General features: G+C 56.1%; 60 protein-coding genes and 2 pseudogenes (1 of these 62 running past the window's edge). 21 read left to right on the top strand and 41 right to left on the bottom strand.

Translation table 11 applies throughout. The features are described 5' to 3' along the window. The 12 genes from ABIE59_RS07820 to ABIE59_RS07765 form a co-directional block, all read right to left on the bottom strand. Positions 1–137: the 5' portion of an MnhB domain-containing protein gene (locus tag ABIE59_RS07820; protein WP_354445767.1), read on the bottom strand. 565 nt of this gene lie to the left of the window's left edge; 137 of the gene's 702 nt are visible here — the first part of the coding sequence; the start codon lies at positions 135–137; its stop codon lies beyond the left edge, outside the window. Further along, entirely contained in the window at positions 134–418 is a 285-nt protein-coding gene (locus ABIE59_RS07815) for a Na(+)/H(+) antiporter subunit B (protein ID WP_072676423.1), read from the bottom strand. The genes ABIE59_RS07820 and ABIE59_RS07815 overlap by 4 nt, the downstream gene beginning before the upstream one ends. Continuing rightward, a complete protein-coding gene (locus ABIE59_RS07810; RefSeq protein ID WP_072676422.1) occupies positions 411–731 on the bottom strand; it encodes a cation:proton antiporter in 321 nt (106 codons plus the stop codon). The genes ABIE59_RS07815 and ABIE59_RS07810 overlap by 8 nt, the downstream gene beginning before the upstream one ends. After that, positions 724–1014 (bottom strand): MrpF/PhaF family protein, encoded by a 291-nt coding sequence (locus ABIE59_RS07805; RefSeq protein WP_072676421.1) that lies wholly within the window; start codon positions 1012–1014, stop codon positions 724–726. Before ABIE59_RS07805 ends, ABIE59_RS07810 begins: the two co-directional genes overlap by 8 nt. After that, positions 1011–1526, bottom strand: coding sequence for a Na+/H+ antiporter subunit E (locus tag ABIE59_RS07800; protein ID WP_354445764.1), 516 nt, complete (start codon positions 1524–1526; stop codon positions 1011–1013). Before ABIE59_RS07800 ends, ABIE59_RS07805 begins: the two co-directional genes overlap by 4 nt. 139 nt (positions 1527–1665) lie before the next feature. Beyond that, entirely contained in the window at positions 1666–2499 is an 834-nt protein-coding gene (locus tag ABIE59_RS07795; protein WP_354445762.1) for a cytochrome b5 domain-containing protein, read from the bottom strand. Then, entirely contained in the window at positions 2496–3815 is a 1320-nt protein-coding gene (locus ABIE59_RS07790; RefSeq protein WP_354445760.1) for a ferredoxin reductase family protein, read from the bottom strand. The genes ABIE59_RS07795 and ABIE59_RS07790 overlap by 4 nt, the downstream gene beginning before the upstream one ends. Before the next feature lie 24 nt (positions 3816–3839). Continuing rightward, positions 3840–4349 carry a hypothetical protein gene (locus tag ABIE59_RS07785; RefSeq protein WP_058092657.1) on the bottom strand — a complete coding sequence of 170 codons (510 nt, stop codon included), beginning with the start codon at positions 4347–4349 and terminating at the stop codon, positions 3840–3842. Positions 4350–4466: 117 nt separating this feature from the next. Further along, the gene (locus ABIE59_RS07780; RefSeq protein ID WP_354445757.1) at positions 4467–7592 is read right to left on the bottom strand and encodes an efflux RND transporter permease subunit; all 3126 of its coding nucleotides are present in this window, start codon (positions 7590–7592) and stop codon (positions 4467–4469) included. Then, positions 7592–8863 (bottom strand): efflux RND transporter periplasmic adaptor subunit, encoded by a 1272-nt coding sequence (locus ABIE59_RS07775; RefSeq protein WP_152438960.1) that lies wholly within the window; start codon positions 8861–8863, stop codon positions 7592–7594. Before ABIE59_RS07775 ends, ABIE59_RS07780 begins: the two co-directional genes overlap by 1 nt. A 5-nt stretch (positions 8864–8868) precedes the next feature. Further along, entirely contained in the window at positions 8869–10212 is a 1344-nt protein-coding gene (locus tag ABIE59_RS07770) for a TolC family protein (RefSeq protein ID WP_354445755.1), read from the bottom strand. Between the two features lie 141 nt (positions 10213–10353). Continuing rightward, positions 10354–10704 (bottom strand): DUF3147 family protein, encoded by a 351-nt coding sequence (locus ABIE59_RS07765; protein WP_061333244.1) that lies wholly within the window; start codon positions 10702–10704, stop codon positions 10354–10356. 168 nt (positions 10705–10872) lie between these two features. Between ABIE59_RS07765 and ABIE59_RS07760 the strand changes: the two genes are divergently transcribed. The 5 genes from ABIE59_RS07760 (at position 10873) to ABIE59_RS07740 (ending at position 14728) form a co-directional block, all read left to right on the top strand. Then, the gene (locus tag ABIE59_RS07760; RefSeq protein ID WP_404810647.1) at positions 10873–11607 is read left to right on the top strand and encodes a HupE/UreJ family protein; all 735 of its coding nucleotides are present in this window, start codon (positions 10873–10875) and stop codon (positions 11605–11607) included. A 15-nt stretch (positions 11608–11622) separates the two neighbouring features. Next, entirely contained in the window at positions 11623–12294 is a 672-nt protein-coding gene (locus ABIE59_RS07755) for a hypothetical protein (RefSeq protein ID WP_072676415.1), read from the top strand. A 79-nt stretch (positions 12295–12373) separates the two neighbouring features. Then, on the top strand, positions 12374–13675 hold the full coding sequence (chrA, locus tag ABIE59_RS07750; RefSeq protein ID WP_072676414.1) for a chromate efflux transporter: 1302 nt from the start codon (positions 12374–12376) through the stop codon (positions 13673–13675). A 376-nt stretch (positions 13676–14051) separates the two neighbouring features. Next, positions 14052–14336 (top strand): hypothetical protein, encoded by a 285-nt coding sequence (locus tag ABIE59_RS07745; protein ID WP_061333249.1) that lies wholly within the window; start codon positions 14052–14054, stop codon positions 14334–14336. Positions 14337–14485: 149 nt separating this feature from the next. After that, complete coding sequence (locus tag ABIE59_RS07740; RefSeq protein WP_354445752.1) at positions 14486–14728, top strand: hypothetical protein; 243 nt, start codon at positions 14486–14488, stop codon at positions 14726–14728. Between the two features lie 431 nt (positions 14729–15159). Here ABIE59_RS07740 and ABIE59_RS07735 read toward each other — a convergent pair whose 3' ends face one another. Further along, the gene (locus tag ABIE59_RS07735) at positions 15160–15318 is read right to left on the bottom strand and encodes a DUF302 domain-containing protein (protein WP_178338733.1); all 159 of its coding nucleotides are present in this window, start codon (positions 15316–15318) and stop codon (positions 15160–15162) included. Positions 15319–15507: 189 nt separating this feature from the next. Here ABIE59_RS07735 and ABIE59_RS07730 point away from each other — a divergent pair, with 189 nt between their 5' ends. Together ABIE59_RS07730 and ABIE59_RS07725 are read left to right on the top strand one after the other, a co-directional pair. Next, a complete protein-coding gene (locus ABIE59_RS07730) occupies positions 15508–15792 on the top strand; it encodes a hypothetical protein (RefSeq protein WP_061333250.1) in 285 nt (94 codons plus the stop codon). 148 nt (positions 15793–15940) lie between these two features. Beyond that, entirely contained in the window at positions 15941–16204 is a 264-nt protein-coding gene (locus tag ABIE59_RS07725; protein WP_072676413.1) for a hypothetical protein, read from the top strand. Positions 16205–16293: 89 nt separating this feature from the next. Here ABIE59_RS07725 and ABIE59_RS07720 read toward each other — a convergent pair whose 3' ends face one another. The 20 genes and pseudogenes from ABIE59_RS07720 to ABIE59_RS07630 all read right to left on the bottom strand — a co-directional run bounded on the left by ABIE59_RS07720 (position 16294) and on the right by ABIE59_RS07630 (position 33178). After that, a complete protein-coding gene (locus tag ABIE59_RS07720; protein ID WP_230713896.1) occupies positions 16294–17427 on the bottom strand; it encodes a hypothetical protein in 1134 nt (377 codons plus the stop codon). Then, positions 17420–17995: an ABC transporter permease gene (locus ABIE59_RS07715; RefSeq protein WP_354445749.1), complete on the bottom strand. Its 576-nt coding sequence runs from the start codon at positions 17993–17995 to the stop codon at positions 17420–17422. The genes ABIE59_RS07720 and ABIE59_RS07715 overlap by 8 nt, the downstream gene beginning before the upstream one ends. Then, on the bottom strand, positions 17989–18738 hold the full coding sequence (locus ABIE59_RS19995; protein ID WP_464597177.1) for an ABC transporter permease: 750 nt from the start codon (positions 18736–18738) through the stop codon (positions 17989–17991). The genes ABIE59_RS07715 and ABIE59_RS19995 overlap by 7 nt, the downstream gene beginning before the upstream one ends. Continuing rightward, a complete protein-coding gene (locus ABIE59_RS07710) occupies positions 18638–19408 on the bottom strand; it encodes an ABC transporter ATP-binding protein (protein ID WP_354445747.1) in 771 nt (256 codons plus the stop codon). Before ABIE59_RS07710 ends, ABIE59_RS19995 begins: the two co-directional genes overlap by 101 nt. 33 nt (positions 19409–19441) lie before the next feature. Further along, positions 19442–19975, bottom strand: a complete 534-nt coding sequence (locus ABIE59_RS07705) for an outer membrane lipoprotein-sorting protein (protein ID WP_082780621.1) — start codon at positions 19973–19975, stop codon at positions 19442–19444. A gap of 92 nt (positions 19976–20067) precedes the next feature. Further along, positions 20068–20526 (bottom strand): ATPase, encoded by a 459-nt coding sequence (locus ABIE59_RS07700; protein WP_354445744.1) that lies wholly within the window; start codon positions 20524–20526, stop codon positions 20068–20070. Between the two features lie 67 nt (positions 20527–20593). Further along, a complete protein-coding gene (locus ABIE59_RS07695; protein WP_502915339.1) occupies positions 20594–20899 on the bottom strand; it encodes a methyltransferase family protein in 306 nt (101 codons plus the stop codon). A 426-nt stretch (positions 20900–21325) separates the two neighbouring features. Beyond that, positions 21326–21685 (bottom strand): hypothetical protein, encoded by a 360-nt coding sequence (locus tag ABIE59_RS07690; RefSeq protein ID WP_058091916.1) that lies wholly within the window; start codon positions 21683–21685, stop codon positions 21326–21328. Continuing rightward, positions 21676–22509 carry a hypothetical protein gene (locus ABIE59_RS07685; RefSeq protein ID WP_058091915.1) on the bottom strand — a complete coding sequence of 278 codons (834 nt, stop codon included), beginning with the start codon at positions 22507–22509 and terminating at the stop codon, positions 21676–21678. Before ABIE59_RS07685 ends, ABIE59_RS07690 begins: the two co-directional genes overlap by 10 nt. Before the next feature lie 15 nt (positions 22510–22524). After that, positions 22525–23547, bottom strand: coding sequence for a carboxypeptidase-like regulatory domain-containing protein (locus tag ABIE59_RS07680; RefSeq protein ID WP_058091914.1), 1023 nt, complete (start codon positions 23545–23547; stop codon positions 22525–22527). Positions 23548–23864: 317 nt separating this feature from the next. Beyond that, a pseudogene (locus tag ABIE59_RS07675) lies at positions 23865–24212 on the bottom strand (isoprenylcysteine carboxylmethyltransferase family protein); the annotation flags it as partial. After that, positions 24202–24408 carry a DUF2933 domain-containing protein gene (locus ABIE59_RS07670; protein ID WP_058091913.1) on the bottom strand — a complete coding sequence of 69 codons (207 nt, stop codon included), beginning with the start codon at positions 24406–24408 and terminating at the stop codon, positions 24202–24204. The pseudogene ABIE59_RS07675 and the gene ABIE59_RS07670, both read right to left, overlap by 11 nt. 131 nt (positions 24409–24539) lie before the next feature. Beyond that, on the bottom strand, positions 24540–25445 hold the full coding sequence (locus ABIE59_RS07665; RefSeq protein ID WP_342631096.1) for a DMT family transporter: 906 nt from the start codon (positions 25443–25445) through the stop codon (positions 24540–24542). A gap of 33 nt (positions 25446–25478) precedes the next feature. Further along, positions 25479–27986, bottom strand: a complete 2508-nt coding sequence (locus ABIE59_RS07660; RefSeq protein WP_354445741.1) for a heavy metal translocating P-type ATPase — start codon at positions 27984–27986, stop codon at positions 25479–25481. Beyond that, complete coding sequence (locus ABIE59_RS07655; protein WP_058091911.1) at positions 27986–28213, bottom strand: DUF805 domain-containing protein; 228 nt, start codon at positions 28211–28213, stop codon at positions 27986–27988. Before ABIE59_RS07655 ends, ABIE59_RS07660 begins: the two co-directional genes overlap by 1 nt. A gap of 30 nt (positions 28214–28243) precedes the next feature. Further along, on the bottom strand, positions 28244–29596 hold the full coding sequence (locus tag ABIE59_RS07650) for an APC family permease (RefSeq protein WP_152438968.1): 1353 nt from the start codon (positions 29594–29596) through the stop codon (positions 28244–28246). An 11-nt stretch (positions 29597–29607) separates the two neighbouring features. Beyond that, entirely contained in the window at positions 29608–29961 is a 354-nt protein-coding gene (locus ABIE59_RS07645; RefSeq protein ID WP_058091910.1) for a hypothetical protein, read from the bottom strand. A gap of 157 nt (positions 29962–30118) precedes the next feature. After that, positions 30119–30808, bottom strand: a complete 690-nt coding sequence (locus ABIE59_RS07640; RefSeq protein ID WP_354445973.1) for a copper resistance protein B — start codon at positions 30806–30808, stop codon at positions 30119–30121. Between the two features lie 44 nt (positions 30809–30852). Further along, the gene (locus ABIE59_RS07635; protein ID WP_354445738.1) at positions 30853–32616 is read right to left on the bottom strand and encodes a copper resistance system multicopper oxidase; all 1764 of its coding nucleotides are present in this window, start codon (positions 32614–32616) and stop codon (positions 30853–30855) included. Positions 32617–32629: 13 nt separating this feature from the next. After that, positions 32630–33178 carry a cupredoxin domain-containing protein gene (locus ABIE59_RS07630; protein WP_061332940.1) on the bottom strand — a complete coding sequence of 183 codons (549 nt, stop codon included), beginning with the start codon at positions 33176–33178 and terminating at the stop codon, positions 32630–32632. A 205-nt stretch (positions 33179–33383) separates the two neighbouring features. Between ABIE59_RS07630 and ABIE59_RS07625 the strand changes: the two genes are divergently transcribed. The 4 genes from ABIE59_RS07625 (at position 33384) to ABIE59_RS07610 (ending at position 36555) form a co-directional block, all read left to right on the top strand. Then, the gene (locus ABIE59_RS07625; RefSeq protein WP_354445736.1) at positions 33384–34052 is read left to right on the top strand and encodes a response regulator transcription factor; all 669 of its coding nucleotides are present in this window, start codon (positions 33384–33386) and stop codon (positions 34050–34052) included. Further along, positions 34039–35376 carry an ATP-binding protein gene (locus tag ABIE59_RS07620; protein WP_502915337.1) on the top strand — a complete coding sequence of 446 codons (1338 nt, stop codon included), beginning with the start codon at positions 34039–34041 and terminating at the stop codon, positions 35374–35376. Before ABIE59_RS07625 ends, ABIE59_RS07620 begins: the two co-directional genes overlap by 14 nt. A gap of 12 nt (positions 35377–35388) precedes the next feature. Then, complete coding sequence (cadR, locus tag ABIE59_RS07615; protein ID WP_354445732.1) at positions 35389–35838, top strand: Cd(II)/Pb(II)-responsive transcriptional regulator; 450 nt, start codon at positions 35389–35391, stop codon at positions 35836–35838. A gap of 75 nt (positions 35839–35913) precedes the next feature. After that, positions 35914–36555: a cation diffusion facilitator family transporter gene (locus ABIE59_RS07610; RefSeq protein ID WP_354445730.1), complete on the top strand. Its 642-nt coding sequence runs from the start codon at positions 35914–35916 to the stop codon at positions 36553–36555. 5 nt (positions 36556–36560) lie between these two features. Here ABIE59_RS07610 and ABIE59_RS07605 read toward each other — a convergent pair whose 3' ends face one another. Together ABIE59_RS07605 and ABIE59_RS07600 are read right to left on the bottom strand one after the other, a co-directional pair. Next, entirely contained in the window at positions 36561–37046 is a 486-nt protein-coding gene (locus tag ABIE59_RS07605) for a DUF6174 domain-containing protein (protein WP_354445728.1), read from the bottom strand. After that, on the bottom strand, positions 37019–38662 hold the full coding sequence (locus ABIE59_RS07600) for a M12 family metallo-peptidase (RefSeq protein ID WP_354445726.1): 1644 nt from the start codon (positions 38660–38662) through the stop codon (positions 37019–37021). Before ABIE59_RS07600 ends, ABIE59_RS07605 begins: the two co-directional genes overlap by 28 nt. A gap of 113 nt (positions 38663–38775) precedes the next feature. On the opposite strand from ABIE59_RS07600, the gene rrtA reads away from it, so the two are divergent. Next, positions 38776–39357 carry a rhombosortase gene (gene rrtA / locus ABIE59_RS07595; protein ID WP_354445724.1) on the top strand — a complete coding sequence of 194 codons (582 nt, stop codon included), beginning with the start codon at positions 38776–38778 and terminating at the stop codon, positions 39355–39357. Here rrtA and ABIE59_RS07590 read toward each other — a convergent pair. Further along, positions 39320–40243 (bottom strand): AEC family transporter, encoded by a 924-nt coding sequence (locus tag ABIE59_RS07590; RefSeq protein ID WP_354445722.1) that lies wholly within the window; start codon positions 40241–40243, stop codon positions 39320–39322. The two genes, rrtA and ABIE59_RS07590, sit on opposite strands and share 38 nt — an antisense overlap. A gap of 205 nt (positions 40244–40448) precedes the next feature. Between ABIE59_RS07590 and ABIE59_RS07585 the strand changes: the two genes are divergently transcribed. Then, on the top strand, positions 40449–41147 hold the full coding sequence (locus ABIE59_RS07585) for a Crp/Fnr family transcriptional regulator (RefSeq protein ID WP_342631117.1): 699 nt from the start codon (positions 40449–40451) through the stop codon (positions 41145–41147). Between the two features lie 178 nt (positions 41148–41325). Here the strand turns inward: ABIE59_RS07585 and wrbA are convergent, their stop codons facing one another. Then, a complete protein-coding gene (gene wrbA / locus ABIE59_RS07580; RefSeq protein ID WP_152438996.1) occupies positions 41326–41925 on the bottom strand; it encodes an NAD(P)H:quinone oxidoreductase in 600 nt (199 codons plus the stop codon). Between the two features lie 198 nt (positions 41926–42123). Here wrbA and trhA point away from each other — a divergent pair, with 198 nt between their 5' ends. From trhA to ABIE59_RS07565, 3 genes are all read left to right on the top strand, one after another. Next, positions 42124–42789 (top strand): PAQR family membrane homeostasis protein TrhA, encoded by a 666-nt coding sequence (trhA, locus tag ABIE59_RS07575; RefSeq protein ID WP_354445719.1) that lies wholly within the window; start codon positions 42124–42126, stop codon positions 42787–42789. Positions 42790–42805: 16 nt separating this feature from the next. Then, entirely contained in the window at positions 42806–43948 is a 1143-nt protein-coding gene (locus tag ABIE59_RS07570; RefSeq protein ID WP_286922022.1) for an NnrS family protein, read from the top strand. Between the two features lie 270 nt (positions 43949–44218). Then, on the top strand, positions 44219–45811 hold the full coding sequence (locus ABIE59_RS07565) for an MFS transporter (protein ID WP_138435438.1): 1593 nt from the start codon (positions 44219–44221) through the stop codon (positions 45809–45811). A 364-nt stretch (positions 45812–46175) separates the two neighbouring features. On the opposite strand, the gene ABIE59_RS07560 is transcribed toward ABIE59_RS07565, so the two are convergent. Next, the gene (locus ABIE59_RS07560; protein ID WP_058092619.1) at positions 46176–47681 is read right to left on the bottom strand and encodes an MFS transporter; all 1506 of its coding nucleotides are present in this window, start codon (positions 47679–47681) and stop codon (positions 46176–46178) included. Between the two features lie 48 nt (positions 47682–47729). Then, positions 47730–48191 carry a universal stress protein gene (locus ABIE59_RS07555; RefSeq protein WP_061332956.1) on the bottom strand — a complete coding sequence of 154 codons (462 nt, stop codon included), beginning with the start codon at positions 48189–48191 and terminating at the stop codon, positions 47730–47732. A gap of 275 nt (positions 48192–48466) precedes the next feature. On the opposite strand from ABIE59_RS07555, the gene ABIE59_RS07550 reads away from it, so the two are divergent. Then, complete coding sequence (locus ABIE59_RS07550) at positions 48467–49822, top strand: MFS transporter (RefSeq protein WP_354445716.1); 1356 nt, start codon at positions 48467–48469, stop codon at positions 49820–49822. 18 nt (positions 49823–49840) lie between these two features. Beyond that, a complete protein-coding gene (locus ABIE59_RS07545; protein WP_354445714.1) occupies positions 49841–50299 on the top strand; it encodes an EVE domain-containing protein in 459 nt (152 codons plus the stop codon). Positions 50300–50326: 27 nt separating this feature from the next. Here the strand turns inward: ABIE59_RS07545 and ABIE59_RS07540 are convergent, their stop codons facing one another. Next, the gene (locus ABIE59_RS07540) at positions 50327–51679 is read right to left on the bottom strand and encodes a hypothetical protein (protein ID WP_354445712.1); all 1353 of its coding nucleotides are present in this window, start codon (positions 51677–51679) and stop codon (positions 50327–50329) included. A gap of 216 nt (positions 51680–51895) precedes the next feature. Between ABIE59_RS07540 and ABIE59_RS07535 the strand changes: the two genes are divergently transcribed. Beyond that, positions 51896–52717, top strand: a complete 822-nt coding sequence (locus ABIE59_RS07535) for an ion transporter (protein ID WP_354445710.1) — start codon at positions 51896–51898, stop codon at positions 52715–52717. Between the two features lie 6 nt (positions 52718–52723). Here ABIE59_RS07535 and ABIE59_RS07530 read toward each other — a convergent pair whose 3' ends face one another. Then, positions 52724–53101: a SirB2 family protein gene (locus tag ABIE59_RS07530; protein ID WP_354445708.1), complete on the bottom strand. Its 378-nt coding sequence runs from the start codon at positions 53099–53101 to the stop codon at positions 52724–52726. 125 nt (positions 53102–53226) lie between these two features. On the opposite strand from ABIE59_RS07530, the gene ABIE59_RS07525 reads away from it, so the two are divergent. Together ABIE59_RS07525 and fabA are read left to right on the top strand one after the other, a co-directional pair. Next, positions 53227–54411, top strand: a complete 1185-nt coding sequence (locus tag ABIE59_RS07525; RefSeq protein WP_354445706.1) for an NnrS family protein — start codon at positions 53227–53229, stop codon at positions 54409–54411. A gap of 181 nt (positions 54412–54592) precedes the next feature. Beyond that, positions 54593–54964 (top strand): annotated as a pseudogene (gene fabA / locus ABIE59_RS07520) (bifunctional 3-hydroxydecanoyl-ACP dehydratase/trans-2-decenoyl-ACP isomerase); the annotation flags it as partial. Between the last annotated feature and the right edge of the window lie 94 nt (positions 54965–55058).

The raw sequence follows: 55058 nt of genomic DNA, 5'->3' as shown, positions 1-55058 counted from the left end.
TCCAGGTTCTCCGCCAGCAGTCCGGGCAGGTCGACCGGCGCCTGGGTACCGGAAATGTGCCAGACCGTGATCATCAGGGCACCGGCAAAGGCCAGACACACGGCGGCGAGGACGGTAACGCCAAAAAAACGCCTCATCCCGACGCCCCGCCCTGGTCATTGCCTTCACCACCACAACGCCGGTTGTAGCCCAAATGCCTGGCCGCATCCAGCAGCAACACGCCGGTCAGGCCGGCACCGATGGCGGCTTCTGCCAGGGCAATGTCCGGGGCCTGAAGGCGAACCCAGGCCAGTGCCATCAGCAGGCCAAAGGCGATAAACATCACCACCGCCCGAAACAGGTTTGCAGACCACAACACCCCGATCGCGGTCGACAACAGCGCCAGCACCAAGATGGAGTCCACCAGCCAGTCAATCATCAGCTGCCTCCTGAACCGCGGAATGCTTCGGGCGCACATGAACGGCGCGGGCGATCAGGTGCGCAGACGTTGCGCTGGCAGCCAGAGCTGCGGCCCAGATCAATACCATTTTTACGCCACCCGCCAGCGACGGCGCCAGTGGCAAAAGCGCCAGCACAATAAAGCCCAACCCGAGGTTGTCCACCTTGGTCAGGGCATGGATACGAGTCAGGGTGTCGGAGAATCGGAACAGGCCGAGGGTGCCCACGGCAAAAAACAGACAACCGAGAACCAACAACACCACCTGAACCGCAATCACGGCAGAATCAATCATGGCGGCCTCCGTCATCATCCACGGGCTGTTCGATGCGCACCACCCGGGTCACAAACGCCACGATCGCGAGTACCGACAACACCGCCAGTGTCAGCGCCACATCCATCAGTGCGGGCATGGATTGGGCATAGGACAGCACCAGTAACAGGGCCACGCCGGTTGTGCCAAACAGTTGTGATGCCAACATCCGGTCCGCCGGCTCCGGCCCCCGCCAGATGCGGATCAGGGCAATCAACAGGGTCAGCAACAGGAAGGCCGCAACGGCATTGAGTATCAGGGTCACTGCACCGCCCTCCCGATGTCGTTCAGGGAGAGCCCGAAAACCCGCGCCACCTGCCGCTCAGTCCCCCGCACGTCCTGCTCTACTGGCTCTCGGGTATCCAGGCAGTGCAGGGTCAATTGATCGCCCTCAAGCAAAGCGCTCAGGGTGCCGGGCATAAGGGACAGGGTGTTGGCCAGCAGCCAGCGAGGGCTGCCCTCGGGCAAGTAAAGGGTCAGGGTGATTTCACCGGGGTGAACCGGCAAGGCCGGTGACAGCAAACGCCGGGTGACATCCAGACCGGCCACCACCGAGCGGCTGAGAAAATAGCCGAGAAACAACATCAGCCCGAGGGGCCGGAGGTGATAACCGGATGGGGGAAACAGGCGTACCGACAGCCAGGCCACCAACGCGGTCACCCCCAGGCCAAAGCCCAGGGCAGACGTTTCACCGAGCGTTAGCGCCCACCAAACCACCAATAACGCAGCGCCACGAAGCAACAAACTTAGGGCGGGTAACGATGGCGCTGACTGCATAGGGTCTCCTGTCCCGGGGTTCAACAGGGTCTTGGTTCGCTAACTCCCTGTTAAAGTTCCCAAAAGCCTAACACAGTCTGCCCGCCGGCCGGAAAACAAGCCCCGCAGGCAGCCCAGTCACCTGTCCACTACCGCCGGCTTACCAGCTGTAGACGCCCCGGTTCAGACCATCACGAAAAGCACTGATCACCTTGGCACCACGAAGCGTTGCGCCGGTGTAGCCGTCAATATCATCCACCACGTTCTCTGGCTCATACAACCGGAAAATCGCCTCCATCGGCTCGCCTTCCAGGCGCTCCGTGATCTGCTGATACTGACGCAAAACCGGGTAAAGCTCGGCGGAACTGTCCATCTTCAAATAGTCTTCATCCCGATAGAACAGGTGCCGGTAGGACATTCCCTTGATTCGCCCGCCTTCAAGCCGGAACTGCAGGCTTACCTGAATCAATCCACGGTCGATAAAGTTGCCCCGGTAGGTGCCATCCAGATAATTACCCGGCGCCAAACCCAGTAGCATTCGGCCAAGGCGGTCATCGCCAGTGGCGGGCTGTGTGGCCGAATCTGCGGTTTCAACCGGCGCTGGTGCCGGGGCGCCGCCTTCAAGCACACCTATCCGATAATCCTCCAGCCGGGCAGCGGCCCGAGGGCTGTGGGGCCGGCCGTTGCCCTTATCGAGCCAGGCCGACGTTGCCTCTTTGCCGCACCAGCGGGTGAAGACCTCTTCCTCGGTGGGGTGATTCGGCAGGTACTCGGTGAGGTCGTACACCACACCGCTAATCACCTTCCAGCAGCTACCGGCATGATTGTGTTCCACCACCTGATCGAGCCGGAAAACCGTCTCACCATTGGCGTTCTCAGCGGTACCACCTGCTGTGGGTTCGGGGTTGCCCTGAACCAGGTTAACCACCACCAATGTCAGAACCACGCTGACAAAGGCAACAAATCCTGTATAGGCAATTCGGTTGCTGGTCATAGGAAATCAAACGCCTCCGTGTGAATGCGATGGGCAGGCACGCCCTCGTGCCTGAGCAGGGTTTGCAGGTGATTGATCATGCCCGGCGGCCCGCACAGGTAGATGTCCCGTTCGGCGAAATCCGGGCAGCGCTCGGCCAGATAATCCCGGGTGATCACGCCGTGTTCGTTCATGTAGTGCGTGTGAACCTCAAAGCCATCACAGGCCTCGGCAATGCGGACCAGCTCGTCCAGGTAATAGGCTCGTTCCGGCCGGTTGGCCAGGTAGAACAAACAGGCATCTGGCCCCTGAGCCACAGTGTTCCCGACCCTGTCCCGGGCGCCAGCAACAAACGGCGTAATGCCGATACCGCCGGCCAACCACAGTTGCTTGCGCGGCTCACCGGGCAGGCCAGTACCCTTCTGCGCCAAAGCCGCATTCTCAAAAAAGGTCCCGTAAGGGCCTTCGATTCGCACCTCTGCCCCCGGCTTGATGTCCAGCAACGCCCGAGTGGCATCGCCGACCGCTTTAATGCCGATTTTTAGTTCATCATCCCCGGAGCCCGAGGCGATGGTGTAAGGGTGTTCTTCCCCATAACCGGCCAACAGCGAGCGGTCCATCGGTGTCAGATACACAAACTGACCAGCCCGCCAGCGAATCCCCTTGCCCTTCGGGCGCAGGCGAAGCTCCACCACATCCCGGGCAAGTTTGTCGATGCCGTCTACCACATAGGGTTTCCTGGCCAGACGGGGTGACAATAACTTACGCCAGGCGATGGCCGCCAAAGCCAGGGCCGAGAGCAACCACCAGACCCAGGCAATGGCCGAAAGCAACAGGGTATGCACCAACGCCAGCACCAGTGCCGGCGCCGACAGCAGGTGCAGGCGTTTCCAGTTTTGATAGTGCAGAGTGCCAAAGAACCCCAGCGTGGGCGCGATGAAAACCAACATGGTGAGGAAGGCGGCCCAGCCAACCCAGACCTCCCAATGACTCAGGGGCGGGAACAGCGTGGCAACACTGGTGCCAAGAGACATCGGCAAGGTGGCCAGTGCCAACAACAGCACATGGACCATTACCAGCATAAAGGCCGAGAACCCCAGCCAGCGGTGAATGGTCCATAGCCGCACCAAGCCACCAAACCAGGGATCTGTACCGGGAATACGGGCCGACAACATACCTGCCAGCAGAAACGCTGACAGGGCAAACACCCCGGCTAGCTCCGCCAGCGAATACAGCCAGCCCTGACTGCCCCAGGGCAACGCCGGAGCAACAACAACGACAGGCAGTAAAAAGAGCCCCAGCAACAACAGATCGCCAGGGTATTTTCTAAGGGTCATAAACGCTCCATGTCAGTGAGCTATTTAACGTCCTCTCTGGCCCTGCGCCTGGTGCTCCAGCATTTGCTCCATCATCATCTGCATATGCTCCAGGCGCTGTTCCATCATTTCCATTCGCTGTTCCGGCTCCATACCCGCGCCACCCGAACGAGGCCCTTTGCCGCCGGACTGACCTTTCGGCTGGTTACCCATGCCCTGGCCACCGCCCATCTGGCCCTGGTGCTGCCCCATCATGCCCTGCCCTTGGCCCTGGCCCATGCCCTGCCCCATCATGCCACCACGCATCATCTGCATGTGCTGCTGCATGGACTCCATGTGCTTCTCACGAATACGCTGGCGCTCCGCATCCGACTTGGCGTTGCGCATTTCCTGCATCATTTCCTGCATCTGCGACATGTTCTGTTGCATCTGCTGCATCTGTTCCTGGTTCATCATGCCACCCCGCGGCATTTGCCCGGAGTTGCCCTGGGCAAACACCAGAAGGGGTGCGGAAACGAGAACGGAACATGCGATTAACCTTGTAAACCTGTTCATGACATTCTCCTTTTCATCACAGTTGATGAGTGTCTACTACAGTTAAGACCATAAAACTGAATCGAACCTGAAATAGCGGCCAAACCTACAACCTCTCTTGGCAAGAATTGACGCAGGTCATCGGTGCGCAAGGCCCCTTCGTTTCCAGAGGTAGAACAATACGGGAATGACCAACAATGCCAGCAGCATAGCACTGACCATACCACCCACCATCGGGGCTGCGATGCGCCCCATTACTTCCGAGCCCGTCCCGGTGCCGAACATGATGGGTAACAGCCCAATGATGATGGAACTTCCGGTCATCATGATCGGCCGAACCCGCAACCCGGCACCATGCAGAACGGCATGCCGGAGAGTTTCACGCCTGGGCTCAAGACCTTTTTGCTCGCAACTCTCAAGCATCGCCTGGTAAGACTGGTTAAGGTACACCAGCATGATGACCCCGATCTCTACGGCAACCCCCGCCAGGGCAATGAATCCCACTCCAACGGCAACCGAAAAGTTGTAACCCAATAGATACATAAACCAGACTGCGCCCACCAGAGCAAACGGCAGTGTGCCCAGGATCATCGCCACCTCAGCAATGCGGCGGAAGCTCATAAACAACAGTATGACAATGATCGCCAGGGTCAGCGGGACCACATAGGTCAGCCTTTCCTTGGCCCGGAGCATGTATTCATATTGGCCGGACCAGGCCACGGAGTAGCCTGCCGGCAGCTGCAGTTCATCATTTACAGCCGCCATGGCCTGTCCTACGTAGCTGCCAACATCAACACCCTCGATGTCCACAAAGGTCCAGCCATTAAGCCGGGCATTCTCACTTTTTATTGCTGGAGGGCCGTCCTCAATCCGAATGTCGGCCACATCCGCCAAGGCAATGCGTTGGCCGGATGGTGTCACGATCGGCAGCTGCCGGAGCTTCTCGGGGGAATCGCGGTAATCCTGAGGGTAACGAACATTGATAGGGTATCTTTCCAGCCCCTCGATGGTTTGAGACACGTTAATCCCGCCCACCGCCGAAGCGATCACCTGCTGAACATCGGCAATGTTGAGGCCATACCTCGCCGCCCGTAATCGGTCGATATCAGCTTGAACGTATCGGCCACCGGCAACGCGCTCGGAATACACAGATGCCGTACCGGGAACCTTCGAAAGAATGGCTTCCAGTTGCTTGCCCACTGCCTCGATGGTTGCCAGCTCAGGCCCGGCAACCTTGATGCCAACCGGCGTTTTTATCCCGGTCGCCAGCATGTCAATCCGGGTAATGATCGGCATCACCCAGGCGTTGGTAACGCCGGGAAACTGGATAAGGGCATTCAATTCCTGCTTCAGTTTTTCGGTGGTCATGCCCTCACGCCACTGGTCGCGTGGCTTGAGTTGAATAAACGTTTCAATCATCGTCAGCGGGGCGGGGTCTGTCGCGGTCTCTGCCCGGCCAACCTTGCCAAACACCGTTTCCACTTCCGGTAGCGAGGCAATCAATCGATCGGTCTGTTGCAGCAACTCCCGAGCCTTGCCGATGGAAATGCCCGGGTAGGTGGTTGGCATGTACATCAGGTCACCCTCATCCAGAGGCGGGATGAATTCGCTGCCTATCCGGGAGGCAGGCCACACCCCCACCGCCAGAATCAGAACCACCACTACCAGGGTTGTCACCGGATACTTCAGGACACCCTTCAACATTGGCAGATAGCCCGACACCAACAACCGGTTTACAGGATTTCGATGCTCCGACAGCACCTTGCCACGAATGAAGTAACCCATGAGCACCGGTACCAGCGTGACCGCCAGAGCGGCACTGGCCGCCATGGCATAGGTTTTGGTGTAGGCCAGCGGCGAGAACATGCGGCCTTCCTGGGCTTCCAGCACAAACACCGGCACAAAGCTGACGGTAATAATCAACAATGAGAAAAACAGCGCCGGCCCCACCTCGGCCGACGCCTTCGCAACCACCTGCCATCGATTTTCCCGGGTCAGCGGTGTACGCTCCATGTGTTTGTGCATGTTCTCGATCATCACGATGGCACCGTCAATCATGGTGCCTATGGCAATGGCGATGCCACCCAACGACATGATGTTGGCATTGATGCCCTGCCAGTACATCACGATGAAGGCTGTCAGAATGCCGACTGGCAGGCTGATCATCACCACCAGCGAAGACCGCACGTGGAACAGGAAGATCACGCACACCAGCCCGACAACGAGAAGTTCTTCCAGTAATTTGTTCCAGAGGTTGGTCACAGCGCGATCGATCAACCCGGAGCGGTCATACACCGTGACCACCTCGACGCCGTCCGGCAGGCTGCTCTGCAAAGACTCCAGTTTGGCTTTCACCCCCCTTATGGTCTCCTGGGCGTTTTCACCAAAACGCATCACAATAACGCCGCCGACCGTTTCGCCCTCGCCATTCAACTCGGCAATGCCCCTGCGCATCTGCGGCCCAACTTCTACGCTGGCCACATCCTTTAACAAAACGGGCGTGCCGTTGTCGTCGAGCCCCAGCGGAATCGAGAGCAAATCTTCCCGGGACTGGATATAGCCCGAGGCCCGCACCATGTACTCGGCCTCTGCCATCTCAATCACCGAAGCCCCCACTTCCTGATTGCCGCGTTTTATGGCGGTTTCAATGTGGGACAAGGGAATCCCCAGGGTACGCAGCTTTTCCGGGCTCACCTGTACCTGGTATTGCTTGACCATGCCACCCACAGTGGCCACTTCCGAAACGCCGGGTACCGTCTGCAGCTCATACTTCAGGAACCAGTCCTGAAGGCTTCGGAGCTGGCTCAGGTCGTGCTGCCCGGTGCGGTCTACCAACGCGTACAGGTACACCCAGCCCACACCGGTAGCGTCAGGCCCCAATTGCGGCCGGGCCTGCTCCGGCAGATTCGGCGCCACCTGCGACAGGTATTCGAGCACCCGAGAGCGGGCCCAGTACATATCGGTGTTTTCGTCAAAGATCACATAAACGTAGGAGTCACCGAAGAACGAATAGCCTCGAACGGTTTGCGCCCCCGGCACCGAAAGCATGGCGGTGGTCAGCGGGTAGGTAACCTGATCTTCCACCACCTGAGGCGCCTGCCCCGGGTAGCTGGTTTTAATGATGACCTGGACATCCGACAGGTCCGGCAGTGCATCCACTGGCGTGTTCTTCAGGGAGTACAGTCCCAGACCGGTCAGCAGCAGTGCTGCCATGACAACCAGAAAACGGTTACGAACCGACCAGTAAATCAGCGACGCGATCATCAGTGGCCCCCTTCATGCTGCATGCCATGGGCGCTGTGATCCATCTCCGTCGGTCGGGGCGACATACGCAGAAAGTCAGAGGTTTTGCTGGATTCTGAATCGATCAGAAACTGCGCCGAGGTGACCACCGTGTCGCCGGGGCTTACCCCCTGCAGAATTTCCACATACTCCTCACCTACGCGCCCAACATCGACGTTAACCGATTTGAACGCTCCTTTTTCCAGAGCCAGCACCAAACGGTCACTCTGGCCGGTACGGATCACGGATTCCCGGGGCACTAACATTCGCCGGTCACCACGCTCTCCCTGTATGTTCAGCCGGGCGAACATACCCGGGCGCAAGGCACCGTCGGTGTTATCAAAGCGCAGTCTGACCCGGGCCGTGCGGGTTGTTGTGTTGATCTCCGGATAGACGTAATCCACCTGCCCCCGCCACTGCCGGTCCGGCATATAATCCAATGTCATCACCGCCCGATCACCGGGCTTAACTGCGGCAATCTGGCTCTCGAACATCTCGCCCAGAACCCAGACCTCGTCCAGCGAGGCAATGGTCACCACCTGGTCGCCGGGTTTGATGAACATCCCTTCGCGCACATTGAGACTCTCGATAACCCCGGTCGCCGGTGCGTAGACCGTCAGTGTACGGCGCACTTCGCGGGTATCCTTCAGGCTCCGTACCAGGCTGGTTGGAACATTCAGCGCCAATAGACGCTGCTCTGCAGCACGGACCAGATTCTCGTTGCCCCGGTTCAACGCCAGAACCAGTTCCTCCTGAGCGTTAACCAGGGTGGGCGAATACAACGAGTACAAGGCCTTGCCCTGTTCAACCGGCTCCCCCTCCGCCTTCACATACAGCGCCTCAATCCAGCCCTCAACACGGGGATGCACATGGGCCATGGCGTCCTCGTTATACTGGACGTGCCCGACGGTGGTGATGTTTAGTGGCAGGCGCCCCTGGATAACCGTGCCGGTCCTCACACCCAGGTTGTTGGTCACGGCGGGCGATATCCGGACGGTGCCCGCTGGGTCATCCGCGGCTCCGCCGTCCGCATAAACCGGCACAAGGTCCATCCCCATGGGCGACTTGCCCGGTTTGTCCCTTCTGAAATCAGGGTCCATGGGGGCCACCCAGTAAAGCGGCTCCTGGGCCTGTGAATGTGCAGGATCAGCGGTGTGATCCATGCTTGCGCCAGCCGCCAGCCACCAGCTAATGCCGGCACCGGCAAAACCACCCAGCACGAGAAAGCCCAGAGGGCGAATGAAATTGGCCATAGTTGTCAGTCCTGATATCGAGTCGATGAAGAGGGTGAGGCGTTGTCCGCGCCGGCGGTGACGTAATCGAAACTGGCTTGCGACCTGGCGCGCTCGGCCACCATCTGAACCAGCTCGATGCGGGCATTCAGCTCGGCAATACGCGCACGCACGGCTTCGGCAAAATCACCATCGTCAGAGTTGTAAGCACTCAGGGCGGCTTCGGCCTGCTGCTCCATCTGAGGCAGCAGGGTTTCCCGGTAACGTGTAATGCGCTCATCCAGGCGCTCAATGCGCGCCAGTGCACTGCGGGCTGACGCCTGCAACTGGCGCAGCTGCAGCATACGTTCGGTTTTAACGGTCTCTGCCCGGGCCACGGAGGCTTTGAGGTTCCGGTCTTGGCGGTTACTGGTGAATAGTGGGAGATCAACACTGATACCGACGGAGAAAAGGTCGGCCCTGTCCTGGCCATTGGGGGCTCTATCGCGGTATCCGTACTGTGCAGACAGTGACCATTCCGGTTTGTAGGCCTGTCTCGCCAGGTCCACCTCCAGAGTCCGCACCTCAATCAGTTCATCCGTGGCACGAATCATCGGGTGGTCGATCGCCAGTGCGCTATCGACCTTCGGACTGCCGTTCGCAGACAGTGCTGTCAAATACGACGGTATGGCATCGTCAACAGCCAGGAGGTCGGCACGGATTCCAGCTATTTCGTCAACCCATGCTCCCACCCACTCCGCCAGCGCCTCACGGCTGGAACTGAGCTCTGCTGACAGCGCGGTTAGCCGGTCGTCCAGCCGGGTCAGCTCGACGGATGCGCGAATCACGTCCTGCTGCCGAGCGCTCATTGTGGCCGAGCGGTAGCCCGCCTGGGCAACGTCTTCCAACTGCTCGAACAGGCCACGACTGCTCTCGATCAGCTGCACACTTTGCTGGGCGCGCCAGACATCGAGCCACAGGTGGGTGACTGTTTCGGTCACCTTGAGTTCACGATTGTCTCGCTGGCGGGGTTGTATTGACGCCATCTGCAGTACCCTGGCTTTGGCAATCCGGCGGCTGTCCCCCCGGGGAAAGCGCTGGGTAATGCCAACGGTGGTCTGGGTCATTGCCTCTTGCCCGAGATCGAAAGTGTCTGTGGGCAGGTTTGCCAGCCCGAGCGTCAAGCGGGGGTCAGGCAGCGAGCCCTGTGCCACCGCTTCTTCCCTGAGGGCCTGTTCCTGATAAACGCTGCCTTGCAGCCAGGGGTCATTCTGTATGGCGATTTCAATGGCCGACGTCAGGCCCAGCTCCTGCTGGGCCACTGCAGGCAAGGCTGAGATGGCCAGCATTGTGGCCATGCCCAGTTTTGGAAGGTGTCTGAGATAACGCAAAGTGAATTCTCCGCAAAAGGCTGTTATGCGGAGAATGCTAGAGGGGCAACCTGAACTGTGACTGAAAGATTTATCCTAAATAATGGATTTTTTGATCTCGCTCAAAACAATCAGACACGTGCTCTGATCTGGCTATTGAATTTACATCAAACCAACGCCGAATCGTTTCATTACGAGTGCCAGGGAAACAAAACAGATCATGGTCAGCACGGCACTGACCGCCAGCGACAACCAGAATCCCAAACGGGGTAACAGGAACGGAAACAACAGAAACATCGGCAAGGTGGGCAGCACATACCAGAAGGTGTACCAGGCATGGTTGGCAATCTTGTCTGCAGGCTGATGCTCAACATACATCCAGACCATCGCGAGCACCGTCACCATGGGCAGCGCCGCAATCAGTGCGCCGAGTTTGTCGCTGCGCTTGGCAACTTCCGAAATCAGTACCACCAGGGCGGCGGTGATGGCGTATTTGGTTATGAGCCATGTCATTGCAGTTATCTCCTTTATTACCCGCCGAGAGGCCAAATAGCCAGAACCAAACTACCGCGACAGTGAACATTTTTCACATTTAATTTCCAATCAGGAAAGCGGGCAAGGTATGGTCTTCGACCGTCGAATCAAGCCGCACAAACAAAAAGGCAAATCACAGGAGTCACTATGTGCTCAACCTTACTTGCTGATCGCAAGCATGTGCTCAGAGCTTCCCCCACATACCGTCTGTTCTGGATTTTTCTGACCTTCGGGCTGTTCGGCATGAGCGCCGATGTGCTCGCACATGCCGTCGCCGAAGGCGATAAAGGCTATATCCAGGAGATCACCGGGGTTAACCTGATCGCCTTCATGTATCTGGGCGCCAAGCACATGGTCACCGGTTATGACCACCTGCTGTTCCTGCTGGGTGTCATCTTCTTCCTCTACCAGATGAAACACATCGCGATCTACGTGAGCCTGTTTGCGGTGGGCCACTCCACCACCATGCTGCTGGGGGTGTATTTCAACATTGGCATCAACAGCTACATAATCGATGCCATTATCGGACTGTCCATCGTGTACAAGGCGCTGGACAACATTGGTGCCTATCAACGGTGGTTTGGTTTTCAGCCCAACACCAAGGCCGCCACCCTGATCTTCGGGTTCTTCCACGGCTTTGGCCTGTCTTCAAAAATCATTGAATACGACATCTCGCCGGACGGCCTGGTGCCAAACCTGCTGGCGTTCAACGTCGGGGTGGAAATCGGCCAGCTCATCGCCCTGGCCATGATCCTGATCGCCATCAGCTTCTGGCGTAAAACCGATGGCTTTTTCCGCCATGCCTACACCGCCAATGTGGCCATGATGAGCGCAGGCTTCCTGCTCTTCGGTTATCAGCTCACCGGTTATTTTGTCGCCTAATTCTGGAGATTCGTTATGTACAACACCGATAGACCAAACCGTGAAGAACTACCCTCCACCGCCAAACTGGTTCGATCAACCATCATCGCCGCTATTGTTGCACTGGTGCTGCTGGTGACGGTGGTCATGCCCGCCGAGTATGCGCTGGACCCGACCGGTGCCGGCCGGGTTCTGGGCCTGACCGAAATGGGTGAAATAAAGCAACAGCTGGCCGAAGAAGCGGCCGCCGATGCCGCCGCGCAAAGGGTGGCAGTGCAAACCCAGACAGAAGCGCCAGCGCCAGCATCGGTTGAGCCCGCCGCCACTGCCGAAGCAGCTCCGGAAGCCGAGCCTGCGCCGGAAGAGCCGGCTCCAGCAACCGCCGACGAATCCGAATGGAAAGATGAGGTTCGTTTTGTGCTGACGCCGGGCCAGGGTACGGAGTTCAAGCTCACCATGAATGAGGGTGCCATCGCCCGGTTTTCCTGGGAATCCGAAGGTGGCCCGGTTAACTTTGACACCCATGGCGATGGTGGCGGCCGGTCCATCTCTTACGAAAAGGGCCGGGGCGTTCCGGAGGATGAAGGCGAACTTGAGGCCGCCTTTACCGGCAACCATGGCTGGTTCTTTCGGAACCGCAACAACAACGATGTGACCGTGGTACTGCGCACCGGCGGTGATTACGGTGAACTGAAGAAAATGCTGTAAAAGTACGCACCACTGCGACAGCCTCAGGGACGAGGCACAAATAAACGATATTGAATAATGTAATCAAGGAAAAGGGCTAATGAGTGAAGTTTCTTTCAGGGAAGCGCTGATAGTCTGGATTAGGATCGGTCTTCTCAGCTTCGGCGGCCCGGCAGGGCAGATCGCGTTAATGCACCGGATTATTGTAGACGAGAAGAAGTGGCTGGATGAGTCTCGATTTCTACACGCCCTGAACTATTGCATGCTGTTACCCGGGCCTGAGGCTCAGCAACTTGCCACCTACATCGGTTGGCTAATGCATGGTGTGAGGGGCGGGGTTATTGCAGGCCTGCTGTTTATCATTCCTGGGGCCCTGGCAATTTTCCTTTTGTCCTGGGCGTATGTCACCATCGGTGACCTGACTCTTGTTGAAGGTGTTTTTTTCGGCCTGAAAGCGGCGGTGCTCGCGATTGTTGTTCAGGCCCTGATACGAATCGGCAAACGAGCACTCAAGGGCACTTTGAGGCCGTTCCTCGCCGTTGCCGGTTTTCTGGCTTTGTTTGTTTTCAGCGTACCGTTTCCGATCGTGGTTCTGACGGCGGGCATTGCGGGCTACCTGGTAGCACGTAGACTTGGGCCGGACAATACGGAGGCCAATCATTCGTTGGTCACCACAGAAACCGTTGTACGCCCCGGCACCCGGCGTGCAGCCCTAACCTGCCTGGTACTTTGGGCACTGACCGTGTTCGGGTTGCTGGCCGCCCTGGGCTACGGCCATGTGTATTCGCAGATTGCCGTGTTTTTCTCAAAGATGGCGACAGTCACCTTTGGCGGCGCCTACGCAGTGCTGTCTTACGTGGCCCAGCAAGGGGTTGAGAACTATCAGTGGCTCCAGCCCGGTGAAATGTTGGAGGGCCTCGGCCTGGCGGAGACAACGCCAGGGCCCCTTATTCTGGTCACACAGTTCGTTGGATTTCTCGCAGCCTACCGCGATGCTGCCGGCGAGTCTGCGCTCCTCTTCGCCTCTATTGGCGCCCTGCTGACCACATGGGTGACGTTTCTGCCCTGCTTTCTGTGGATCTTTGCCGGTGCGCCCTACGTGGAGAAACTACGCGCAAACCAAGCCATTTCTTCCGCCCTTGGGGCCGTCACTGCCGTCGTCGTTGGAGTGATTGCCAACCTGGCACTTTGGTTTGCGATCAGCGCACTGTTCGCCGAGCAATTCCTCTTCTCGGAGTATGGTGTCAACATGCAACTGCCCCATCTTGCCAGCGTAGATGTGCCGATGCTGACACTCTCAGCCGTGGCGTTTCTCTGTGCGTTCCAGTTCAAAATGGGGGTTATCCCCCTGGTGAGCACATTGGCCAGCCTTGGGGCCGTCTGGATGCTGATGGCGGGCTAACCCAAGCTCGCTGCTGACAACGACAGCGGACGCCCCGGTGCAGCCTCCGGACGGAACCTGTTCAAAGGAATCCATAACGATGTGACTGTGCAGCGTCATCGTAAACGCATCGCCTTTATGATCACGAGGACAGAGAACAGAAATAAGCGAACACAAAGTCCCTATGTACTTCCGATAGGTCAGTTCAAGCCCCTTACTTCGTATTGTTCGGCGACACAGCCTATTTAACAATAAAATAATTATATCCGCATACCCCTCGCACAACCCAATCAATTTTCGGCCGTTGACAAATATCAAAAATATATTTTTTATATTTCAGCTTCATTTCAGAAACTAATGATTAACTGCATTCACCAACCAAACAGGAGGTGTAATTATGAAAAAATTATTTGTGTTTGCAGCAGCAGTTACTTTTTCAACATCCGTACTTGCAGGCAACATATCAGAAAATAAGAATATGAAGGCCACGCACAACCAAGTGATGGACACAAAACCCGTTGAAAACATTCTTCAGAATGAGGATATGCAGCGTTTACACAGGGACATGACGCTTTATGCAATTTCTGAGTTGGGTATGGAGGCTCGCGTGAAAATGATGACGAAAGAGGGCCGAGCCTATCATAAGGCACTAGAACAAAGGGAGAAAAACACCGCAGGGTAACCCCTGCGGGAAAGTCAACTCGCGGAGACACAAGCACCGGCTAACTCAAATGTTGAGCAGTCGATGCCCTGATCGCGGACAAGTAAAACACACAAACCTGAAACCGAGCTGAATTACTGAGCCTGTTTATGGCAAGAAAGGAAAATATCATGAAGAAAGCAATTATCGCTGCTGCAGTCACTGCCTTATTTTCAACCATGGCTACTGCCAACTCGGGCTTGGCGGATCGTATCAATGAAGCACGCAGTTACCCGAACAAAACAATCAGTGCAGAAAAACCTGAAATGATCTGCACACAAAACAAAACCAATCACCGGAATATTAGTGAATCAGCTTTGAAATACGAAGAAAGTGAATCAGGCAACAAAGACATGGATCACACTCATTCTTGAATGAAATTTCAGAATTAGCAAGTCAAAAAAATAGTCGACCACTTATTATAAAAGGTGGCCGACTATTTATTGCGCATTAAATATATAAAAATTTGCTTCCCCATCTCACCATTATCACTCTTTCATTTGTCTCTCAAGATCAACCATCCAAGAAACATCCATTTGACAACCAATACTGTTAACAACGGCAAGAAAACCCATTGGGCGAGAGGCAGTACATCGGTGCCTGTCCATGTGACCACCGGCATTAACTGGCAACCATGGCTGGTTTTTTCGCAACCGCAACAATAATGATGTGACCGTGGTGCTGCGCACCGGTGGTGATTATGGTGAGCTGAAAAAGATGCTTTGAGCAGGCCCTGAGCTGTAGAGGAGTAGCCTGAAAAAGTGGAAAACCTCCCGGCAACAGCATCCGGGAGGTTTTTAACGTTTCAGATCGCCTGAACAACCTCAGAAAGCATATCCCTGACCTTGCCGGCAACCTGCTTGAGTTCGTCATTATCAATGGCGGACATGGACACCACGGGGTCGATTGCGCTGACCTCTTCAAAATCAGCATCTTTGATAATTCGATTGATTGTGTATGACATGGTTTTCTCCAATGATTCGCATGTTTATTGCTTGAGTCCGACTTTGGCCGGAACGTCGACGTATTTTCATGACCAAAGAATAGTTCAATAGGTTAGGAATATCGAGATTCTTTGTTTTTTATTAAAATTCAGGGTCATTTCAGAAACCGATGTTTCAATAGAGCCATCAAACAACCCGGAGGTGTAATAATGAAAACGTTATTTGTATTTGCAGCAGCCGTCACGATTTCAACATCCGTACTTGCAGGCAACATGTCAGACAATAAGAACATGAAGGCCATGCACAGCCAAATGATGAACACCGAGTCCGTTGAAAAGATTCTTCAGAATGACGATATGCGGCGTTTGCACAGGGACATGACGCGCCATGCCATTTCCGAGGTAGGTATGGAGGCTCGCCTGCAAATGATGACGAAAGAGGGTCGCGCCTATCATAAGGCATTGGAGAAAAAGCAAAAAAATACCGCAGGGTAAACCATGCGGCAAAGTCAGCTCGCGGAGACGCAGGCACCGCCTGACTCGAATGCTGAGCAGCCGGCGTTCTAACGCCAGCAAGTAAACCATACCAACCTGAACCTGACTTGAATTACCGAGTCAGCTTATAGAAAGAGAGATCAACATTATGAAAAAACTAATTATCGTTACTGCAATCATGGCTGCATTTTCAACCATGGCCACGGCCGGCGGCTTGGCCGATCGCATCAATGAAGAACGCAGTTACCCTAACAAAACAGAGCATACTAAAAGCATGCACATGCACTGTATGCATGAGAAACAAAACCATGGGATGGTAAAAAAATCTCAGGCAAACCAGGATGAATCACGCGAAGTTAATTACGGAAAAGAACAATCAGAGAGAGCGCCTATTAACCATAATCATCACTAAATCGGTGCAGCGAACATCATGTTAAAACATAGCCGGTCATCTTACGAAAAGATCATCGGCTATTTATCATATAATTCCTAACTATATGTTCAGAAAAACCATTGTAACTCCATTAGCCCGACCGGCTCTAATCTCCCATATTCGCTGTCGTTGTCGCCTCCGAACCATTGGGCTCCTGCCGTGAGATAAATTTCCCGTTTGAATGGCAGCGTCCATGTGGACCGGGGGTAAAGTACCCAACTGGCATCATCGGCATTGCGGATGACCACCACGCGATACTGCCAGAACGGATTGATATCCTGCCATGCCAGCAGCCCGATATAATGGCGCCCGGTATACAGTGGGCGGGTGGAAACCAGCCTCAAAAGGTCCAGGTTTCCGGGCCGTGCGGGCTGACCGTTGTAGAAATACTCCAATGCCAGGTTAAAGCCGTTGCGATACGCCCAGTTCAGATCTGCCACGCCCTGCCAGTAACCATCGCCAGTATCTGCTTCGCTCCAGACGAGTTCAGTACGCCAACCGGTGCCGGCCACTGAGCTACTGCCGCTGACACCCGCTTTGGTCGTGCCTGCAAAATCGCCGATCATCACACTGGCATCGACCCCGGCAACAAAACGCTTGGCCCTCGCCGCCGTGCTGCCCTCTTTATCACCGTGTTGCGGGGCATGAACAGCGCTGATTCGGCCAGTTGCCCCCCAGGGGCTGTCCCATAACACGGCGTCCACGCCAATTCGTTCATCAGGTTCCAGATTGAGGGGGCTGACAGGATTGAGAATGTCCATGGGGTTCCAGATCAGGGCGGTGGACCAGTTCACCTGTTGGCGCCCAAATCGGAAATCCCCGGCTGGCGAGCGCCACTGTATGGTGCCACGGTAGAGTTGATGACGCGCCAACACATCCCCTGACTCATAGACGTCGCCCTGAAGATCCCAGTAGCGTGGATCGGGAACCTCTCTGAGCAGGGCGAATTCCGGGCTGTCCAGAAAACTGCCTGTCACCAGCTCCAGGTCGTAGGCCGCATCCAGAACCCAGTCTTCATATCGATAGCGGGGCTCCAGACGCAGGCGGGTAAGGTTCGAGAAGTAACGATCCTCATCAACCAGCGAGCGCGACCCGGCACTGAGATTCTTGAGCGATCCGGAATGGCTGAAATCAGCCGCAGCGTTCGAAGCCAGCATCAGCCAGGCCAGGCCCACCGCCACCAGTGGAGTGCGATCAACCATGCCGAATGGCCTCAACCGGGTCCAGTCGTGAGGCCCGCCACGCCGGGTACAGCGCTACCAGCACGGAGCACAGGAACAACAGCAGGCTGGGAAGCCAGACATGATCGAAAATCAACACCGGATAGATGCGGTCGGTGATACCGGGGATGGCTTCCAGAGAGCGACTGACCGAGGACAGATCAATACCGGTCTGGCCAAGCCAGAACACAAGCAGGCCGCCAACCACCGTTCCTGCCACCATACCCAACACCGCAAGAAAGAATGCCTCAAACAGAATCGTCAGCTGTAATTGTCCGCCTCTCGTACCCAATGCCAGCATGACGCCCAGTTCCGGGGTACGCTCCATCACCGACATCACCATGGTGTTCATGACGCCAATCGCGACCACCACAAAGACCACCGACAGAATGAGATAGAAATCCACCTTGCTCATCTCAACCATCTGCACAACCACAGGCAGCAAGGTTTCCCAGTCCTGGGCCACCAGCCCGTGGTTGGTCAGAGGCGACGACTGGTTCAGAGTCTGTGCCAGGGCCGCACTGTCTGAGCGATCTGACAGCCTCAGCACGATCCGTGAAACTTCGTCTTCCTGCAGTCCACCCAGGCTTCGGGCAGTATTGATATCGATGAATGCATACTCTGTGTCGAACAGGTCACTGCCGGTGCGGTAGATGCCGCGAATGGTCTGGGCGCTGGAGGCAAGATCTCCACCAGCCAGCCCAGGACCTCCACATTGCGTTCCTGCAGCTGCTTCCGCAGGCTTCCAACCACCGCTTCGAACTGGTCAGAGTCCTCTACGCGGGCCGCAATCTCGGTAAACCGACCTTCAAAGGCATACAGCGTCTGGGCGGATGCCAGGGACACCTGGGCCACGAAGCCATCAATACGTTTGATGCCGGTTTCGAAAACACCCACCACCTCGAACCGGTCTGCGCCAATGGAGCCGTCCGCTGCCTGAACCACCAGCACCAGCTCATCTCCCGGGGAGGTACTCAGGGCACTGGCGGCGTCCACGCCCATAACGATCTCATTGTCCCCCTCCAGATAGCGCCCGTGGATGATCGACCGATCAAGCCGGGTTACCTGCGGCTCTGTTGTGCTGTCGACCCCCATCACCTGCAAGGCCCGTGACTGGTCGGCATGGCTGGCCAGCGCATTGCCCGTCACCCTGGGCGTGGTCGCTGCGACACCGGTTACGGAGGACATTTCCTCAGCAAGGTTCCAATGCTCGGCAACGGCAATGTTCATTTCCCGGTCGTCGTGAAATCCGCGCTGGTGCACTTTCAGGTCGCCGGTTACATAACCGGTCATGTTGTTGATCATCTGGGCATTGATGCCATCGATAAAAGCCCAGAGAAACACCAGACCTCCGGCGCGCTCGCTCCATCACCATCGGATCGTGGGTGGAAAACACAAAGGTAATACCGTGCTCCGAGTTCAGACCCCGCATCAGGTCCAGCAGGGCCGCACCGGTCGCGGAGTCGAGATTGGCGGTTGGCTCATCGGCCAGGACAATCGCAGGCTTACTGACGATGGCCCTGGCCACCGCGACACGTTGTTGCTGGCCGCCGGAGAGTTCATGGGGCAGACGCTGTTCCATCCCCTGCAGCCCGACCTCCGCGAGAATGCGCCGGGCCTCGGCCCGTCGTTCCCGAAACGGAATGCCGCGAAGCATCAGCACATACTCCACATTCTCCTGAGCCGACAAGACGCCGATAAGGTTGTATTCCTGAAACACAAAACCGATTTTCCACAACCGCAGAATGGTGCGCTTCTTGCGGCTGAGCCCGGTGATTTCCTCACCCGCCACCTGAATGCGCCCCGTATCCGGTTCGTCCAGGGCCCCGATCTGGTTCAGTAGGGTAGTTTTGCCCGAACCCGACGGCCCCACCAGCGTTGTGAACTCACCGGGCTCGATCGCCACGGATACATCGTTCAGCGCCTTGACGGCGATGGAATCCTGCTGATAAATCCGCGACACATGCTGGACATTGACGATGCTAATAGCGGAGCCTCATTCCGGGTTGCGCAGGCGACGCAATGAGAAAAGCGCCTCGTCTACAGGAATATCGAATTCAATGGATTCAATGTGGATGATCGTTCGGGACACGGGAATAGCGTCCGCGCGGATCTCGAATTCAAGCTGGCTCCAGACCACCGGCGCGTCGGGCCGTGGTGTTGAGACGACCCGGTACACCGGCACCTCGCCTGAATCATCGACCCCGGCAACCTCATGGGTGTAGTCGTCGACAAAGGAGCTATCCTTGACCAGATCATCATTGCTGAAGTTGGACCCCATCCATGGCTGCAGCATCATTGACGGCGGGATCTTGATGGTGCGATCAACTTTGGGAAGGTAATTCCACATGGCATCGCCGATTCTCAGCGAGCCAACGCCAGCCTCTTTTTTCGGTGAGTGAATCCGGATCAAGGTGTGATCGGGCCGATTCATCCAGGCTTCCAACTGCAGCTCCCGAGTCCAGTAGTCACTCTCGATACGCATGGTGGAGCGGCCGTGACTACTGTCTGACCAAAGCAACTGCTCCATGCGTTCAATTAAAGAAACCGCCGAAGTCGTGCTCGCCAGAAGAGGGGCAGAAAACAAAACAATTAGAAGAAAGCAGGAAAGCCTGTAATGAATCACAGATCGTCCATCCGTCCTATTTGCCGGGCCAGGCGCATAGACTCGTTCGTTTCCATCTCCAGTAGTCCTTCCAGCAACTCTCGAGCTTCCGGGATTTCCGCTTTGTCCAAAAGATTCTTGTACAGATTCATGACTTGCTCATGGAAATCCATAACCTCGCGGTAGATTCCCTGGAAATCCAGTTTGGCGTATGGCTCGTCGCAGGTGCGGTGTGTTTCTATCGGATTGTGTCTGAGGTAGTCATAGACCCGTGTTTCCAGTGTGTTACTGGCACTCTGACCCTCAAACTCTTCGACGATCCGTGCAAGTTCCGATTCGTGAGATGCAAGATACTCCAGTAACGCTCCTGCCCTTTCCTCCTCATGCCGCGTGGCGCAGTGCCCGAGACACTGGGCCAGATGCGTGTGCAGGTCTCGGGTCCACTCGATCAACTCACCAAAGCTTTTGATATCCATGATGGCTTACTCTCCTTAAGTTGAACGCACGTCGTTGCGATGCCAATTCAGCGCCCTGGCCATGAAGCTAAATCCGTTGTCGAAAATCCCGGAAACTTGGGATAAACCGTGGTGTTTTAGCCGCATAGTCGCGCCACGCCTCCCCAAACTCTTTCTCGATATCTTTCTCCTCATGAATGGACAAACGTGAGTACATCCATAGGAGTACCGGAAACATTGCCAGGGTAAGCAGCGTCGGCCATTGCAGGAGAAAGCCAAACATGATCAGTGCAAACCCGACATATTGCGGATGACGAACCCAGGCATAAAGCCCACTGGTGGCGAGTTTGCTCTCTTTCTGAGCGGTGTACAGTGTGCGCCAACCGGCCGCGATCAGATGTAGGATCGTAAAAAAGTTGGTAACTAAAAGTCTCTCCAGGGGGCGTATTTTCCCCTCAGAACCGATGCGATGGAAATAAAGTCGGTAACTTTGAGGTAGGTTTAACTAGAATGGCTGCCCCCTGCATAATAATAAAGTCAGTAACTATTAAAAGCCTGACTGGCACCAAATTCCAATCCTATTCCGTTTTTGCCTCTCAGCTGAGTCTTATTGCTCGCCTCCGTTCCTTTCCATCATGAAGGCATGTTCCACGTGTGATCCATAGCTGAAGGGCTGAAGGAAATATTGGGGATGACGCATTTGAGTGACTTATGTCTGCACGAGTGTCTCCAAAGATCTAGTGGTTTGATCTCAACCTTTCAAAAATCTTTGGAACTGCAAGTGGAGTTCGGGGGCAGAAATTGCCCCCGTTTAAAGTTTCTATCTCGTTTTTACCAGATAGGGTTCTATTGCGGCTTTTAGCTCTGGTGATGGAGCCTTGATTACCAGCTTCTCCATTGGGAGTTCGTGAACGACCATTAGCGATAACGCTTGATGGTCAAGAACGTGGATCGTTACTCGGTTACCCAGGTTATCCTTCGTCGCGGTGGCCAATTGGTTTCTTCCACTTGGTGTGAGTTTCAGCCAAAGTGTTCCTTCCGAAAGAACGGCTGCCTCAATCGCGTCCCCAGTCAAATTGATTGTGACCGCATCGCTCTCTTGAGCATGTGCTTGCTGCGACTGAGTACTACAAGCCGATCCGATAATGACGAGAGTCAAAACAAACAGTCTTAGAAGCATGGATTGGGTGGCATCCCGTCAGTCCAGGTAGATTCGATGCCATATGAAACTATGAATGCATCGGAATTGGTCGATACCTCAAAATTCCATCCCATAGGCTCGTCCCCACCGTTTACAAAAGTGAAGGTGACGCTCTGCTGAGGCAGAATAATCGACTCCTTCGTTTGTCCAAGCGGGTCAGTATCCTTGACAGATATTGTCGTGCCAAGAAGGTTCTGGTTAGTGAATGTCAGTTTAACCGCCTGGCCAAATGATCCACTGATCGTAGCATCGCCGGTCAATGCACCACCTTGTCCTTCGACGGGCACAAATTGCTCTGTACGGAGGACCTGCACGGCGTCCACGGCCAGGGCCGAGTCTACGATCGTATCCCCTACATCCTGTACTTCATACGCTAGCTGTACCGTCGTGCCTACCAGCCCGGAAAGATCCGTGTTGTAATTGATCTCAGGCGTAGCCCCGTTATACCCAAGCAGACCTGATGACCAGGTAGAACTGTTGACGTTTCCGTTCGCTATGATTTCGACCTTACCGGGCGCAGTTAAACGTGCGAGATAAGTGTCATTATACTCTGTACCGTAGTATTGCGGCCACTCGTTAGAAAGAAACCGAAGACGGCCAGAGACTTGCTCGTAAGCAGGTGGAACAACAAACGCCTGACTCAAGGTACCCTTTGCTGATTGCGAGCCAGCATTGCTGACAACAGCCGCTTGGGTTACCGGACAGCCAGCTGCAGCTGCGCTTTGCGCACCGGCGAGAAGCATCACTGCTGTGCAAGGGATCACGACGCTTAACTTTGGCGCCACTTTCTTCATGATATCCATATTACTCAATCTCCCTTAGTTGCCTGAGTCCGGTGTGGTGAAAACAAGGTTTCGGTCAATGAGGGTGACTGAGCCTTCCGTAGACCATCCTTCTAGGCCATTCTCGAAATTGCTATTCAGGAACTCGGCATTTACAGTCTGAGGCGCAGTTATTGTCAGGTTGCGCGTGATCTGGGAGGAGTAACTCGACAGGACTCCAGTGGTGGATCCGCTAGCACCAGTATCGTTTTTGAAGCCAACGAGAATCAGAGTTCCATCTCCATGGACATTCGTCAGTGCAAAAGATCCATCGCTTGACGAGATTGTTGAGTATTTTCGGTCAGTATCGGGAAAGATAGCTGTTACCAGAGCGGCGGGAGCAGGCAGCCCAGATTCATCATAAACAGTTCCGTAGATGGCACTGCTACCTGCGGGGTCAACAGTAACGAGTACAGAAGATGTGTTTTCGGTTTCAAGCAAACTGCCTTGAGCGCTGCCTGTTCTTCCATCCTGAGTTGTTACGTCTACAACGTAAACTCCAGCTTCCGTTAGATCTGAGATTGAAAACAGACCATTGCTATCGGTGGTGGCTGTGAACGTAGATCCCGACTCGATAAAGCTAACGTTAACGATTGCGCCGCCGATAGGTGCCTTATCGTTGAAGCCGAACACACCGCCATTTATAGCCAATGTCTCTGGTTCAAAGTTACCAGAAATAATGGAAACGACTCTCTCGGCTTCAGATATCAATGCAGCCGCGTAACTCTCCCCAATAAATTTTCCGCTTCTCTTACTAACGCCTGCGATATATTTTTCCAGCTCTTGAATCGCCTTATCGTCAGCCTCTTTTGCGTAGTGCTTTTCAGCATTAGCAACACGGTGGCAGAGCCCAGTTTGAGGGGGATTCCCCACGGCTGGGTCTAACGTCATTGTTGCAAGCTGACGAAAAGGTTCTGGAAGAGTCTCACAAGCAGCAGTTCCGTTGTTGCTCGCATGTGTCTGGATGGATATGAGTGCAATGGATAATAAAGACGCGAATAAGACAAATAGTCTTAGCATTTAAAGCCTCCGTGTTTTCGTTTAGTCCCTAACGGCTACCACCTTCTGAAAGGCGTTGAAGCAGTGCCGTCGTGGGTAAAATACTAGGAGAGGATTTCAGCTTCTGTGTAACAGTGCGTACTTATAAAGTTATTTTTTGTCGAGCCGACTCCAAAGGCATACCAGCATCGAATCCCATGAAGCGGCATTCGTTGATCCGGTTACTCTCTTCATTTTTTGATGAGCGGTTTGACCAAGCGGACACCGGAAACGAGTTACCAACTCTATTAGTAAGTTACCAACTTTATTATGTTGTTACCGACTTTATTACGATCCCACATCAGATAAAATCCACCCGCAATGAAAGCGGTACTCAGCAAATGGAATGGCCCGAAGTGGGGAGAACCCTGCCACCCAAACAACATTTCCAGTAAATGCCCGCTGTCATGGGAAAACCAGTCAACATCTGGGTAGCTGCTTTGTAACCAGCCCGCAAGGAAGTAAATAGTTAACGGGAAACCGTACATTTCAGTAAACAACGCGACCAGAAACGCACTAAAGGCACCAAACGAGCGCCAGTCGCGCTTAGTTTTAGGCTTGAAAAAGCTGAACGCAAAAAAGATAAAAACAGCAGAGTTCAGGACGACGAGACTCCAGAGCCCGTAGTCAGTTGCTTCATTGCTCATGGTGATCTTCCTTTTTCGGACCATGTTGATGTCCGGAATGGCCTCCGTGCATAAATATATGCATTAGCGGGCACAGCAGGAGAATCAACCACGGCAGTGCGCCGAGAATATGAACCTTGTGCTCGCCCCAAAGGAGAACCAGAGCAATCACACCGAAGAAAGAAAGGGTAATCCAATATCGACGGCTAAATTCCATAACGAATTCTCCTGAAGCTGTGACAAGCAATTTTTACTTACCAGCTCCTAAACCCAAGTGATAAGTCTAGGTAATCACAGAAGTCTGAATTCAAACTGAACACTTCAGTCAGCTTGGAAAAAGAGTTGATCTCAATCAATTCCTGGACGAACTTCGCGCACCCTCCCGCCTTCGCCCGGTGCTTTCATGACGATAATCAGACCAATAATTGTGATACTAATGCCGGTGATTTCCACAACAGTGAAGGTTTCCCCAAACCACAGTAGCCCGATAACAACACCTATGGCCGGCGTAAGAAAGGTAAACGAATTGAGACTGTTCAAAGGAGCGCTTGCCAGCAGGGCATACCACAACACGACCATCAGTGCCGTAGCGGGAATGGACAGCATTAAAGCAGCGGTGGCAAACGACCAGGTCCAGTTAATGTCCATGCCTTCGCCCAGGATGACAGAAGCAAAACCCAGAAAAACTGAACCAATTACAAGCTGAATGCCCATTGACCAGTAGATATCATCGCTGCCGGCCTGGTATTTAAGCAGTACGTTTCCAATGGCAGTACCAACGGCGCCACCAAGAATATAAACCGATCCTATGAATCTGGAGTTACTTACTTCCATGTCAGGCGCTGCGAGCACCACAACACCGATAAAGCCAATGAGTAATCCGGCAAACAGACGCCCGCTCACAACTTCCCTGATGAAAAAATAGGACAACACAGCTGCAAAAAGTGGTTGTGCGTTTGCCAAAACGGTTGCAAGCCCGGGGCCCAATTCTCCGGCTCCGAGAAACATCCCGCCAAGCCCCATACCCGTGTAACTGAAGCCGATAGCCGTCAACAAAAAAAACCGTCGGGGGGAGTATCGGACGCGACCGCCCCTTGCAAGGGCGATCAGAACCAGGCAGATACCCGCCAGCAATGCCCGTAACGCCGCAAAAAGCAAGGGTGGCGCGTCTGGAAGACCCACCACGATAAAGGGAAAGCAGATTGCCCATAACACCGTGACAAGCAACATGCCGACAATTGATCGTATCGACATCAACTGACCCGACGCCAACCACGGTTCACCATGTTAGCGGCGCACTTTATCGTAACGCCGACGCAGCAACATCGAATTACCAATGACGGACAGCGAGCTGGCGGTCATTGCCACCACACCGATCATCGGGTGCAACAGGCCCGACGCGGCGATAGGAATAGCGGCGACGTTGTAGCCGCTGGCCCATATCAGGTTTTCAACGATCTTTTTGAAGGTTGCACGGGACAACACCATGGCGTCGACAACGCCCGACAGCTCCCCACGAACCAGAGTGACGTCCGCAGCTTCTATGGCCACGTCCGCACCGGCGCCTATAGCAATACCCACGTTTGCCTGTTTCAGCGCCGGGGCGTCGTTGATGCCGTCACCCACCATGGCGACGTGGTTGCCGTATTTTTCCTGAAGTTCCCGAATGGCGTCCACCTTGCCCTCGGGCAACACGCCGGCACGCACCTCATCAATACCGACTTCTTTGGCCACGGCGTTGGCGGCCCGCTCGTTGTCACCGGTAATCATGACGACGTGCAGCCCTTGCTCGTGCATGGCTTTGATCGCCGCGACGGATTCGTCCTTGAGCGTGTCGGCAACCGCGACAATGCCGCAGGCCTGACCGTCGCGGGCGACAATGACGGCGGTTCTGCCCTTGCCCTCCAGGTCCTGAAGCGCCTGGTCCAGGGCGTCCAGCCCTTGCACACCGCTTTCTTCCAATAGCAGACGGTTACCGATCAGCACCGTCTGACCCGCCACGGTTCCGGACACGCCCCGGGCACCGGTGGAGCGGAAGTCAGATACATCACCGGGCTTTACGCCCCGCTCCCGGGCGCCGTCGACGATCGCTCGGGCGATGGGGTGTTCAGAGGCATTCTCTACCGCAGCCGCAAGCTCCAGCAGTTCGGTTTCCGTTATCCCCGAGGCGACGACGGTTTCCGTGAGTTTTGGCTCTCCCCGGGTAATTGTTCCGGTTTTATCCAACACCATGACCTTGATGTCCTTGAAGGTCTGGATAGCCTCTCCCGAGCGAATCAGGATGCCGCGCTCGGCACCAATACCTGACCCCACCATCAGGGCCGTTGGCGTTGCCAGTCCCAGGGCGCACGGGCAGGCAATCACCAACACCGCAATAGCCGCCAGGATAGCCAGCACCGGCGTGGCCGCCGTCGGGTCCACCCACGGCAGGAAAGCGGCGCCCCATTCAAGGATTGGTCGGAGTGTATCGCCTGCAAACAGCCAGACCACAAGACTGCCCAGGGCAATAACAAGAACCAGCGGCACGAAGCGACCGGTCATGCGGTCAGCAAACTCCTGGATTGGCACCCTGGAGCCCTGAGCCTCGTCGATCAGTTTCACCACCTGGGCCAGGAAGGTATCACCACCAACACGGGTAGCCTTGACTCTCAGGCGACCTTCCTTGTTGATGGTGGCACCAATAACCGTGTCTCCCGTGCTTTTGTATACCGGGACAGACTCGCCAGTGGCAATGGATTCATCCAGATGACTCTCACCATCCACCACTTCACCATCAGTGGGCACCTTGTCACCGGGCCGGACAATCATGATGTCGCCTGGAGCCAAATCCTTCACGGGAATTTCGACCTCTTCCCCTTCCCGTTCCACGCGCGCGGTCTTAGCGCCGAGGGTGAGCAATTTCCGGATGGCCTCCGAGGCCTTGCCCTTGGCTTTTGCTTCCAGGTACCGACCAAGCACATGGAAGGTCATGATGGTGGCAGCCATCTCGATGAAGGAGGTCATCGGATAGACAAAGCCCACCAGGCCAATGATGAACGGTGGCAGGCTGCCCATGGATATCAGCACATCCATGTTGAAGGTGCCGTTCTTCAGGGAGCGCCAGGACGCCTTATGGGTAGCGGCACCGCCGAAGAGAAACACCACGGGGAATGCCAGCACGACGACAATCGCCAGATAGCCCGGGATGGGCTGCCAGAACATATGCGGCATCATCAGCAGCATGATCAGCGTGGTCGGTACCGCAGCAATCCAGAGCCTTCGCAAGGCAAGCTTGAGGTAAGCCTCCTCGACGGCTGAGTCTTCTTCCTGGTTGGTGTCTCCCTCCAGCGCAACAGCGGCAACGTCGTATCCGGCGCCCTCGATCAGCTTCTTCAGCTCCTGCTCTGCAGGACCCGCCGGGCCGACCACCACGCTTACGGTGTGGTTGGCGATATTGGTTGAAATGGTCTGCACGCCGTCGTGTCGCCCAAGTGTGCTTTTGATGATGCCTGCGCAGTGATCAGACCCCATCCCCGGAACAGTCACCTTGAACGTTCTGGTGCCAACCTCTCTGACGGAAGCCACATCGTAGCCAGCCCCCTCCACTGCCTTTCTTACAGCATCTCCGTCAGGGCCAGACGTGAAGGAGCGTACACTCACCCTGTGCCTGGCTATGTTGGTTTGAACATTACTGACTCCGTCCAGGCGACTGATCGTCTTGTTGATAATACCGGCGCAGTGGTCTGATCCCATTCCCGGCACAATCAACTCAAGTTCTCTTTGTCCCTGCGGTGCCTGATTTTTCGCCTTGTCCATCAAGACCTCCCTTCGCCGTCTTTGTTGCTTGGCCAGTCTCCAAACGCAATGATGTACAACAGAATCAGGTTCACTATCGGTATCAATATCAGGATACCCATCCACCCCGGATATCCCGTGCGCTGGCAAATGCGCCAGGCCGGAATGACAACAACGATGGCAATCACCAGCATCCACAGCCAATGCCCTGCCCACATGGTGTGGCCAAACATATTATCTTCCATCATGGTCCTGCCCTCCTCGTTGTATCCTGGTTATTAGTGGTTATGTTCATGAGGCTTCTCATGTCCCGATTGCCGGGAATTCTCAGACTTTTTCAGGAAGATCTGCTCGACTACCGCGATTGCAATCATGGTGACAACTGCCACGCCGATAACGAACGGATCGGTATTCAGTTTGACCCAGACAAAGCCTCCAAGGACGAGCAAATCCAGCAAAATGGCGATAGCTGGCACCCACGCTTTGGCCTGCACATCTTCGCGCAAATAGCGAAGTACGCCCCAATGGATGGCTATGTCCATGATCAGATAGAACACAATGCCCAGCGCCGCGATGCGGGAGAGGTCAAAGAATGCGGTCAGAATCAGCCCCAGAGCTACAGTGTAGACCAGTGTGTGCTTCTGGATGCTACCCGGCATGCCGAAATGCCGGTGAGGAACCAGTTTCATTTCCGTCAGCATCGCGAGCATCCGGGATACCGCGAAAATGCTGGCCAGAATACCTCCGGCGGTAGCCATCATGGCAATGGCAACGGTGAACCAGACAGCGTATTCCCCCAGTGCCGGGCGCGCGGCAGCGGCAAGGGAGTAGTCTCGCGTTTCGATAATTTCAGCCAATGACAGGTTGCTGGCGACAGCAAATCCGACCAGCGTGTAAATCACCACGCAGGCCGCAATGGAAATAACAATGGCGCGCCCCACGTTTCGCTTCGGGTCTTTAACTTCCGAGCCACTGTTGGTGATGGTGGTGAAACCCTTGAAAGCCAGAATCCCGAGCGCAGTAGCTCCCAGAAAATTACCAGCAGCTCCAGCGTCGCCCGGGCTCGAGAAATCGACCGAAATGCTGTCGGCAATCCACAAACCAACCAACCCAAAAATCAATATGCCGCCGATTTTCAGGACCCCGATAAAGGAAGCCACGCCCTGAATCATCCGGTTGCCCTGAAGATTGACAAGAAATGCCACCAGAATCAGTGATACCCCCAAAATGGGAACCATTCCCCCGCTTTCATCGCCTCCGAAAAGCTGCATGGTGTAGGAGCCAAACGTGCGCGCGAGAAAGCTCTGGGCAATCACCATGGAAAAATACATCAGCAAGGCATTAAACGCGGTTGGCAGCCGATTGCCGTAGGCCTTGTGCAAGTACATGCCAATACCGCCCGCAGACGGCCAGGTATTGGAGATTTTAATATAGGAGTAGGCGCTGAAGCTGACAATCACCGCCGCTGCAAGGAACGCGAGCGGGAACAGAGCACCCGTCATTTGTGCCATTTGCCCGGTCAATGCAAAAATACCGGCGCCAATCATGACACCGGTACCCAGCATGACCGTACCCGCCAGCGTGAGGCTGCCTTTTTTGTAGCGAGTGACTCTGTCCTGTTCCTTGCTCATTTAGCCTCCGGTCACTTTTTCATCGGTGGCATTTTCGAACAGCAGACAGGTACATGCTTGGCATTGGCCCGGACGTTTTCATCTGTAAAACGATATCCAGCCAGTTTCCGGCGAGTCCACCACCCGGGCTTCAGGCCGCCGCCATGAGCCCCAATCAACTCAATCAACTCGTCAGTAGAGTAATGTGTGCCATCATAGGTGACATGCAACTGGTTGCCGGATTTGCGCTCGGCAAAATCGACGCCGGGGTTATTGTTGAGCTCTTGGATGAGCTCTTCCCACTGCCGCTCGCCAAGGCCTTGTACTGTCAGTTTCCTGTGCATCAGAAACTGTTCTTGACTGGTTGCTTTGTGTGTTTTTGTCATCGGGCTGCACCTCTACACCAGGTTAATTCCTTTTATTACAGCACCCCAACCTGAACTAAAACTGAAAAGAGACGAAGGATTTCGATGGAACTGACATACATCAAATAGTAGATGGAAAACGGGCTCCAGGAATTCCCGGAGCCCGTTAAAACGGTGATCAGAAGGCCAGTCTCGCCCCAACCACCGCGAACCAGTCTTCGGTACCTCCGCCACTGGCGCGAGCGAAATCGGCTGTGTCGCCGTATTTGCGCTCATGGACCACGCCCACATAAGGTGAGAAAGAGCGGTCGATCAGGTCGTAACTCAGCCTCAAGCCCATCTCGGTGGAGTTTATACCCTTACCCACGCCAATCTCCCGGTCTTCCGAGAACGCCAGCAAGGTTTCGAAGGTGGCAGAGACAATCCAGTAATTAGTGATCAGCAGCTCGTACTCAGCCTCAAAATCCACCGAGGCGTCGCCCTCATCACTGACATACAGGTTGGTGTCGATCTCGAACCAGTAAGGCGCCAGACCGGTCAGCCCGATCACGCCGTAAACCCGGTCCGGGCCTTCCGGTGTATCGATGCGAATACCTGCCTTGGCATCCCAGAACTCACTGATCGGGGTCTGGGCCAGAAACTGGTTCTCCAGGGTTTCCCAGGCGTTGTGAGCTTCCTCCCACTCCCCCCTGAACTGCCACCGGAATTTCAACTCGTCACTGCCATACCAGGCATCGGTTTCAATCACTGCCAGTTTTTCATCGGCATCGCTGTAGCGATACTCGAATTTTTCAGCACTGACACCCCAGAACGTGTTAACGCTGTGCGCATCAATCGCCTCGTCTGCCAGCACGGTGACAGGACCCATCAGCGTCAAAGCGGAAATCCGGGCGAGCCATGGGTTACACGTTTTCATGCGTCACCTCCCTTGGCCCGTGCTTCGCCAGAGGCGACTTCGTCATTCGGGCCGCCCTCAACCACAATTATGCGGAACATGCCTGCCGCCGCGTGATAAGACAGATGGCAATGGAACGCCCACTCACCCGGTGCATCCACCTCGGTTTCCATATACACCGTGGTCGCCGGCGCCACGCTGATCACGTGCTTGATCGGATTCCACTTACCGGCCCCGACATCCAGGATTGACCACATGCCGTGCAAGTGCATCGGGTGCGTCATCATGGTCTCGTTCACGAACTTGAACCGGACCCGCTCTCCGTATTGCAGCACCACTGGGTCAGCATCCTCATACTTCACGCCGTTGATGCTCCACTCGTAACGCTCCATGTTGCCAGTCAGGCGCATTTCGATTTCACGGGTCGGCTCACGCTCTTCATAGAGCGGGCTTTGAGCCCGGAGATCGGAGTAAGACAGAAACTTCCCGCCATTACTGGCCGTTGGAAGCAAGCCACTGCCGCTGGCGTAGAAGGGGTCTTCCGGCATTCCAGCACCATGGGCCGAATGATCCATGCCACCCTGACTCATGGAGTCGTGGTTCATGGAACCGTGATCCATGCTGCCGTGGTTCATGCTGCCGTGGTTCATGTTGCTGTGATCCATCGCCCCATCGCTCATATTGCCATGGTCCATACCGCCATGATTCATCGAGCCGTGGTCCATATCGCCATGGTCCATGTGGCCGGCCATATCCGCCATGGTCAGCATCGGCGCTTTGCGCAGTTTCGGCACTTCAGCCACCATGCCCTCGCGGGGTGCCAGCGTGCCACGGGCATAGCCGGAGCGGCCCATGGACTCGGCGAAGATGGTATAGGCCTGCTCATCACGGATGTGCACAATCACATCGTAGGTTTCTGCCACACCAATCCGGAACTCGTCCACATTCACCGGCTGGACGTTATTGCCATCGGCCTGGACCACCGTCATCTTCAAGCCAGGAATACGAATGTCAAAGTAGGTCATGGCGGAGGAGTTGATAAACCTCAGGCGCACCCGCTCACCGGGCTTGAACAGCCCCGTCCAGTTCTGCTCCGGCCCTTTGCCATTGATCAGTCCGGTGAAGCCCTGCACGTCTTCAATATCCGCTTTCATCATCCGCATCTGGCCCCACATCCTGCGATCATGCAGCGTAGCCATGAAGCCTTGCTCACGGGATTCGGTAAAGAAATCCATCACCGTTTGCTGCTGGCGATTGTAGTAGTCAGGCGACGACTTCAGATTCCGCATGATGCGGTCACCGGAATGCGGGTGCTTGTCGGTCAGCTGCACCACGTACTCGCGGTCATACCGGAACGGCTCCCGACCTTCAGGCTCGATAATGATGGCCCCGTAGGCGCCATTCGGTTCCTGGAAACCGGAGTGGCTGTGGTACCAGTAGGTACCCGCCTGCACCACCGGGAATCGGTAGGTAAAGGTTTCACCCGGCTGGATGCCGGGAAAGCTGATACCGGGCACACCGTCCTGCTCAAACGGCAGGATCAGGCCGTGCCAGTGTATCGAGGTAGTCTCTTTCAGGTTGTTGGTGACGTTGATCACCACGTCCTCGCCCTCTTTGAATCGAAGGGTCGGGCCGGGCGAGCTGCCGTTGTAGCCAATGCCTTCCTTGACGAAATCGCCGGTATCGATCTTTACCCGGTCAACCGTCAGGTCATATTCCCCTGCCACGCCGATGGCCGGCAACAGCAGGGCCAGGGTAACCGCTATCAGACGTCTGGTCATGGTTCTACTCCTGTTACTGTTGGAACCTTACGTCACCGTACATGCCTGCCTGGTAATGGCCGGGCACGTTGCAGGCGAACTCCAGGGTGGTGTCACCGGAAAAACGCCAGATCAGTTCACCGCTCTGGCCCGGCTCCAGCAGTACGCTGTTCGGATCGTCATGCTTCATGGTGTGTCCGTCCCCCATATCCATTTCCATCATCTGGTGGTTGATGGTTCCACCCTGGATAACCCCGTGCTCCACCATCATGACCATTTCTTGCTGATGGGCTTCGTGCATATCGGCCGTTCCGATGTTGAACTCGTGCACCAACTGGCCGTGATTTTCCACCACGAAACGCACCACCTCACCTTTCTGAATGTCGATGGTTTCCGGCTCGTAGTAGTTGTCATACATAGCCACCGTGACGGTGCGAGTGGCTTCCGAAGCGTTTGCCGGTTCGCCAATGGCAGCGCCAGAGCCGTGTCCATGCCCGTGGCTGTGCCCATGGGCGCCGGCGCCAAAGGCGGTAGCAGAAAGTGACAAGGCGGCCGCCGCAGTGATGAACTTTGTTATTCTCATGGAAATGTCTCCTGTATTGTGACTGGTGAGGAATGCAGGCCCGGAGTGAGCAACATTCAAGTGCAGAGCGAACAGGCGATACCATGGCCCACCAACCTGAATTCTTTCTGAAAAAGCCGATTAATTGCTGTTCAGGCTGAATTCAGGCTACTGCGGCATAGTGCTTTGGGGTACAACAGGAACCGATGCAATCGAGGCGAGTGAGATGAGATTACTGCTGGTAGAGGACGACCGCTTATTGGCTGATGGCCTTTCACGTAAGCTCGAAAAATCAGGCTTCAGTGTCGATATCGCACGAACAGCGAAAGAGGCTGGTATTCTCGGCTCACAGGAGAGCTATCGCGTGTGTGTGCTGGATCTGGGCCTGCCAGATGGCAATGGTTTGACGGTGCTCAAACAATGGCGCGCTCATCGCATCAATTTTCCAGTGCTGATTCTGACCGCCAGAGGCGATTGGCAGGATAAGGTTGACGGCCTGAAAGCGGGTGCCGATGACTACCTGGCCAAACCGTTCCAGACCGAAGAACTGATCGCCCGCCTTAACGCGATTATCCGCCGAGGCGATGGACGTGTTTATTCTACGGTCAAAGCTGGCCGCTTTGAGCTGGATGAAAACCGTCAGAGCCTGAAAGTTCAGGATGGCACCGAACACTCGCTCACGGGCACCGAGTTCCGCCTGCTCCGATGCCTGATGAACCGTCCGGGGCATGTCTTTTCCAAAGACCAGCTCATGGAACAACTTTATAGCCTCAACGACAACCCGAGTGACAACGTCATCGAAGCCTACATCCGCCGGCTAAGGAAACTGGTCGGGGCTGAAACCATCGCGACCCGGCGGGGCCAGGGTTACCTGTTCAAAGATGCCGAACACTAACCCCCTGTCCGTCAGAACCACCCTGCTAACGCTCCTGTTACCATCAGGCATTGTGTTAATGGCACTGGCGTGGGTCGTCCATGGCCTGTTGCTCGACCGCATGTCCCGGGATTTCGTGGAGGGAAGATTGCATGACGAAGTTGCCTTCCTGGAACTGCAGGTGCGTCAATCCGGAGGCCAACTGGACGCCCTGCAGACCGGGGACTATTTCGAGGAAGTTTTCCACCATGCGTTCGCGCTACATTCCCCCACCGTAACCACGATTTCTCCGGAATCCTGGCGCCCTTTACTGGAGCCTCTGCTGAAGACCGAGCAGCAAGGGAGCATCCGGGTTCAGGGCTCCGGAGCAGCCAGTGCACCATCAGACATCCTTGCTTATCGCCGACAGATTACGGTTGATGGCGCGCCCTATGTCATCATCGTGTCAGAAGACATGGACGCGCTCAGGTCCAGCCAGGCGGAGTTACACGCATGGACGGCCATCGTATCGATTCTTCTGATTCTGCTACTGGTTGCCGTCATCTGGGTTGGTATCGCGCTCGCGCTGAGGCCAGTGGTCTCGCTGCAGTCTGCTCTGACCAAACTGCAGGGTGGCTCCATTTCACGAATCGATGTCCGGGCGCCAGAAGAATTCCGGCCCCTGGTAAACCAACTGAACCAGTTGCTGGATTCGCTGGATCAGCGCCTGGAGCGCTCCCGGGACGCCCTGGCCAACCTCTCTCACAGTGTCAAAACCCCCATTGCTGCGGTCCGTCAGATACTTGAGGACGACAGCCGCCCCCTGGATACAACCTTAAGGGACGAAATGGCTCGCCGGCTCGGTGATATCGACAAACAGCTTGAAACCGAGATGCGGCGAAGTCGGTTTGCAGGGCCGCAGATCGGAAAAAGCGCGTTACCCGTCAAGCAGGCCAGGGATTTGTTGTGGATGCTGGGCCGCTTGTATCCTGAAAAATCGTTTGAGCTGACGACTGATTTAACAGACGAACACCGTTGGCCGGTTGAAGAGCATGACCTGAACGAAGTGTTCGGCAACCTGCTCGATAATGCCGGCAAATGGGCCACCCACAGCATAGAGCTGTCACTCGGTGAGTCAGCGAGCACCGTGAGGATGGTTGTGACCGATGATGGCCCGGGGGTCGCTGCGGAGCATCTGGATCACCTTGGCAGCCGGGGGCTCAGGCTGGATGAGCAAACACCCGGCCATGGTCTGGGGCTGGCCATTGTCCGGGATATCGTGCAGCGATATGGTGGCTGGATAAACTTCCGCGATGGCGCAAAAGGTGGCCTGAGCGTTGAAGTAGAGCTGCCGCGAAAGTCATAGAGGGGCCAAAGTATGAAGATCGGTGAACTGTCAAAGACAACGGGCCTTCCGGTTGAGACCATTCGCTACTACGAAAAAATCGGCCTGATGCCCGAGCCAGACCGCAATGCCAACGGCTATCGCCAATACCGGCGTGATCACCTCGATCGATTGCTGTTCATCAAACGCTGCCGCAATCTGGACATGACCCAGGACGAAATCCGGGAACTGATCCAGCTTACCAACCAGCCCGAGGCGGACTGCGGCGAGGTAGATGCCTTGCTTGCCAGACACCTGAACCATGTACGGGAGCGTCTCGCGGAACTGACCCGGTTGGAGAAGACGCTGGAACGACTGCAAAAGGCCTGCTCTCGGGGGAGAACCGTCAGCGAATGCGGGATTCTGGATGGTCTTAACTCAGAAATCGGCCAACTTGAAGATAACCACCATGCTAACCACGTTCCCGGCACCCATGGAAAATAATTTCAGCTGAAGAGTTGACCCTGCAGCAACTTCAGGGTTTTCAATAGAGACAACCTGATTCAAAGGAGGTCTCTGATGGCATGCAGCTGTTCCGTACCGGAACCCCAAGGCCCGGCTCCGGGCTTTCGTAAAGCGCTCTGGATTGCCCTGTGGGTGAATCTCGCCATGTTCTTCGTGGAAGGCCTGGCGAGCCTTCAGTCCGGCTCCGTCTCACTCATGGCGGATGCCATCGACTTCTTTGGCGACAGCGCCAACTATCTTTTGTCCCTGAGTGTTCTCAGCATGGGCATGCTCTGGCGAGGGCGGGCGGCCTTGGTCAAAGGGCTGACCATGGCCACCTTTGGCCTGGTGGTCTGGGGCCGCGCCATCTGGGTACTCCAGAGCGGCGTTACACCGGAGCCACTGACCATGGGGCTGGTCGGGTTACTGGCCCTGGCGGCTAACGTGGGTGTGGCCGTTATGCTGTTCAAGTTCCGGGAAGGTGACTCCGACATGCGCTCGGTCTGGCTTTGCAGCCGTAACGATGCCATCGGCAATCTGGCGGTGATGGGCGCAGCCCTGGGCGTCTTTGGTACCGGCTCCGCCTGGCCTGACCTGATTGTGGCGGGCGTTATGGGCACCCTGGCCCTGACCGCAGGTATCAGCGTAGTTCGGCATGCCCGGTCTGACATCGCCAATGCCCGGGCCGCCAACTCGCTGGTCGCGCACGAAAACTGAGTGGATCAGTAGGCCTGGAAGTCGGTCAGCCGATAAGAAAATTCATCGTCAGCGATGAACGGGCTGTAGTCGACTTCCAGCGATGCCGGAAATCCATACTGCGCGTTGTATTCCACCACCAGCTTGTCGGCATTGCCCCGGGCCTGCTCAATCAAGTCGAGCAGCCCCTCAATGGTCAGCCGACGCTCATCCAGAATATCCGGGTGATTGAGGGGCTGCTCCAGCCCTTCAATGTCTATCACCTTGCCTTCCCTGACCGTTACACGCATGGGTTGCAGCAAATCCGGCGGGCAGAAACAGGTTTGTTCGATGGTGACCTCGTAGCCCTTTACCCCCTGGGATTGCCAGAGGGCTCTGGCCTCTTCAACAGTGCTTACCGGGCTCATGTCTTTGTCTTTGCCTGCACCCGCGCAACCCGCCAGCAGCAAGGATAGAATGACTGCACCAAATACCGGAGCCTGTTTCACACTGCCCTCCTGCGCTGACGCCACTTCAGGGCTCCTGCTGCGGCAGCCATAACCAACCAGCCAAAACCGACACTGCCACCACCGCTACCGCCTCCGGCGTCCACTGAGGCGTTATTACCTGTCTGATCCGGGTCGGCACGAACGATGGTGCCGCCATCCCCCGTTTGCTCGCCGCCACTGTCCGGCTCTGATTCAGTAGCTGGTTCTACGATAAATCGGCTCTCCAGCCGATTATTCTCCGGGCGGACATCCAGAACCTCACCGTTCAGGCTGATCAGCGAAACCTGCTGCGAGATCACCAGTTCTTCACCGGTGCCGGCCAGGCCTTGAATAACCAGAGCCATATTACTCGCGCCCGGAACCACGTCTTTGCAACGATAGGTGCTGCCGTCCGTCTCACAGGCCGCGCCTTCGATGGTCACAAGCTCAAACGCCGCTCCGTCGCCTTCAATCTCTCCCGAGACTTCCAGCCAATCCGCGGATTGGGAGGCTTGCTCGTAGGCCACGTCAAAGTACGCCACAAAACTTTCAGCGCTACCCAAAGACTCAGGATTAGATTCGCGCTCAGCCAGGGACACATCGACTGGAAAATTGAAGCACTGCTCGAGGGAGGTGCGGTTGTTGATGGTGGCTATAAAGCTGGATTCGGAGCAAGAGGAAAAGCTACTCGCAGTTGGTCTGGCATAGGGATTCATTATAAAACTGTCACCACAACTGTTGTCGTCAACATCATGATAAGAACCCAGGTTATGCCCAAGCTCATGAGCGACAACGACGGCAGTAGTTACGTTAGAATTGGTAAACTTCGAAACCCCGGTTCCGAAACCCGCCCCGCCACAAACCGAACCAAGGTAGGCCACCCCGGCTGTACTACCGTCAAAGTTCCTGCCGGTTATGAGGTGAAACAACGCCCGGCGATTCTGCTGAAAAGGCAGGCTACCCTCGGCTACCTTGGCTCGAACATCATTCAGAAGATCATTGGCGCTGGTTGAGGTCGTGAACACTTCCGACTGCAGAAACGTCATACTCAGGGTATCCAGCCCAATGCCCAGTTGCTCGAAATAGAACCCCTCCACCATGTTCAGAATACTGAGCGCACGGTCCTCGTAATCGCCCGGGAACCGGTCCTGAAACTGCCTATCAAACGCCACTTCCAGCTCCAGCAGCAGGCAGGCACCGGCCACCCGGTTCTCGCACAGGCTGTTGTAACTGGCAGACACCGCCTGCGCCATCATCGGCGACATGATCGAGTCCGGGGCAATTTCGGCTTCAGTGTGGGCGTGGTCCAGGCCGCACTGGGGAACGCTCTGGAAGCTGAAACTCTGATTGGCCAGCTGGTTGCGGGCGGAGTCACCGCCAACCGCGTGCATTCGCCCGAAGACATAAGCCAGCCCCTCCCAGCCGCCGTCGAGGCGCGAGACCCGTACCCAGCTTTGCGGGTCTTCGGCCACCTGTCCCCGGTAGTGATGCCCTTTGGTCTGTTGCGCCAGGGCCGAGGCCAGCCGTTCGTTGCTTGTCAAGGCAACATCGTAGCTCTGGCCATCAATCCACAACTGCAGTGAATCGGTTGATTCTGCGTTGGCCGGCAAGGCCATCAGCAGGAGCACCATGGTGGTCATCAAACGGAACTTGCGTATCACGGGGAGGATCCCTTTCTGTTCAGACTTCAAGATTTCGCGCAAACTAGAGACAGTAGAACCGGGAGGCCAGCCAGTTACCGTAACGGTCTGTATTTATGAGGAGTGTGTCCCACTTGGGGTATCGAACGGTTAACAAGCCCGCACTGGCACTGATGGCCCTGCTGGCCATTCTGTGCCTTGTGCCGGCCAGCAGCCTTGAGTGGCGGCCGGACCTTGCTCACTCCGGCGAATGGTGGCGACTGGTCACCGGCCATCTGGTTCATTTGAATGGTTGGCACCTGGTGCTCAACCTTGCGGGGCTTGCCGTGGTGCTGGCCCTCTACCCGCGCTTACTGCCGCTACTAACCCTGTCCATCGCCCTGATCTGTCTGGCAATTTTTATTTCCCTGGGGCTTCTGTTACTGCTGCCGGAGCTGCCTGGCTACCGGGGCTTTTCCGGCTGCCTGCACGGGCTGGCGGCGCTCCTTGCTATCCGTGGTTTTAGGGAAGATCGACTGTTGTCGTCCAGCATTCTTGTCTTGCTTGCGGGCAAACTGGTGATGGAGTCAGCCGGGCTGGGCCTGGCCGGTAGCGCCAACCTGATCGGAGGGCCCGTAGTCTGGCAAGCCCATGCCCTGGGCTTTGCCGGAGGGATAGTCTTCGCAGGCCCGGGCCTGCTTACGCCCCGAACACCAAAGCAATCATCACCGGAATAAAGCCCAGCGCAAACAACGTACTGAGCAAGGTGGTACCTGCCGCCTGCCGGGGCGCGGCATCCAGCAGGGTGGCGATCACGACCGTGTTGGCGGCAATCGGGGTGATGGAAATCAGGAAAATGGCCTGGTGCACCGCCAGGCCGTATATGCCCAGCAGATGGGCATCCAGCCACCAGAAAGCCAGCGCCAGTAACGGCCAGCTGACGAACTTGCCAAAAAAGGCCAGGCCGGTGAACACCGGGTTGCCGGCCAGGCCCCGGAAACTCAGTATGCCCATGCCGATGATCATCATACCCAGAATGCTGTAGGCGCCGCGCAGATTATCGAATAACGGCACAAACGCCTCCGGAATCGACACCCCCGACAGATTCAACGCCACCGCCGCAGCAAAGGCATACACCGATGGCAGCCTCGCCACCCGGGCCAGGGCATCGCGAATGCTGTACTTGCCCCTTGCCGCCAAATAGAAGCCCACCGAGTTCTCAAACAGCGTGGTGCCCAGCATGCAGACGATATAGAGGGCCAGGCCCTGCTCTCCGAACAACAGCAAAGCCACAGGAATACCGAAGTAACCCGTGTTGCCGGTACCCACCGATAACGGGATAACCGGTGCACTGCCATCGGTCAGTAGTTTGCGAGCAATAGCCAGGTGAATCAGGGCAATCAGGGTGCAGAAACCGAACACCAGGGCGGGCAACAGAATGACCTCGAGCGTCAGCGGTGCCGCCATGACGCCAGAGAACACCACCGAAGGCGTCACGATGTAAAGCATGATCCCGGCGATATGTTTTCCACTGGCCTCCAGATAGCGCCCGGCAACCCAGCCGAGCGCAACGGTGACATACAGGGGAAGAAGTTTCACAAACAAAGCCAGCGCGGCCGCCATGGCGCCTCCGAGAGAAAGCAGAATCTTCTCGCCAAACAGGCAAGTCTACCACCTAACCACCAACAGTTAACTCTCATACGCAGGCGGGGAAGCCGCAGCAATAGGCTTATCGATTCAGTCAAATATCCTTAATGATTTAAGTCATTTTGGATGTTTGTTTTATGATAGGATAATTGACCTACGCCAATGTCGCGAAGGTTAGATTATGAACAGCAGTTTCAGGCCACCCATGGCCTCCGCACCCTGCTTGCTGGGGGATGAGACCAACGACATCATCCGCTACGACACCGCCCCGGCGGAAGTGGCCCTGCTGAACGGCCTGAGCCACGCCTTCGGGATATGCCTGAACGAAAAACAGGACAACCCCGAAGCCCTGTTCCTGAGTGACCTCGCCCGCCTGTTCCACCAGAAACGCATCGACGCCGAAACGCCACTGGAAAAGCACGACCGCCCCTGGGCCAACGTGTACCTTATCCAGTACGGCATCCTCAGGCTGTTCAGAGAATCCCCAACCGGCAAAGTCGCCATTCACCACTTCTTCACAGAAGGCGACTTGATCTGGCCGGTGTTCGGGCGCAGCCGCACCGTGCGCAATACCCTGTGCCTCACCAGCGTATTACCCGCCACCGTCTGGGTTGCCGATTTCGCAGCCTTCCGTTCTGCCATCCAGAGCCACGGTGACGGCCTGTGGGCGAGGTTTGCGCTGGTGCTGACCGAGGAAATGGCAGAGCTCACCAGTATGCGGGAATATCGCAAACACACTATGTCTGCCAAAGAACGCTACGCCCTTCTGGTGGACGAATACCCGGAGTTGATCAAACGGGTACCGGATAACCAGCTTGCCTCGTGGCTTGGTGTTGTACCTGCCACCTTCTCCCGACTGAAAACCGCAGCTAAGGCTTGAACCGGCAAACCAGACTCAGCCGTTTCCGACCAACTTGCTGTTCATGGCAGCTGCCAACATTATCAAGGGCGGCGCAAGTGAACTGATCACAGCTCCAGAAATAGCGGTCCTGAAAACAACAAGGGCAGAGGTCACCCCCCTGCCCTTGTTCGCGTTTAACGAATCCTAAATCCGTTAATCAGCCATGCAGCTTTACTGCCAGCTCCGCCACATGCTTGCCCTGATAGCGGGCAATGTTGAGTTCTTTTTCACTAGGCTGACGTGAACCATCTCCGCCAGCAATAGTGGAGGCACCATAGGGCGTGCCGCCATTGACTTCGGAGATGTCGAAGAAGTCCGGAATGCCGTACCCCAGCGGAACGATCACCATGCCGTGGTGAGCCAGCGTGGTCCAGAAGGAGCTGATGGTGTGCTCCTGCCCGCCTCCGGTGCCGGTTGAGGTAAACACACTCGCCACTTTTCCGTGCAGCTTGCCCTCGGCCCACAAGCCGCCGGTCTGGTCCAGGAAGGTGCGCATCTGACCGGCCATATTACCGAACCGGGTCGGCGTGCCGAAAATGATGGCGTCATAATCCGCCAGCTCGGCCGGGGTGGCCACCGGGGCTGCCTGATCGGCCTTGCCGCCGGCATTCAGGAATGTCTGATCTGCCATAGTCTCCGGCACCCGCTTTACCACCACATCGGCACCTGAAACGCTTTTTGCACCCTCAGCCACGGTGTTGGCCATGGTTTCCATGTGACCATACATTGAATAATAAAGAACCAGTACTTTCGCCATCGGATAATCTCCTTGTTCGCTATGAATGATCACAGCGTAACGGGCCGGGGCAAAAGCTGAAAACGGAAGATTTCCGGCAGGTTATTCAGTTTTTCTGAACATGGTCACAGGATGTTCATGGCATTTGTTTGCGTACACGTGTACGCTGAGCTGGATTATACTTTCAGCTCGTACAGACAACCTTAGATGAACGCACCTATGAACCAAGCCCAGACCACGGCAGAAACCCTCCATAACCGAATTGAGGAGTGGATTAACAGCGCTACCCACGGCCTCGGCGCTGTTCTCAGCGTTATCGGCACTGTCGCCCTGATAGTGGGTGCCAGCCAGATGGGGGATGTCTGGAAGATTGTCAGCTTCAGCGTGTTCGGGGCCTCTCTGATTCTGCTGTATATGGCCTCGGCGCTATACCACGGCACCCGCCATCCGAAACTGAAAACCGCGTTCAAAACCCTGGATCACTGCGCCATCTTTCTGTTGATCGCTGGCACCTACACACCGTTCCTGCTGGTCAATCTGCGCGGCACCACTGGCTGGACTCTGTTTGCAGTCATCTGGTCCCTGGCGCTGACCGGGGTAGTGCTGAAAGTGATTTTCAAGAACCGCTTCAAACTGGCCAGGGTGGGCATCTATGTTGCCATGGGGTGGCTGATCATCTTCGCCTCATCCGATCTGGTTGCAAACCTGAGCGAAACCGCCCTTTATCTGACTATCGCCGGGGGCATTGTCTACACCGCCGGTGTGGCGTTCTATCTGGCTGACCGCATTCCCTACATGCACGCCATCTGGCACCTGTTTGTCATCGGCGGCAGCGCCTGCCATTTCAGCGCCATCTATTTCGGTGTTCTGCCCCACACGGCCTGAAAAAGACGCCCACCGCATGAGTGCTTCGCAAAGCCCCGGACGAATCCACGCCTTCTGGCTTTTCTTTCCCGCTGCCGCTCTGTGGGCCGCAGTGGTTGTGCCAATGTCATTGTTTGCAGTCATGTCCGGAACCGGCTGGCCGCCGGGCTTGCTGGGTGCCGGCCATGGCCATGAGCTGATTTTCGGGTTTGCCCTGGCGCTGATTGCCGGTTATACCCTCGGCCCGCAACCGTGGAGACTACTTGCGCCCCTGTTTGGCCTTTGGCTTGCTGCGAGGTTCAGTTGGCTGCTGGCTCCGGAGTGGCTGCTCAGTCAGCTGCTCAGCCCGGCCTTTGCCCTGCTGCTGGCCTGGCAGGTAGTGCCGCGCTTTCAGGCTGCCAAAAAATGGCGCAACAAAATTGCCGGACCGCTGATCCTGGCTCTGTGCCTGCTGGCGCTGGCCTATGCCCTGACGGATTGGATACCTGCGGTGCTGACCAAAAGAAGCCTGATGGAAGTCGCCGTTCTGGGCCTGATGTTGCTGATGACGTTTATGGGGGGCCGAATCATCGCGCCGGCGGTGGCTGGCACCCTGGAGAAACGGGGCATCCCCCTGGAAGCCAGGGTTCAGCCTCGGATTGAGGGCGCTTTGCTGATTGTGCTGCCCCTCGCAATGATTTGTCTGCCTTTTTCTGGCACCCGCCTGATATCCGGTGCCCTCCTGTTGCTAGCCGCCACCCTGATCATTGTCCGAACGGTCCGCTGGAAGCTCTGGCGTTGCACCGACAGGCCGGATCTTCTGGTCCTGGCTCTCGGCTACCTCTGGCTGGCTGCGGGAGCCGGGGCCACAGGGGTTCACCTGTTTACGGGCCAATCATTGGTGCCGGCCCTGCACCTGATCACTATTGGTGCCCTCGGCACTTTATCTGGCAGTGTCATGCTGCGGCTGGCCTGGCAACGGGCTTGCCGCACCTTCCCTCCGGCCTGGCAGGTGCTGGCACTGGCGAGTGCCATGGCCATTGCTGCTATTAGCCGCTATCTCACTGGTGACGCGCCGTACTCTCAATCCAGTTTGCTCTGGCTGGCCAGTGGCGTCTGGGCCCTGGCTTTTTCCGGTTTGGCCAGCCAGTTACTGGCGCTGTTCCTGCTCAGCAAAAGTTCCTCAAATCGCGCCCTGTAAAGCCTGGAAATCATTGGCTACCTCTACTGCACCGTTTCGCTCTCCACCTACCACCGACGAAGTACCACCCATATAAGGCACTGTTTTAAATAAATTTATTGACTACTTGAGCAAAGCGCACTGAGCACCGCCTGGCTAGCTCAAGGCACCCGAATTTTTCACTGATATTCGTCAAGAATGGTTCTGCGGCTTCGTTTGCACAATGGGCTCATAGTCCGTAAACCACGACGACCGTGGCTCCGGCATGTTGTTCACCAAGGAGCAAACACCATGGCAAAAACCAACGCAGACATTGAACACTGGGATGTCGAAAACGAGGAATTCTGGGAACGGGAAGGCAAGAAAGTCGCCTCCCGCAACCTGTGGATCTCCATTCCCAGCCTTTTGATGGGCTTCGCCATCTGGCTGATGTGGGGCATGATCACCACGCAGATGATTAATCTGGGATTCCCGTTCTCGGTTGAGCAACTCTTTACCCTGACCGCCATTGCCGGCCTATCCGGTGCGACACTGCGCATTCCCGCCTCTTTCATGATCAAGATTGCCGGGGGGCGCAACACCGTATTCCTGACCACAGCCCTGCTCATGATCCCGGCATTGGGCACCGGCATTGCACTAATGAACCCGGATACACCCTTCATTGTGTTCCAGGCACTGGCACTGCTGTCCGGTATTGGTGGTGGTAACTTTGCTTGCTCCATGAGCAACATCAGCTCGTTCTACCCTAAGAGCAAGCAGGGTTATGGCCTCGGCATGAACGCCGGGCTTGGCAACTTCGGCGTGACCACCATGCAGATTCTGATTCCGCTGGTGATGACTGTCGGTATCTTCGGAGCGCTGGCCGGCGCGCCGATGGAACTGCAAAGCCCGAGCGGCACATTGATTGGCCGAATTGAGGCGGGTACCGACACCTGGATCCAGAACGCTGGCTTCATCTGGCTGGTTTTCCTGATCCCACTGGCCTTTGCTGGATGGTTCGGCATGAATAACCTGAAAGTGATCACGCCGAACCCGGGCAACCCGATATCCGCTTTCGGCAAGATCCTTGGTCTTTATGGCGTTGGCCTCTTGACCTCTCTTGCCGGCGTATGGGCATTAGGCATCCTGAACATGTGGGTGGCACTGCCACTGACAATTATCCTGACCTTGGTTTTGCTGCGACTGATCCCTGGCGATATCAAGCCCAACATCCAGAAACAGTTTGCCATCTTCAGCAACAAGCACACCTGGTCTATGACCGTGCTGTATATCCTGACGTTCGGCTCATTTATCGGCTTCTCTGCAGCCCTGCCGCTATCTATCAGCGTTATCTTCGGCAACATGATGGAAGTGGCAGCGGATGGCAGCGTTACCCGGGTGGCAAATCCTGATGCCCCGAGCGCGCTCACATGGGCGTGGATGGGGCCGTTTGTCGGCGCACTGATTCGCCCGGTTGGTGGCTGGATTTCAGACAAGATGGGCGGTTCCATTGTCACCCAGATCATCTCTGTCGTAATGGTGGTTGCATCAGTAGCCACCGGTTACGTGATGATGCTGGCATACAACTCGACCGACCCTAACGCCTACTTCCCGATTTTCCTGGTGCTGTTTATCCTGATGTTCGCCGCCAGCGGCATTGGCAATGGCTCCACGTTCCGCAGTATTGGTGTGATTTTCGATCAACAGCAGAAAGGCCCGGTACTGGGATGGACCTCTGCAGTGGCAGCTTACGGCGCCTTCATCGCACCACGGGTGATGGGACAGGAAATTCAGGCAGGCACTCCGGAAGTTGCTATGTACGGTTTTGCCGTATTCTATGCCGTATGCCTGGTGGTTAACTGGTGGTTCTACCTGCGCAAAAACGCCTACATCAAAAACCCGTAATTGCACCAACCAACGCGTTAGACCTCTGCTTGCCGGCCCCACAAGGGCCGGCTTTTTTGTGCCCAGACATCCTGCGGTCAAGCGCTGAAACCCGGACCAACAACGCCCACCTGAAGCCTCTAACGAGCGCCTCCAGCATCGCAAAACCGCCCCCCACCACCCCTACACACCTCAAAAACACACGACCAGCGCAGTCGCACCGCCCTCTGGAAACCATGGCAGACCATCACCACATCCAGTCCATCCAACCGTTGATCAAAATGCAGAGTCGCTCGAAAAACCCTGACCATCCGTTTATCACAAGTACAAAAAAGCCCGCCAGGATTGCTCCGTGGCGGGCTTGGATTGCTCGAGCTTTAAGGCATTACTTCGCCCCAAGCAGTGCCGCTCTCTGGCGCTCTTCCTCTTCAATCTGGAGATCCACAGAAGACACATGGTACTCATCAGAAAACGCGCTCTCAGGCTCCTTCAGCCAGAGGATACACAGCACCCAGCTGATAAACGCCCCGGCAGAGATAATAAAGAAGAACTGAGACGGTGTTACGAAGGTGAAGATGGTCAGATAGACCACCGCCCCGACGTTACCGTAGGCCCCCGCCATACCAGATATCTGCCCGGTCAGGCGGCGCTTGATGGACGGAATGATACCGAAGGTGGCGCCCTCTGCACCCTGCACGAAGAAGGAGGTGAATACGGTGATTCCCACGGCGATAATCAGCGGCCAGTTGGAGTTGAGCAACCCCATCAAGGCAAAGCCCAGACCAATACCAAACATATAGCTGAGCATGACAAACCGCCGATTGCCCATACGGTCAGACACCAAACCACCCATCGGGCGAGCCAGCAGGTTTACGAAGGCAAATGAGGCAGCAATCAGGCCGGCGGCCGTCGCACTCAGGCTCCAGGTTTCCTCGAAGAACATTGGCAGCATGGAGACCACCGCCAGCTCGGCACCAAAGTTAGCGAAGTAGGTACTGTTCAGGGCAGCCACGCTGCTGAACGGGTATTTATCGTCTTCCGGAACACCTTTTTTCAGGATCGGAATGTTAACCCGCAGAATCTGAATGATCTGATAGCAAACAATGGCGAAGATCACGGCGTAGCAGATAGCGGCACCCATGGGGCTCAGGTACCCCAGGTTCTGGATGCGCCACACCAGGATGGCCAGCACGCCGATCAGTGGAATAGTCCACAGGATCAGTTTAACCAGGTCTCCCCAGCTACTGACTTCCATGGCAGACGCCTTGCGGGGTTTGCGGTGCACGGTGCCTTCCGGGCCATCGGTAATGGCAAACCAGTACCAGATGCCGTAACCGGCCATCACAATGGCACTCTGGGCAATCGCCCAGCGCCAGCCATCATCGCCACCGTACATGGTGATGGCGATGGTCGGCAGAGACATCGCAGCCGCCGCAGAACCGAAGTTACCCCAGCCGGCGTAGAAGCCCTCGGCGAAGCCGATGTCCTTCGGCTTGAACCACATGGCAGTCATGTGGATACCCACCACAAAGCTGGCACCGATAGAGCTCAGCACCAGACGACTGATCAGCAGCTGGGCCATGGTGTTACCGAAGGCAAACACCAGGGCGGGAATGGCCATCACCACCATCAGCACCGAGAACACGCGGCGCGGCCCAAACCGGTCCAGAGCCATGCCGACGATGATTCGGGCAGGAATCGTCAACGCCACGTTACAGATGGCGAACAGGCGCAGGTCGTCTTTGGTCAGCCAGTCGACGCTTTTGAGCATACTGGATGCCAGGGGCGCCATGTTGAACCAGACATAAAAGGTAATGAAGAATGCAATCCAGGTCAGGTGCAGTGCCCTGATCTCCGGATTACGGACGCGGAAGACGTCAGCGACTTTCATTTTGAGCCTCCGGGGCTAGCAACAAGGGGAAAAATAATCCCAGCCACTTCAGCGGCTGGGCAGAATCAGGAGTGGGCACTGGACACGGCGGGCCAGAAACGAGCTGACGCTGCCGAAGGTCATGTAGTCCAGTTCGTCCACGAAATAGGTCAGGGAGCGAGCGATAAAGCCGCCATCAGGCTCGTGGCTGTGGCGGGCCAGTACCAGCATGTCGGGCCGTACTTTTTTCTCAGCTGCGAACAGCAGCATCTTGCGGGCATCACCATCCAGCAGCATGGTTTCTGCTTCCACGCCCTGGCTCTGGCACACTTCCAGCGCCTCCTTGAGGTGGCCCTTGAGCTCACTCACCTCTTCCTGGAACAGGTCTTCGTTACTGGATGTGATATCCCGGGGATTTTCTGCCACCGCCACCAGAGTCAGCCTGGGGGACAGTGCGCGAAACATGGTGATGGTCTGGGCCAGGGCCAGCCTGGCGTTTCTGGAACCATCGTAGGCAATCATGATGTTCATGGGGTTCTCCGAGGCATTTGCTGCCGGCGGCACCCGGCAGGACTTTGACTTTCCTCAGCATTACCCCACAGCGCGCGGGCCCCATAATTGACGTACATCAAGAGGTTCTGCGGGTACCCCACCAGAGAAACCCCGCAGCTATCCCCTTCCGCGTTATAGCCCCGGAACCCGTACCACCACTGCACCCAGCAGGAGGTACCTCCAATGCACCAGAAGCCAAACCAACATATTTGATATCGTTTACCTGAAGCCATTCACACCGTTCGAGAGCGGCCATGACCACCACTCCGACACCCAAAGACCAGTACCGGGCGCTGGGTTTATCCACCTTTGCGTTCACCCTCTGCTTTGCGGTCTGGACCATCTTCTCCATCATCGGCATCCGTATCAGCGAAGAGCTGGGCCTGACTGACACCCAGCTTGGCCTGTTGATGGCCACACCGATTCTGACCGGCTCTATCAGCCGCCTGTTTCTGGGCATCTGGACAGACCGTTACGGTGGGCGTTGGGTATTCGGCATATTGATGCTGACAACGGCAGCCTGTGTTTACCTGCTGACCTTTGCCACCACCTACCCGATGATGCTGCTCGGCGCCCTGGGCGTTGGCCTGGCCGGCGGCGCGTTTATCGTGGGGGTTGCCTACACCGCTGCCTGGTTCGAGCCCTCCAGGCAAGGCACAGCACTGGGTATTTTCGGGGCGGGCAACGTGGGGTCGGCGGTCACCAATTTTGGTGCGCCTTTCCTGCTGGTTGCCTTCGGCTGGGAAAAAACCGCCCAGATCTACGCCCTGGTGCTGGCACTGATGGGTGTTTTCTTTATTGTGTTGGCGAAAACCGACCCCCTGGCACAAGCACGGGCCAACGCCGAGCAAAAATCCTTTGCCGAGCAAATGGCGCCATTGAAAGAACTCAGGGTCTGGCGCTTCGCGCTCTACTATTTCTTTGTTTTTGGTGCCTTCGTCGCCCTGGCGCTCTGGCTGCCCCATTACCTGATCGGCGTTTATGGGCTGAATATCGAGACCGCCGGCATGATCGCCGCCATGTACACAGTGCCCGCCTCCCTGTTCCGCATCCTCGGCGGCTGGCTATCTGACCGTTACGGCGCCCGCCGGGTGATGTACTGGACCTTCACGGCCTCAGTGATATGCACCTTCCTGCTCAGCTACCCGCCAACGGAGTACGTTATCCACGGCATTGAGGGCGACATCCGCTTCAGTTTCGAGATCACTCTGGCGCTGTTCGTGGTGCTGACCTTCGTGCTCGGTTTCTTCATGTCCCTGGGCAAGGCGGCCGTGTATAAACACATCCCGGTGTACTACCCTATGCATGTTGGCGCGGTAGGCGGTGTGGTCGGTATGATTGGCGGGATCGGCGGCTTTCTGTTGCCACTGGCGTTCGGTGTGTTGAACGACATTACCGGCGTCTGGCAAAGCAGTTTCATGCTGATGTTCATCATTGTCGCCACTGCCCTGGCCTGGATGCACTATGCGATTCGCAAGGCGGAACGGGCCGAGTGGGCGGCCCATGAAGAACGCACAGACCTTCCGGAACTGGCCTCGCCGCAACTGTTCTACCCACTCAGCCGGCAGCACCAGGAAACACCACTGGTGAAGCCGCCACAGCAGTCCTGACAACGAGAGACCTTGCCCATGGCCAAGTGGCTGGTAAAAACGGAACCTTCAGAATGCAGTATTGACGACTTTGCTGCCAAGTCCGGCGGCAGCATTCCGTGGGACGGCGTGCGTAACTACCAGGCGCGCAATTTCATGGCACAGATGGCAGAAGGTGATGAGGTGTTTATCTATCACTCCAGCTGCAAACACATTGGCATTGCCGGCATCGTCACCGTGACCCGCAGCGCCTACCCGGACCCCAGCCAGTTTGATCCGGAATCGCCCTATCACGACAGCAAAAGCACGCCGGAAAAACCCCGCTGGCAGGCGGTGGATATGGCATTTGAGCGTAAACTACCGCGCCTGATCCCACTGGATGAACTGAAAGCCCTGCCGGGGCTCGACAACCTGCCGCTGGTGAAGAAAGGCAGCAGATTGTCGGTAATGCCGGTCAGTGATGAGGAGTGGCAGATCATTCTGCAACAGGTGGCGTAGCCACCTGTTGCAGTGAATGGCCGTTCCTCACTCATCGTGAGGAATTGGATCGGGGCTTCTGTCCCAGCCCACCAGGGCGAGCGTCGCCACAACCCCCAGCAACAAGCCTTGCCAGGGTTCAAAAAACGCCAGCGCCGCGCCAATCAGCACCACAGTGCCCCGTGAGGCATTATCCCGGGGTATCGACATGGCGATGTAGGCACAGGCGAAGCCGGTGAGCACCAGCGTCAGGGACAGCGCAACCCCCAACAGGGGCTTGAGCCCGGTCAGTAATGGCAGCAGGAAGTAAATGAACGGCAGACCCATCAGGTAATAAGATGCCAGCCCACTGTGCAGGCTGTTCATGGACTTGGGGCCCTGCTTCCAGCGTTGGACAACGATAACGTGCACGCCGGTCCAGACAGCGCCCTGGGTGGGGAAGAACGGTGCCACGATGCCCATGATGGCGTTGCGGATGGACAGGGAAAAGTGGGTACGGTTCAGGTTAATGTCGATGTGCTCGTCCTTGCGGACTTTCAGGCCTTCACGCAGCACTTCATTACCGGTAACCAGGTCACCGAACAGAATGATGTAGGCGATCAGGGCCAGAGGAATGCTCTGGACAATCATTTCTTTTGATGGCCAGCCATTCACCAACGGTGACGCTTTCGCCAGGGCTTCTCCCAGCGGCGGCACCACGAAGCCCCACTGGATATCAAAGCTCACCTCACCCACCAGCGGCCCGATAATGGCGGCGGCCAGAAAGCCCGGCAACAAACCCAACGCCCCCAGCATGAAGAAGAACCGGCTTCGGGCCTTCAGTTTTTGCATCGGTACCGAGAAAGTGAAAATCAGACAGATGGCACAGGCCAACCCGGTGGCAATGGGCTGTTCCAACAGGAAACGCTCGGCGTCGTCCACGAAGACTCGCTTGAGCGCGGCGATGGACGCGCCCAGAATAATGCCCGCTTTCAGGGTGTCAGGTAGCCAGATAATGAATCGCCGCCCCAAGCCGGTAATGCCCAGCATCAGAACCAGAGCGGCAAACACCAGGCTCAGGGCGGTCATGGCCTGAAACCGGCTGACCGGGTCGTCGTAGCCACCGATCACAAAGGCAAGAATTAACGGCAAGGCAGGCGTAATCCAACCGCCCGCGTAGGGTTCGCCGAAAACAATGACTGCCGAAGCTATCAAGGAGGCATGAATCATGGAAAGCGCAACCGCCTCCTCAAAACTCAAACCAAAGAAGGCTGTCATCACCGGTATCAGAGCCAGACCGGTTGCCGCAGAGACAAAGAGCCCCTGCAGAAACTCCGACCAGCATAACCGGGTATGGTAGAACGGCACGCGGAAGGTAAAGGGCCCCCAGCGCCAGCCGGCTAACTCAGGTCTTTCTGCCATGGGAAGTCACTCTCTTGTATTTGTTGTGAGTCACCTGATTATGGAAACCCTTTCCTCATAGCACGAATGAATAATTCTGATCATGTGAAATAAGCACTGTTTATAAAATGCATGCATCCCTCACAGGCCAATGCTGATCAACATTCAGGCTACCCAATACCCTCTGAGCGCTTTAGAATCCGGCTCCTCGCGAACTTTCTGGAGTCTTTGTCTGCCATGTCCTCCGAACTAAGCCCTGTTTCCGGTTTTGAACAACTGCGCCGCATTGAGTCCAGCAAACTCTTTCAGGGCGCGGTGATTGCCATCATTATCCTTTCAGCGCTGACCATCGGTGCCAAAACCTACGATGTCCCGCCACTGGTGGAGCGAAGCCTGAGCGTGCTGGACAATGCCATCACCCTGTTCTTCCTGGTGGAGATCCTGTTCCGCTTTGGCGTCTGTCAGAACAAAAAACGCTTCCTGTTCGATGGCTGGAACCTGTTTGATACCCTGGTGGTGATCGGCAGCCTGATTCCGCTGGATAACGCCGAAGCGGTGCTGCTGGGCCGCCTGCTGCGAGTGTTCCGGGTGCTGCGACTGGTTTCAGTGGTGCCTGAGCTGCGCTTTTTGATCAATTCTTTGCTCAAAGCCATCCCCCGCATGGGCTACATCGCCCTGCTGATGTTCATCATCTTTTACATCTATGCAGCCATGGGCTCCATGTTCTTTGCCGATATTGACGAGTTCCTGTGGGGGGATGTGTCCATTGCCATGCTAACCCTGTTCCGGGTAGCCACCTTTGAAGACTGGACAGACGTGATGTACGACACCATGGCGGTGTATCCATTAAGCTGGATTTACTACCTCACCTTCATATTCCTGACGGCGTTTGTGTTTCTGAACATGATGATCGGGGCAATACTGGAAGTAATGGGCGAAGAACAGAACGCCAAGGAAGCCGAAAAAGCCCACGACGAGCGAGACGAGATCGCCCGCCAGCTCCAGGCTGTTCAACAACAGCTTCAGGAACTGACCAGGCAGATCAGCGAGAGGAAATAAGGCGTTTTAGCCGAAGAACGGTTTGGCCATGGCCAGGTGAAGAATGGCGAGCACCTGGGCCAGGGCCAGAACAGAAGCAACAATCCGCACCGGTTTGGCCACAGTGGTTTTCAGAGCAAATACCCCGGCAATGATGTAACCAATCAGCAGCACGATCTTGGCGATCAGCCAGCCCGGCATGGAGTGGATGTAACCAACCACAAACAACAGGGAGATGGCGGACACCAGCAAAATGGTGTCGTTGATGTGCGGAATGAAACGCAACGGAGTATGACGCCAGCCCGGTCGACCCGCCGCATCAAGAACCAACCGCAGGGCGAACAGAATAATCGTCAGGTAGGCGGTGGCCATGTGCAGCATCTTCAGCAATACGTAGGCACTCATAGAACATTCCTTTCCTAATCAAAATGATGCCCGCATTGTACGCAAAATACCCCGAAGCAGGTATGGTTTCTCAACCTCATCACCTTTAACATATACTGCATATACATGTATTTGGGAGATTAGTTATGCAGTCCATTCCAGCCTCTCCTGAGCGCGCCTCCGCCAGCGTCAGCCAGCTCTTCAGTTACCCGTTCCGGATTTTCTTTCTGTCTATGACCTTACTGGCTATTGTCGCCATCCCCCTTTGGGTGCTGGAAGTGACCGGTACGGTACGACTGCCCCTGGCCATGCCGGGCCTGTTCTGGCATCAGCATGAAATGCTGTTCGGTTTCCTGTCGGCGGCTATCGCGGGCTTTCTGCTGACGGCGGTATGTGTCTGGACCCAAACCGAACGCACCCATGGCTCACTGCTGGTGGGTCTCTGGGGCGTCTGGCTGACTGGCCGCTTGCTTCTGGCCTTTGGCGGCAACCTGCCGGAATGGCTGGTGCAGGGCGTTAACCTCGCCTTCCTGCCGCTGGTGATGATCGATGCCGGCTGGCGTGTCTGGAAAGCCCGGCAGAAACGGCAGGTGATGATTCTGGTGGTACTGGGGCTGCTCTGGCTGATGCAGATCGGCTTTGTGACCCGGCTGGATATGTCCTTCAGCTATGGCGCGCTGATTATGGCCATGGCCCTGATCAGCATCATTGGCGGCCGCATCACGCCAGCCTTCTCCGCCGGCTGGCTGCGCCAGCGAGGCGGCAACGCCGAGGCCGTCAAAATGATTCCGGCCCTGGATATGGCCACGCTGTTCTCTATGATCCTGCTGATGGCCTCACTGATTACCGGGTGGCAAACGGTAACCGCCATGCTGGCGGTGGTGGCTGCTGTGCTGATGCTGGTTCGCCTGGCGAACTGGAAAGGTTGGCTGGTGCGCAGTGAACCCTTGTTGTGGATACTGCACCTGTCCATTCTCTGGGTACCGGTGGCCTTGCTGTTACTCGCCGGTTCTTTGCTGGCAGGCTGGCCAAGCAATGCCTGGACCCACGCCGCGGGTACCGGCGCCGTTGGCTGCCTGATTCTGGGCGTGATCGCCCGGGTCTCCCTGGGTCACACCGGCCGCCCACTGATTTTACCCAAAGGCATGGTTCTGGCTTTTGTGGCGGTTCAACTGGCGGCGGTTATTCGAGTTATCACCGCATTTGATATCGTTCCCTGGCACCCCGGCATCGGCACCAGCACCGCGCTGTGGGTGATCGCCTACCTGATTTTCCTGGTTCGCTACACCGGTGTACTGGCCAGCCCCAGGGCCGACGGTCGCGAAGGTTAATTCCGGCAATCCTCACCAAACAACAAAAGCAGGCCCGGGCCTCCGTCCCGGGCCTGCTTCTTAAATTATTTACGAACCTGGGGGAACTTCACGCCGACCATCATCCACTAAAGGTCAATAGCTCTTCTGGCGATAGGCGCTAAAGTAGAAGAAATGATTCTGCAACAGAGACACAGGCAATATGTATCCTGATCACTTTGACAAAGAAGACCTGATCCGCTGCGGTCACGGCGAACTGTTCCCGGGCGATATGCGCCTGCCCATCGATGAAATGCTGATGGTAGACCGCATCACCCATATTGCGGCAGACGACGGTGAATTCGGCAAAGGCAGCCTGGTGGCCGAACTGGACATCAACCCGGACCTCTGGTTCTTCAAAGTGCATTTTCAGGGCGACCCGGTGATGCCCGGCTGCCTGGGCCTGGACGCCATGTGGCAACTGGTGGGCTTCTTCCTGGCCTGGACCGGCGGCGAAGGCAAAGGCCGCGCCCTGGGTGCCGGCGAAGTGAAATTCTTTGGCCAGGTGTTGCCGACCAACAAAAAGGTTACTTACGAGCCTGTAAACCAAATTGTGTAACTGCCCACGACTGAGTAATCTTTTCAAAAGGATACCATCGTGGGTACACAAGTGGACCAAGAAAAACTCA

The sequence above is a fragment of the Marinobacter sp. MBR-99 genome (assembly GCF_040547575.1).
GTDB lineage: Bacteria > Pseudomonadota > Gammaproteobacteria > Pseudomonadales > Oleiphilaceae > Marinobacter.
This window is presented reverse-complemented; position numbering and strand designations above follow the sequence as displayed.

What these genes read in the sequence shown, in the direction of transcription:
- chrA (WP_072676414.1), top strand. Translation starts at nt 12,374, where the DNA reads ATGAGTGAAGTTTCTTTCAGGGAAGCGCTGATAGTCTGGATTAGGATC.
- ABIE59_RS07705 (WP_082780621.1), bottom strand. Translation starts at nt 19,975, where the DNA reads ATGGAGCAGTTGCTTTGGTCAGACAGTAGTCACGGCCGCTCCACCATG.
- ABIE59_RS07610 (WP_354445730.1), top strand. Translation starts at nt 35,914, where the DNA reads ATGGCATGCAGCTGTTCCGTACCGGAACCCCAAGGCCCGGCTCCGGGC.
- ABIE59_RS07670 (WP_058091913.1), bottom strand. Translation starts at nt 24,408, where the DNA reads ATGGAATTTAGCCGTCGATATTGGATTACCCTTTCTTTCTTCGGTGTG.
- ABIE59_RS07815 (WP_072676423.1), bottom strand. Translation starts at nt 418, where the DNA reads ATGATTGACTGGCTGGTGGACTCCATCTTGGTGCTGGCGCTGTTGTCG.
- ABIE59_RS07525 (WP_354445706.1), top strand. Translation starts at nt 53,227, where the DNA reads ATGCAGTCCATTCCAGCCTCTCCTGAGCGCGCCTCCGCCAGCGTCAGC.
- ABIE59_RS07735 (WP_178338733.1), bottom strand. Translation starts at nt 15,318, where the DNA reads ATGTCATACACAATCAATCGAATTATCAAAGATGCTGATTTTGAAGAG.
- wrbA (WP_152438996.1), bottom strand. Translation starts at nt 41,925, where the DNA reads ATGGCGAAAGTACTGGTTCTTTATTATTCAATGTATGGTCACATGGAA.
- ABIE59_RS07760 (WP_404810647.1), top strand. Translation starts at nt 10,873, where the DNA reads ATGTGCTCAACCTTACTTGCTGATCGCAAGCATGTGCTCAGAGCTTCC.
- ABIE59_RS07795 (WP_354445762.1), bottom strand. Translation starts at nt 2,499, where the DNA reads ATGACCAGCAACCGAATTGCCTATACAGGATTTGTTGCCTTTGTCAGC.
- ABIE59_RS07550 (WP_354445716.1), top strand. Translation starts at nt 48,467, where the DNA reads ATGACCACCACTCCGACACCCAAAGACCAGTACCGGGCGCTGGGTTTA.
- ABIE59_RS07765 (WP_061333244.1), bottom strand. Translation starts at nt 10,704, where the DNA reads ATGACATGGCTCATAACCAAATACGCCATCACCGCCGCCCTGGTGGTA.
- ABIE59_RS07730 (WP_061333250.1), top strand. Translation starts at nt 15,508, where the DNA reads ATGAAAACGTTATTTGTATTTGCAGCAGCCGTCACGATTTCAACATCC.
- ABIE59_RS07780 (WP_354445757.1), bottom strand. Translation starts at nt 7,592, where the DNA reads ATGATCGCGTCGCTGATTTACTGGTCGGTTCGTAACCGTTTTCTGGTT.
- ABIE59_RS07585 (WP_342631117.1), top strand. Translation starts at nt 40,449, where the DNA reads ATGAACAGCAGTTTCAGGCCACCCATGGCCTCCGCACCCTGCTTGCTG.
- trhA (WP_354445719.1), top strand. Translation starts at nt 42,124, where the DNA reads ATGAACCAAGCCCAGACCACGGCAGAAACCCTCCATAACCGAATTGAG.
- ABIE59_RS07680 (WP_058091914.1), bottom strand. Translation starts at nt 23,547, where the DNA reads ATGCTAAGACTATTTGTCTTATTCGCGTCTTTATTATCCATTGCACTC.
- ABIE59_RS07530 (WP_354445708.1), bottom strand. Translation starts at nt 53,101, where the DNA reads ATGAGTGCCTACGTATTGCTGAAGATGCTGCACATGGCCACCGCCTAC.
- ABIE59_RS07740 (WP_354445752.1), top strand. Translation starts at nt 14,486, where the DNA reads ATGAAGAAAGCAATTATCGCTGCTGCAGTCACTGCCTTATTTTCAACC.
- ABIE59_RS07635 (WP_354445738.1), bottom strand. Translation starts at nt 32,616, where the DNA reads ATGACCAGACGTCTGATAGCGGTTACCCTGGCCCTGCTGTTGCCGGCC.
- ABIE59_RS07625 (WP_354445736.1), top strand. Translation starts at nt 33,384, where the DNA reads ATGAGATTACTGCTGGTAGAGGACGACCGCTTATTGGCTGATGGCCTT.
- ABIE59_RS07775 (WP_152438960.1), bottom strand. Translation starts at nt 8,863, where the DNA reads ATGGCCAATTTCATTCGCCCTCTGGGCTTTCTCGTGCTGGGTGGTTTT.
- ABIE59_RS07555 (WP_061332956.1), bottom strand. Translation starts at nt 48,191, where the DNA reads ATGAACATCATGATTGCCTACGATGGTTCCAGAAACGCCAGGCTGGCC.
- ABIE59_RS07655 (WP_058091911.1), bottom strand. Translation starts at nt 28,213, where the DNA reads ATGATGGAAGATAATATGTTTGGCCACACCATGTGGGCAGGGCATTGG.
- ABIE59_RS07590 (WP_354445722.1), bottom strand. Translation starts at nt 40,243, where the DNA reads ATGGCGGCCGCGCTGGCTTTGTTTGTGAAACTTCTTCCCCTGTATGTC.
- ABIE59_RS07540 (WP_354445712.1), bottom strand. Translation starts at nt 51,679, where the DNA reads ATGGCAGAAAGACCTGAGTTAGCCGGCTGGCGCTGGGGGCCCTTTACC.
- ABIE59_RS07790 (WP_354445760.1), bottom strand. Translation starts at nt 3,815, where the DNA reads ATGACCCTTAGAAAATACCCTGGCGATCTGTTGTTGCTGGGGCTCTTT.
- ABIE59_RS07665 (WP_342631096.1), bottom strand. Translation starts at nt 25,445, where the DNA reads ATGTCGATACGATCAATTGTCGGCATGTTGCTTGTCACGGTGTTATGG.
- ABIE59_RS07690 (WP_058091916.1), bottom strand. Translation starts at nt 21,685, where the DNA reads ATGCTTCTAAGACTGTTTGTTTTGACTCTCGTCATTATCGGATCGGCT.
- ABIE59_RS07535 (WP_354445710.1), top strand. Translation starts at nt 51,896, where the DNA reads ATGTCCTCCGAACTAAGCCCTGTTTCCGGTTTTGAACAACTGCGCCGC.
- ABIE59_RS07810 (WP_072676422.1), bottom strand. Translation starts at nt 731, where the DNA reads ATGATTGATTCTGCCGTGATTGCGGTTCAGGTGGTGTTGTTGGTTCTC.
- ABIE59_RS07725 (WP_072676413.1), top strand. Translation starts at nt 15,941, where the DNA reads ATGAAAAAACTAATTATCGTTACTGCAATCATGGCTGCATTTTCAACC.
- ABIE59_RS07560 (WP_058092619.1), bottom strand. Translation starts at nt 47,681, where the DNA reads ATGAAAGTCGCTGACGTCTTCCGCGTCCGTAATCCGGAGATCAGGGCA.
- ABIE59_RS07685 (WP_058091915.1), bottom strand. Translation starts at nt 22,509, where the DNA reads ATGGATATCATGAAGAAAGTGGCGCCAAAGTTAAGCGTCGTGATCCCT.
- ABIE59_RS07745 (WP_061333249.1), top strand. Translation starts at nt 14,052, where the DNA reads ATGAAAAAATTATTTGTGTTTGCAGCAGCAGTTACTTTTTCAACATCC.
- ABIE59_RS07545 (WP_354445714.1), top strand. Translation starts at nt 49,841, where the DNA reads ATGGCCAAGTGGCTGGTAAAAACGGAACCTTCAGAATGCAGTATTGAC.
- ABIE59_RS07800 (WP_354445764.1), bottom strand. Translation starts at nt 1,526, where the DNA reads ATGCAGTCAGCGCCATCGTTACCCGCCCTAAGTTTGTTGCTTCGTGGC.
- ABIE59_RS07570 (WP_286922022.1), top strand. Translation starts at nt 42,806, where the DNA reads ATGAGTGCTTCGCAAAGCCCCGGACGAATCCACGCCTTCTGGCTTTTC.
- ABIE59_RS07755 (WP_072676415.1), top strand. Translation starts at nt 11,623, where the DNA reads ATGTACAACACCGATAGACCAAACCGTGAAGAACTACCCTCCACCGCC.
- ABIE59_RS07720 (WP_230713896.1), bottom strand. Translation starts at nt 17,427, where the DNA reads ATGGTTGATCGCACTCCACTGGTGGCGGTGGGCCTGGCCTGGCTGATG.
- ABIE59_RS07565 (WP_138435438.1), top strand. Translation starts at nt 44,219, where the DNA reads ATGGCAAAAACCAACGCAGACATTGAACACTGGGATGTCGAAAACGAG.
- ABIE59_RS07700 (WP_354445744.1), bottom strand. Translation starts at nt 20,526, where the DNA reads ATGGATATCAAAAGCTTTGGTGAGTTGATCGAGTGGACCCGAGACCTG.
- ABIE59_RS07620 (WP_502915337.1), top strand. Translation starts at nt 34,039, where the DNA reads ATGCCGAACACTAACCCCCTGTCCGTCAGAACCACCCTGCTAACGCTC.
- ABIE59_RS07630 (WP_061332940.1), bottom strand. Translation starts at nt 33,178, where the DNA reads ATGAGAATAACAAAGTTCATCACTGCGGCGGCCGCCTTGTCACTTTCT.
- ABIE59_RS07785 (WP_058092657.1), bottom strand. Translation starts at nt 4,349, where the DNA reads ATGAACAGGTTTACAAGGTTAATCGCATGTTCCGTTCTCGTTTCCGCA.
- ABIE59_RS19995 (WP_464597177.1), bottom strand. Translation starts at nt 18,738, where the DNA reads ATGACCGGTTATGTAACCGGCGACCTGAAAGTGCACCAGCGCGGATTT.
- cadR (WP_354445732.1), top strand. Translation starts at nt 35,389, where the DNA reads ATGAAGATCGGTGAACTGTCAAAGACAACGGGCCTTCCGGTTGAGACC.
- ABIE59_RS07640 (WP_354445973.1), bottom strand. Translation starts at nt 30,808, where the DNA reads ATGGGTCCTGTCACCGTGCTGGCAGACGAGGCGATTGATGCGCACAGC.
- ABIE59_RS07645 (WP_058091910.1), bottom strand. Translation starts at nt 29,961, where the DNA reads ATGACAAAAACACACAAAGCAACCAGTCAAGAACAGTTTCTGATGCAC.
- ABIE59_RS07660 (WP_354445741.1), bottom strand. Translation starts at nt 27,986, where the DNA reads ATGGACAAGGCGAAAAATCAGGCACCGCAGGGACAAAGAGAACTTGAG.
- ABIE59_RS07650 (WP_152438968.1), bottom strand. Translation starts at nt 29,596, where the DNA reads ATGAGCAAGGAACAGGACAGAGTCACTCGCTACAAAAAAGGCAGCCTC.